The sequence below is a fragment of the Bradyrhizobium sp. Ai1a-2 genome (assembly GCF_000426245.1).
Classification (GTDB): domain Bacteria; phylum Pseudomonadota; class Alphaproteobacteria; order Rhizobiales; family Xanthobacteraceae; genus Bradyrhizobium.
Map to the genome: position 1 here is coordinate 1 of NZ_AUEZ01000031.1, position 57,671 is coordinate 57,671.

50 protein-coding genes and 2 pseudogenes (1 of these 52 running past the window's edge) are annotated in these 57,671 nt (G+C 61.9%); 34 read left to right on the forward strand and 18 right to left on the reverse strand.

The annotated features are described in order from the left end of the window. Nucleotides 1-470 precede the first annotated feature (470 nt). The 10 genes and pseudogenes from K288_RS0120030 to K288_RS0120075 all read left to right on the forward strand — a co-directional run bounded on the left by K288_RS0120030 (nucleotide 471) and on the right by K288_RS0120075 (nucleotide 8,853). Nucleotides 471-833, forward strand: coding sequence for a hypothetical protein (locus K288_RS0120030; protein ID WP_027581169.1), 363 nt, complete (start codon nucleotides 471-473; stop codon nucleotides 831-833). Between the two features lie 163 nt (nucleotides 834-996). Next, a complete protein-coding gene (locus K288_RS0120035; RefSeq protein ID WP_152535599.1) occupies nucleotides 997-1,191 on the forward strand; it encodes a hypothetical protein in 195 nt (64 codons plus the stop codon). An 85-nt stretch (nucleotides 1,192-1,276) separates the two neighbouring features. Further along, nucleotides 1,277-1,621, forward strand: a complete 345-nt coding sequence (locus tag K288_RS0120040) for an SPASM domain-containing protein (RefSeq protein ID WP_256378842.1) — start codon at nucleotides 1,277-1,279, stop codon at nucleotides 1,619-1,621. A 981-nt stretch (nucleotides 1,622-2,602) separates the two neighbouring features. Continuing rightward, a complete protein-coding gene (gene sfnG, locus K288_RS0120045) occupies nucleotides 2,603-3,703 on the forward strand; it encodes a dimethylsulfone monooxygenase SfnG (protein WP_027581172.1) in 1,101 nt (366 codons plus the stop codon). 90 nt (nucleotides 3,704-3,793) lie between these two features. Next, nucleotides 3,794-4,636, forward strand: a complete 843-nt coding sequence (locus tag K288_RS45990) for an ABC transporter ATP-binding protein (RefSeq protein WP_244443185.1) — start codon at nucleotides 3,794-3,796, stop codon at nucleotides 4,634-4,636. Next, nucleotides 4,636-5,843: pseudogene (locus K288_RS54800) on the forward strand (hypothetical protein); the annotation flags it as partial. The gene K288_RS45990 and the pseudogene K288_RS54800, both read left to right, overlap by 1 nt. A 69-nt stretch (nucleotides 5,844-5,912) precedes the next feature. Further along, a complete protein-coding gene (locus tag K288_RS50720; protein WP_256378843.1) occupies nucleotides 5,913-7,247 on the forward strand; it encodes a recombinase family protein in 1,335 nt (444 codons plus the stop codon). Then, nucleotides 7,204-7,844, forward strand: a pseudogene (locus tag K288_RS46005) (LOG family protein); the annotation flags it as partial. The gene K288_RS50720 and the pseudogene K288_RS46005, both read left to right, overlap by 44 nt. Before the next feature lie 382 nt (nucleotides 7,845-8,226). Next, nucleotides 8,227-8,478 (forward strand): hypothetical protein, encoded by a 252-nt coding sequence (locus K288_RS0120070; RefSeq protein WP_027581173.1) that lies wholly within the window; start codon nucleotides 8,227-8,229, stop codon nucleotides 8,476-8,478. A gap of 3 nt (nucleotides 8,479-8,481) precedes the next feature. Continuing rightward, nucleotides 8,482-8,853, forward strand: a complete 372-nt coding sequence (locus tag K288_RS0120075) for a hypothetical protein (protein WP_027581174.1) — start codon at nucleotides 8,482-8,484, stop codon at nucleotides 8,851-8,853. A 1,520-nt stretch (nucleotides 8,854-10,373) separates the two neighbouring features. Here the strand turns inward: K288_RS0120075 and K288_RS54805 are convergent. Next, nucleotides 10,374-11,795, reverse strand: a complete 1,422-nt coding sequence (locus K288_RS54805) for a hypothetical protein (RefSeq protein ID WP_244443186.1) — start codon at nucleotides 11,793-11,795, stop codon at nucleotides 10,374-10,376. Between K288_RS54805 and K288_RS55635 the strand changes: the two genes are divergently transcribed. From K288_RS55635 to K288_RS46020, 3 genes are all read left to right on the forward strand, one after another. Then, entirely contained in the window at nucleotides 11,772-12,332 is a 561-nt protein-coding gene (locus tag K288_RS55635; protein WP_275451078.1) for a hypothetical protein, read from the forward strand. The genes K288_RS54805 and K288_RS55635 overlap by 24 nt on opposite strands. Nucleotides 12,333-12,523: 191 nt before the next feature. Then, nucleotides 12,524-14,317 carry a type I secretion system permease/ATPase gene (locus tag K288_RS46015; protein WP_201449701.1) on the forward strand — a complete coding sequence of 598 codons (1,794 nt, stop codon included), beginning with the start codon at nucleotides 12,524-12,526 and terminating at the stop codon, nucleotides 14,315-14,317. Between the two features lie 32 nt (nucleotides 14,318-14,349). After that, nucleotides 14,350-15,711, forward strand: a complete 1,362-nt coding sequence (locus K288_RS46020; RefSeq protein WP_051334629.1) for an HlyD family type I secretion periplasmic adaptor subunit — start codon at nucleotides 14,350-14,352, stop codon at nucleotides 15,709-15,711. A 1-nt stretch (nucleotide 15,712) separates the two neighbouring features. On the opposite strand, the gene K288_RS0120095 is transcribed toward K288_RS46020, so the two are convergent. The 4 genes from K288_RS0120095 to K288_RS46025 form a co-directional block, all read right to left on the reverse strand. Beyond that, complete coding sequence (locus K288_RS0120095) at nucleotides 15,713-17,224, reverse strand: GMC family oxidoreductase N-terminal domain-containing protein (RefSeq protein ID WP_027581175.1); 1,512 nt, start codon at nucleotides 17,222-17,224, stop codon at nucleotides 15,713-15,715. A gap of 43 nt (nucleotides 17,225-17,267) precedes the next feature. Continuing rightward, nucleotides 17,268-18,215, reverse strand: a complete 948-nt coding sequence (locus K288_RS0120100; protein WP_051334630.1) for an alpha/beta hydrolase — start codon at nucleotides 18,213-18,215, stop codon at nucleotides 17,268-17,270. A gap of 223 nt (nucleotides 18,216-18,438) precedes the next feature. Then, nucleotides 18,439-19,359, reverse strand: a complete 921-nt coding sequence (locus K288_RS0120105; RefSeq protein ID WP_027581177.1) for a LysR substrate-binding domain-containing protein — start codon at nucleotides 19,357-19,359, stop codon at nucleotides 18,439-18,441. A gap of 104 nt (nucleotides 19,360-19,463) precedes the next feature. After that, nucleotides 19,464-20,522 (reverse strand): AraC family transcriptional regulator, encoded by a 1,059-nt coding sequence (locus K288_RS46025; RefSeq protein WP_064737337.1) that lies wholly within the window; start codon nucleotides 20,520-20,522, stop codon nucleotides 19,464-19,466. A gap of 261 nt (nucleotides 20,523-20,783) precedes the next feature. On the opposite strand from K288_RS46025, the gene K288_RS52520 reads away from it, so the two are divergent. The 10 genes from K288_RS52520 to K288_RS0120160 all read left to right on the forward strand — a co-directional run bounded on the left by K288_RS52520 (nucleotide 20,784) and on the right by K288_RS0120160 (nucleotide 31,700). Next, nucleotides 20,784-21,017 carry a hypothetical protein gene (locus K288_RS52520; RefSeq protein WP_152535600.1) on the forward strand — a complete coding sequence of 78 codons (234 nt, stop codon included), beginning with the start codon at nucleotides 20,784-20,786 and terminating at the stop codon, nucleotides 21,015-21,017. Nucleotides 21,018-21,123: 106 nt separating this feature from the next. Next, nucleotides 21,124-21,741 (forward strand): isochorismatase family protein, encoded by a 618-nt coding sequence (locus K288_RS0120120; protein ID WP_027581178.1) that lies wholly within the window; start codon nucleotides 21,124-21,126, stop codon nucleotides 21,739-21,741. A gap of 138 nt (nucleotides 21,742-21,879) precedes the next feature. Beyond that, nucleotides 21,880-23,160 carry a sulfite dehydrogenase gene (gene soxC, locus K288_RS46030; protein ID WP_064737338.1) on the forward strand — a complete coding sequence of 427 codons (1,281 nt, stop codon included), beginning with the start codon at nucleotides 21,880-21,882 and terminating at the stop codon, nucleotides 23,158-23,160. Then, the gene (locus K288_RS0120130; RefSeq protein WP_027581179.1) at nucleotides 23,147-23,692 is read left to right on the forward strand and encodes a c-type cytochrome; all 546 of its coding nucleotides are present in this window, start codon (nucleotides 23,147-23,149) and stop codon (nucleotides 23,690-23,692) included. The genes soxC and K288_RS0120130 overlap by 14 nt, the downstream gene beginning before the upstream one ends. Before the next feature lie 68 nt (nucleotides 23,693-23,760). Continuing rightward, nucleotides 23,761-24,165, forward strand: coding sequence for a DUF302 domain-containing protein (locus tag K288_RS0120135; protein WP_201449702.1), 405 nt, complete (start codon nucleotides 23,761-23,763; stop codon nucleotides 24,163-24,165). Nucleotides 24,166-24,348: 183 nt separating this feature from the next. Further along, entirely contained in the window at nucleotides 24,349-25,329 is a 981-nt protein-coding gene (locus tag K288_RS49655; protein WP_027581181.1) for an AraC family transcriptional regulator, read from the forward strand. 83 nt (nucleotides 25,330-25,412) lie between these two features. Further along, nucleotides 25,413-26,801, forward strand: coding sequence for an FAD-binding oxidoreductase (locus tag K288_RS0120145; protein WP_051334632.1), 1,389 nt, complete (start codon nucleotides 25,413-25,415; stop codon nucleotides 26,799-26,801). 120 nt (nucleotides 26,802-26,921) lie between these two features. Next, nucleotides 26,922-28,163, forward strand: a complete 1,242-nt coding sequence (locus tag K288_RS0120150; protein ID WP_027581183.1) for a cytochrome P450 — start codon at nucleotides 26,922-26,924, stop codon at nucleotides 28,161-28,163. 61 nt (nucleotides 28,164-28,224) lie between these two features. Beyond that, nucleotides 28,225-29,922 carry a GMC oxidoreductase gene (locus K288_RS0120155; RefSeq protein WP_027581184.1) on the forward strand — a complete coding sequence of 566 codons (1,698 nt, stop codon included), beginning with the start codon at nucleotides 28,225-28,227 and terminating at the stop codon, nucleotides 29,920-29,922. A 695-nt stretch (nucleotides 29,923-30,617) separates the two neighbouring features. Then, nucleotides 30,618-31,700: a transporter gene (locus K288_RS0120160; RefSeq protein ID WP_084799663.1), complete on the forward strand. Its 1,083-nt coding sequence runs from the start codon at nucleotides 30,618-30,620 to the stop codon at nucleotides 31,698-31,700. 66 nt (nucleotides 31,701-31,766) lie between these two features. Here K288_RS0120160 and K288_RS0120165 read toward each other — a convergent pair whose 3' ends face one another. The 9 genes from K288_RS0120165 to K288_RS50730 all read right to left on the reverse strand — a co-directional run bounded on the left by K288_RS0120165 (nucleotide 31,767) and on the right by K288_RS50730 (nucleotide 43,983). Beyond that, nucleotides 31,767-33,899: a tetratricopeptide repeat protein gene (locus K288_RS0120165; protein ID WP_043160309.1), complete on the reverse strand. Its 2,133-nt coding sequence runs from the start codon at nucleotides 33,897-33,899 to the stop codon at nucleotides 31,767-31,769. A 465-nt stretch (nucleotides 33,900-34,364) separates the two neighbouring features. Beyond that, nucleotides 34,365-34,877 (reverse strand): hypothetical protein, encoded by a 513-nt coding sequence (locus K288_RS0120170; protein ID WP_027581187.1) that lies wholly within the window; start codon nucleotides 34,875-34,877, stop codon nucleotides 34,365-34,367. A 96-nt stretch (nucleotides 34,878-34,973) separates the two neighbouring features. Next, on the reverse strand, nucleotides 34,974-36,032 hold the full coding sequence (locus K288_RS46040; protein ID WP_043160284.1) for an HAD family hydrolase: 1,059 nt from the start codon (nucleotides 36,030-36,032) through the stop codon (nucleotides 34,974-34,976). 9 nt (nucleotides 36,033-36,041) lie between these two features. Next, the gene (locus tag K288_RS46045) at nucleotides 36,042-37,622 is read right to left on the reverse strand and encodes an arylsulfatase (protein ID WP_051334638.1); all 1,581 of its coding nucleotides are present in this window, start codon (nucleotides 37,620-37,622) and stop codon (nucleotides 36,042-36,044) included. 196 nt (nucleotides 37,623-37,818) lie between these two features. Next, entirely contained in the window at nucleotides 37,819-39,477 is a 1,659-nt protein-coding gene (locus K288_RS0120185) for an arylsulfatase (protein ID WP_051334633.1), read from the reverse strand. A 241-nt stretch (nucleotides 39,478-39,718) separates the two neighbouring features. Then, the gene (locus K288_RS50725; RefSeq protein ID WP_084799665.1) at nucleotides 39,719-40,663 is read right to left on the reverse strand and encodes a helix-turn-helix transcriptional regulator; all 945 of its coding nucleotides are present in this window, start codon (nucleotides 40,661-40,663) and stop codon (nucleotides 39,719-39,721) included. A gap of 362 nt (nucleotides 40,664-41,025) precedes the next feature. Next, nucleotides 41,026-41,838, reverse strand: coding sequence for a serine protease (locus tag K288_RS0120200; protein WP_152535601.1), 813 nt, complete (start codon nucleotides 41,836-41,838; stop codon nucleotides 41,026-41,028). A gap of 108 nt (nucleotides 41,839-41,946) precedes the next feature. Further along, nucleotides 41,947-42,954 (reverse strand): helix-turn-helix domain-containing protein, encoded by a 1,008-nt coding sequence (locus K288_RS49660; protein ID WP_027581192.1) that lies wholly within the window; start codon nucleotides 42,952-42,954, stop codon nucleotides 41,947-41,949. A 21-nt stretch (nucleotides 42,955-42,975) separates the two neighbouring features. Further along, nucleotides 42,976-43,983 (reverse strand): helix-turn-helix domain-containing protein, encoded by a 1,008-nt coding sequence (locus K288_RS50730; RefSeq protein WP_084799666.1) that lies wholly within the window; start codon nucleotides 43,981-43,983, stop codon nucleotides 42,976-42,978. Between the two features lie 733 nt (nucleotides 43,984-44,716). On the opposite strand from K288_RS50730, the gene K288_RS0120220 reads away from it, so the two are divergent. Further along, nucleotides 44,717-45,091, forward strand: a complete 375-nt coding sequence (locus tag K288_RS0120220; RefSeq protein ID WP_027581195.1) for a hypothetical protein — start codon at nucleotides 44,717-44,719, stop codon at nucleotides 45,089-45,091. A gap of 26 nt (nucleotides 45,092-45,117) precedes the next feature. On the opposite strand, the gene K288_RS46070 is transcribed toward K288_RS0120220, so the two are convergent. Then, complete coding sequence (locus tag K288_RS46070; protein ID WP_043160290.1) at nucleotides 45,118-46,449, reverse strand: polysaccharide deacetylase family protein; 1,332 nt, start codon at nucleotides 46,447-46,449, stop codon at nucleotides 45,118-45,120. A gap of 98 nt (nucleotides 46,450-46,547) precedes the next feature. Then, complete coding sequence (locus K288_RS0120230) at nucleotides 46,548-47,330, reverse strand: polysaccharide deacetylase family protein (RefSeq protein WP_043160291.1); 783 nt, start codon at nucleotides 47,328-47,330, stop codon at nucleotides 46,548-46,550. A gap of 121 nt (nucleotides 47,331-47,451) precedes the next feature. Here K288_RS0120230 and mgtE point away from each other — a divergent pair, with 121 nt between their 5' ends. The 8 genes from mgtE (at nucleotide 47,452) to K288_RS0120270 (ending at nucleotide 53,868) form a co-directional block, all read left to right on the forward strand. Further along, the gene (mgtE, locus tag K288_RS0120235) at nucleotides 47,452-48,873 is read left to right on the forward strand and encodes a magnesium transporter (protein ID WP_027581197.1); all 1,422 of its coding nucleotides are present in this window, start codon (nucleotides 47,452-47,454) and stop codon (nucleotides 48,871-48,873) included. A gap of 65 nt (nucleotides 48,874-48,938) precedes the next feature. Continuing rightward, nucleotides 48,939-49,235 (forward strand): helix-turn-helix domain-containing protein, encoded by a 297-nt coding sequence (locus K288_RS0120240; RefSeq protein ID WP_027581198.1) that lies wholly within the window; start codon nucleotides 48,939-48,941, stop codon nucleotides 49,233-49,235. A 36-nt stretch (nucleotides 49,236-49,271) separates the two neighbouring features. Beyond that, entirely contained in the window at nucleotides 49,272-50,090 is an 819-nt protein-coding gene (locus K288_RS0120245; RefSeq protein ID WP_027581199.1) for an aldo/keto reductase, read from the forward strand. Between the two features lie 89 nt (nucleotides 50,091-50,179). Then, nucleotides 50,180-51,007 (forward strand): hypothetical protein, encoded by an 828-nt coding sequence (locus K288_RS0120250; protein ID WP_244443187.1) that lies wholly within the window; start codon nucleotides 50,180-50,182, stop codon nucleotides 51,005-51,007. Between the two features lie 84 nt (nucleotides 51,008-51,091). Then, nucleotides 51,092-51,748 carry a glutathione S-transferase family protein gene (locus K288_RS0120255; protein ID WP_027581201.1) on the forward strand — a complete coding sequence of 219 codons (657 nt, stop codon included), beginning with the start codon at nucleotides 51,092-51,094 and terminating at the stop codon, nucleotides 51,746-51,748. A gap of 307 nt (nucleotides 51,749-52,055) precedes the next feature. Continuing rightward, complete coding sequence (locus K288_RS0120260; protein ID WP_152535602.1) at nucleotides 52,056-52,259, forward strand: hypothetical protein; 204 nt, start codon at nucleotides 52,056-52,058, stop codon at nucleotides 52,257-52,259. A gap of 156 nt (nucleotides 52,260-52,415) precedes the next feature. Further along, the gene (locus tag K288_RS0120265; protein ID WP_027581203.1) at nucleotides 52,416-53,387 is read left to right on the forward strand and encodes a hypothetical protein; all 972 of its coding nucleotides are present in this window, start codon (nucleotides 52,416-52,418) and stop codon (nucleotides 53,385-53,387) included. Between the two features lie 40 nt (nucleotides 53,388-53,427). Beyond that, nucleotides 53,428-53,868 (forward strand): DUF1489 domain-containing protein, encoded by a 441-nt coding sequence (locus K288_RS0120270; RefSeq protein WP_027581204.1) that lies wholly within the window; start codon nucleotides 53,428-53,430, stop codon nucleotides 53,866-53,868. A 90-nt stretch (nucleotides 53,869-53,958) separates the two neighbouring features. Here the strand turns inward: K288_RS0120270 and panC are convergent, their stop codons facing one another. Then, nucleotides 53,959-54,810, reverse strand: a complete 852-nt coding sequence (gene panC, locus K288_RS0120275; protein WP_027581205.1) for a pantoate--beta-alanine ligase — start codon at nucleotides 54,808-54,810, stop codon at nucleotides 53,959-53,961. Between the two features lie 284 nt (nucleotides 54,811-55,094). Between panC and K288_RS0120280 the strand changes: the two genes are divergently transcribed. Further along, nucleotides 55,095-56,018 (forward strand): division plane positioning ATPase MipZ, encoded by a 924-nt coding sequence (locus tag K288_RS0120280; protein WP_027581206.1) that lies wholly within the window; start codon nucleotides 55,095-55,097, stop codon nucleotides 56,016-56,018. A gap of 9 nt (nucleotides 56,019-56,027) precedes the next feature. Here the strand turns inward: K288_RS0120280 and K288_RS0120285 are convergent, their stop codons facing one another. Continuing rightward, the gene (locus K288_RS0120285) at nucleotides 56,028-57,110 is read right to left on the reverse strand and encodes a zinc-binding dehydrogenase (protein WP_027581207.1); all 1,083 of its coding nucleotides are present in this window, start codon (nucleotides 57,108-57,110) and stop codon (nucleotides 56,028-56,030) included. A 103-nt stretch (nucleotides 57,111-57,213) separates the two neighbouring features. Here K288_RS0120285 and K288_RS0120290 point away from each other — a divergent pair, with 103 nt between their 5' ends. Continuing rightward, nucleotides 57,214-57,671, forward strand: partial view of a helix-turn-helix transcriptional regulator gene (locus K288_RS0120290; protein WP_027581208.1) — the 5' portion only. Its footprint extends 316 nt past the window's final position; the window shows 458 of its 774 coding nt (coding positions 1-458); its start codon is at nucleotides 57,214-57,216; its stop codon lies beyond the right edge, outside the window.

A 57,671-nucleotide genomic window follows, 5' to 3' on the forward strand; every position in this document is an offset into this window, starting at 1 on the left:
CCAGTTCTGCAAAGCCTGCCGTATCGTTATTGAAGCTCGCAAACCGATGCCCGGGTTCGATGCAGACATCGAGCCGGGCTTTCGAAACGTCCACTCCACAAATCGTCTTCTTCACGGTAACCTGCCTTGTCCATGCGATTGGAACTCAAGCGACTGTTCGGTCGTACGTGACATGGCAAAGATCCCAGAGCTCATCCACGGTTGTGGCCGGAGGGGTAACGGGCGACTTCGCCACGCGCCTTGGCCGGTGGCCACCGGCCAAGGCGCTAAGTCGCTTCCATCGCACAAATCGTGCCCGTGCAGATACAAGGGGGCATGTTTGGGGCAGGTGCGACGGGACCTCAGGCCATGAGCTTTGCTGGCCGAACATACGGCCTCAGTGCTCGCCGTTGAATTGTTCAACCTTTGACGTCAAGGAGAGGCCCGGGCCGAGCCGCCGAATCTCTGTGTTAAATAGTCGGAGGCAGATCATGGCCGACACGCAATCATCTCTCGCCCCCCGGGATTTGTCCGCACAGCAGCACCGGTCCCGGCAAATTGATTCCGGGGCCTGGGCTGTGTTCTTGATTTTGCTTAGCGGCGTCATGGTCGGCGGGTTGCCTTTGGCTTGGTTCCTAGTTGGCCTCGGCGTCCTCATGCTCAGCGTGCAACTCATACGGCGGCAGCAGAGCGTCAAGATCGAGACGTTTGACATTGTTGTTGGTTTCATCATCCTTGCGACCGGCATTTGGGATCTGCTCGCTCTGCCTCTGCCGCTCATGCCCATCCTCCTGATCGTGCTGGGCGGATATCAATTTTGGAAGACGCTATCGCTAGATGGCATATCTCGGTAAGGCGCTTAGCACGGACGATGGGGGCCGGACGGCTTTTCGAGACCGGCCAACCAGGGGATCCTGATGCCGCTTTGCACACAGCGGCATCATCGAGCTTTTCTGGGCGTGAGAATGAAAAGGAAGCTTATAAAATGGCGATTGGCATGTCCCCGCGGGTATCAACTTGGTCATGGAGCTGCGGCGAAACGGCGTCGAGGCGATCGAGGAACTGATTGACTTCCTCGTCGATCTCGGCGTCAGCGAAATTGGTATCTCCTATATGGAGGGAGGCGCAATCAAATCTGAGGCCAATAGCGCTCGCAAGGTCACACCAGAGGAATTGGCCCGCAATAAGAGACCGTGTGCGGCGGAAGGGTGATCAGTATGCGCGAGTGTGTGCCGTGCATTTGCCAAAAGACGGCAGCAAAAAGTGGAAAGACGACGAATGGTAACCCTGCGGTGGCATCAACATGGGGATGTCGATCTTCCCGAGCGGCGACGTCGCGGTTTGCGACAAGATGCACGGGGTGAAGGACTTTACCTACGGCAACGTCTTTGACGCGGGACTTAAGGCAATCTGGAATGGTGATTCTTTTGCGGCCCTGCGCGCACGGATCATCGACCCGAAGGTCATTGATCCGGACTGCGTACGCTGCAGCAAATTGCATCACTGTCGAACGTCCTGCTTTGTCGATTCATTCAACGCCACGGGTATCCTCGAGACACTAAAATTTATCGGAGGTGGTCAAGCGTCCGGCTGCCAATGTCGTTTTCAAGCAGTTGTTCGATGGCGGGAAATGATGATGTGATTGCGAGGAAGCTACCAAGGGTCGCGTGAGGTGCATGGGCGGGGAAATCACGCCGCTGTTGTGCCTGGGAAAGCCAGTGCTCAAGGTCGCGCGTTCCAAGCGGCGTGGGCAAGGGCTGTCTATTCGGGGGACTACTCCAGCGATGCGCGAGCCCGGGTGCCGGGCCGTCTGGATAGCGCGCTGTCTGTCTTTGTGAGGGACCGAGCGTTCGGTTCCGTCACCCGATTTGCCGGGGGCTGTTAGCAAGACCGAGACGCGCGTCTGGCGTACGTCGTGCCAGCGAAGCCGGCTCTGGCCTGGATCAGCCTGGCTGTCGTGAGACCATTCCGCGAACGAAACGGCAATCATTTCTGTGGCGGTAACTGCGGCGGTCCCGCATCCTGAGGGGCAGGTAGGTCGTAAGCGTCGTCGTCGTCTGTAATCCCTGGTGGGCCCGGCAGGACTCGAACCCGCAACCAGACCGTTATGAGCGGCTTCATCGATCCAGAATATTAGGATTTATTGGCGGATATCCTCCGGTGCTGCACTCCTTATCTGAGAAGAATTTCCTTATGAGAATAGGGCCTGTTGTTGCGGCGATCGCGCAGATGCTGCTTGCTGTTTAGCAACTCGCGCAGGAACAAAAAATCCGTTTGCCCTTCAACTAAGAAAGGCGCTTTCCCGCGCGCGATGAAAAAGAGTTGGCCTTGGACTCGCTCCACTTCGATTTCTCTGAGACCATGACCTGTCGGATGGAGGAGCGTGAGACATGTGCAATCACCTCGTCGATGAGGCTAGAAACCCTGCCGCTGAGAGAAATCGCCGCTCAATGCGATACGCGTTATACAGATGCTCCCGATAATGGGATGCTGTGCGATAGCACGGGATCGCCTGAGAATTCACGCGTCATAGGCTGATGGAAGCTCGAAAAGCCGGGCACACACCGCTCACTGCGAGCGGTGAACGAATTGTGCTGCTTTGAACCCAAAGAGGTGGAACGACATGACGACGAACAATGGAGTGCTCAAGTTCGCTTATTGGGTGCCGAATGTGTCCGGCGGCCTAGTTATCAGCAAAATCCCACAAAGGACGAGCTGGGACATCGATTATAACCGGCGCCTCGCACAGATCGCTGAGGACAGCGGTTTTGACTATGCGTTAAGCCAGATCCGTTTCACGGCAGGATACGGTGCCGAATTCCAGCACGAGCCGGTCGCATTCAGTCATGCGTTGCTTGCGGCAACGAAAAAGCTGAAAGTCATCGCAGCGCTGCTTCCAGGGCCGTGGAATCCTGCGGTTGCAGCAAAGCAGATCGCCACCATCAGCCAACTCACCGAGGGCCGCGTTGCCGTCAATATCGTCAGCGGCTGGTTCCGCGGCGAATTCGCCGCGATCGGCGAGCCCTGGCTCGATCATGACAAACGCTATCGCCGCTCGGAGGAATTCGTCCGCGCGCTGCGTGGGATCTGGACGCAGGACAGTTTCACTTTCCGCGGCGATTTCTACCGCTTCACAGACTATTCGCTGAAGCCGAAGCCGGCCGAACCGCTGCCGGAAATCTTTCAGGGCGGGTCGTCGCGTGCGGCGCGCGACATGGCCGCGCGAGTGTCCGACTGGTACTTCACCAACGGAAATTCGGTCGAAGGTATCAAGGCGCAGGTCGACGACATCCGTACCAAGGCGCGGGCGAACAATCACTCCGTCAAGATCGGCGTCAACGCCTTTGCGATTGCGCGCAACAGCGAGGCGGAGGCGCGCAGCGTCATCGACGAGATTATCGCCAAGGCCGATCCGGAAGCGGTCAATGCCTTCGGTCACGAGGTGAAGAACGCCGGCAAAGCCTCGCCCGAAGGCGAGGGCAATTGGGCCAAATCCAGCTTCGAGGATCTGGTCCAGTACAATGACGGCTTCAAGACCAACCTGATCGGCACGCCGCAGCAGATCGCCGAGCGCATCATAGCGCTGAAGGATGTCGGCGTCGACTTGGTGCTGCTCGGCTTCCTGCATTTCCAGGAAGAGGTCGAATATTTCGGCAAGCATGTGATCCCGCTGGTGCGCGAGCTCGAGGCGAAGCGCGCGGTGCGGGTCCAGGCTGCCGAGTAGGTGGGGAGGGCGTAAAGGTGGCGCGCGGCATGACCGAGGCAAGGACCTTGGCGCTGGAGAGCCTCCCTCCGGAAGCGGGGGCATTACCTCGTGCGTGATCGGCATTTGGCGGCGGCCAATCGCTGCGAGTCCGAGGCTCCTGCGCGGACCGGGCAGCCGGTTCTGCGGCTCGCCGATGTGTCGCTGTCGTTCGGCGGTGTGGCGGCGTTGCGCGACGTCGAACTTGAGGTCGCGCCGGGTGAGATCCGCGCCGTGATCGGGCCAAACGGCGCCGGCAAGAGCTCGCTGCTTAACGTCGTCAGCGGGCTCTATCGGCCCGACCGAGGCGAAGTGTGTCTCGGCGATTATGCCTTCCGCGCGGTGCCGACGGCGCGGCTGGCCGCCTTCGGTGTAGCGCGGACGTTCCAGAATCTGGCGCTGTTCAAGGGGCTGTCGGTGTTCGACAACGTGCTGACGGGCCTTGCGCATCGCGTGCGCGCCGGCTTCCTGCGCCAGCTCGCCGCTGGCGCGTCGGCTCGAGGCGGAGAACCGCGTCGCCGCCGAAGACGTGCTTCGCTTCCTGCACTCGACCGCGTTCGTGAGCGCATCGCCGCGACATTGCCCTATGGCGTGCAGAAGCGCGTCGAGCTGGCGCGGGCGCTGGTGGCGCGACCAAAGCTCCTGCTGCTCGACGAGCCCTTTGCCGGCGTGACGCTGACCGAAAAACAGGAACTGTCGCAGCATGTGCGCAACGCGCGCTACAGCTATGGCACCTCCATCGTACTGATTGAGCATGACGTCGGCATCGTGATGGGGATATCGGACCGTATCGCTGTGCTCGACTACGGGCGCAAGATCGCGGACGGCACGCCGGACCAGGTGCGGGCCGATCCGGCGGTGGTTGATGCCTATCTCGGCGTTGCCCACGAGGACGAGACGGAGCTCGCGGTCTGATGTTCGATGTTCAGTTCCTGATCGAAGTAATGATCGGTGGCTTGCCCTCCGGGGTGATGTACTCGCTGGTCGCGATCGGCTTCGTGCTGATCTACAAGACCTCGGGCGTGCTCAACTTTGCGCAAGGCGCGATGCTGCTGTTCGCGGCGCTGACCTTCGTCAGCCTGGTCGAGCGCGGCGTCTCGTTTCCGCTGGCGACGCTGGCCGTCATGGTCGCACTCGGGATCGCGATCGAGCGGACCGTGCTGCGCCCGCTGGTCAACCAGGCGCCGATCACCCTGTTCATGGCGACGCTGGGCTTGTCCTACATCATCGAGGGCGCGGCGCAGCTTCTGTGGGGCACGCAGGTGCATGGCCTCGATATCGGCGTCAGCGACCTGCCGTTCGAGGTCGGCGGCGTGCTGATCAGCCAGTTCGACCTGTTCGCCGCCGCGGTGGCAGGCGGCCTGGTCGCCGTTTTCGCGCTGTTCTTTCGTTACACCCGCACGGGCTCTCGTTCCGTGCCGTCGCCGACGATCCCTTTGCCGCGCTCGCGGTCGGTCTGCGGCTGCCACGGGTCTGGGCCTCGGCCTGGACGGTGACCGGCTACGCCGGCCAGGTGTCGCTGGGGTCGGCCGCGTTCCTGGCGGTCGGCGCCTATGCTGCCTACAATCTGCATCTGCATCTGCGCCTGCCGGGCCTGCCGCTGCTGCTCGATCTCCTGCTGGCCGGGATCACTGCGGCGGCCTTCGGCATTCTGTTCGGGCTGCCGAGCCTGCGGCTGCGCGGCTTCTATCTGGCGGTGTCGACGTTGGCGGCGCAATTCTTCGTGCAATGGGCGCTGACCAAGTTCGGCTGGTTCTCCAATGACAATCCGTCCGGCGTGATCGATGCGCCGGTGATCCGCATCGGCGGCATCGCCTTCACCAGTGCGGCGGAACGCTATGTGTTCACGCTGACGGTGGTCGTCGTCCTGACGCTGTTGACGCTGCGCCTGATCCGCTCGCAGAGCGGGCGCAATTTTGTTGCAGTGCGCGACCACGAGATCGCGGCCAAGGTGATCGGCGTGCCGGTGCTCCGCACCAAGCTGCTTGCCTTCGGCCTGTCCTCGTTCCGGATCGGGGTGGCCGGCGTGCTCTGGGCGTTTGCCTATCTGCGCACGGTCGAACCGGCGGGCTTCAATCTCGATCGCTCATTCCAGATCCTGTTCATCATCATCATCATCGGCGGCCTTGCCTTGTTGCGCGGCGCGTTTGTCGGCGCCGCGTTCATCGTCGTGTTGCGCGCCGCGCAGTATGTGCGCATGTCCACCGACAAGCAGAAATATTCGACCGAGAACCAGAAAGACGCCATTGCGGCCTATGCCGCGCGTCGTGGTCTGACAATCGCACGCACTTATTCCGACGAAGGACGTAGCGGCCTCAATATTGATAGGCGCGAGGCCCTGCAACGACTGATCAATGATGTGAAATCGGGGAGGGCGGATTTCGAGTTCATCCTTGTCTATGATGTGAGCCCTTGGGGCCGCTTTCAGGATGCAGATGAGAGCGCTTATTACGAGTTCGTGTGCAAGGAAGCGGGTATCCGGGTCCTGTATTGCGCGGAGCTTTTCGAGAATGATGGAAGTCTCCCCTCGACGCTTCTCAAGGCGTTCAAACGGGCGATGGCGGGCGAGTTCGTCCGCGAACTCTCGACCAAGGTATTCATTGGCCAATTCCGCATTGCTAAGATGGGGTTCTGGCGAGGCGGCTTTCCAGGTTATGGCCTCAGGCGCCAGCTGGTTGACGAGAGCGGGGCGATCAAGGGACAACTTGAACTCGGGCAACGCAAGAGCTTGCAAACCGATCGCGTTGTCCTGGTCCACGGTCCGGCGATCGAGGTCGATACCATCAAGCGCATCTTCAGATCGTTTGTCACCGAGCGTAGGAGCGAAAATCAGATCGCCGCAGAGCTGAACGCAGACCAAATCCCCACGATGCTGGGAAATCGTTGGGAGCCAGAAAATATCACCAAGCTTCTCACCAACGAGAAATACCTCGGTCACATCATCTTTAACAGGACGTCCGCGAAACTGAGGGGGAAACACCGGCTCAATCCTCCAGACATGTGGATCCGTCGAGATAATGCCTTCCCGGCGCTCATTGAGCCGGAGCTGTTCAAAGGAGCGCAAGAGATCATCGTTCGGCGACGGCAGGGGCGATCGGAAATCGAGATGCTCGCGCGCATGGCCACCCTACGATCGGAAAAGGGATATCTGACGGCGGCCATGATCGAGGCCGATCAGGATCTGCCGTCGACCGAGACGTTGCGCCGCCATTACGGTTCGCTGATGGACGCGTATAAGCTGATCGACTATCAGCCTTCGCGGCTTGTCACGCGTACCAACGTCGCTGCTAAACGCCGTTCGATCGCCAAGAGAGCCGCGATCGAAATCGGAGCGAAGATCAAATCGCTCGGCGGCAAAGCGCGCTTTGAGGAGGGCAGCCAGCTTATTAGGATTCAGGATGAGTTTCTCCTTTCCGTCTGCGTAGCCCGAGCCACCCGCGAGCGATTGGGGCGCCTGCGCTGGTATGCACAGGTGGATCGCTGCGCGAAAGCCGACCTCACCGGAGAAGGCTGCGGCGGCACGTGAAGCGGCGCGCACCGACGCCGAAAAGGCGAGGGCGGAGAAGCTGCAGCAGCAATCGGAATTTTACCGGATTGCCCGGGAATTTGGTCGTATCGCTTCTGAACGCGGCGGCGCCTTCGACCCAAAGAATAGATGGCGCGACAATGTCATCGCTACCGGCGGCGGTCCCGGGATCATGGAAGCGGCCAACCGGGGCGCCTCGGATGTCGGTGCACCAACGATCGGCTGCCGCACGAACAGATGCCCAACCCCTATATTACACCAGAACTCAGCTTCCGCTTTCACTACTTCGCAATGCGCAAGATGCATCTGGCTATGCGCGCGAACGCTCTGGCCATTTTCCCCGGCGGATTCGGGACCCTGGACGAGATGTTCGAGCTACTGACATTGCAGCAGACCCAGGAGGCACCGCCGGCGCCAATCGTGCTGTTCGGAGAGAGCTACTGGCGCAGGATCATCAATTTCGAGGCTCTTGTGGAGGAGGGGGTGATTGCGGTGTCTGATCTCAGCCTCTTCGAATTCGTGGAAACCGCGGAGGACGGGTGGGCTTCCTTGAAGCGCCGCGGCTTGCGAGCCCACGGTGTGAGCTCGGCCAGCTGATCCGTGACCAGTAAGCGCGGCGACAGAGCAATATCCTCGACTGCAGGATGAGATTTCACTTGGAGGGGAACCATGAGTCTCCGACCGAAAATCCTCTATCTCGACCAGAACGCCTGGATCGCCTTGGCCCGTGGGGTCTGGGACGGGACTGAGCATCCCCGCGAGCACGACGCCCTGAGCGTCGTGGTCGAAGCGCTGAAGGCCGGCCACATCGTTGCGCCGCTAAGCTTCACCAACCAATACGAGACCATGAAGGTCGACATTCCAGTGCGCCGAGCGCATCTGGCGCATGTCCAGGTGACCATCAGCGGCGGCATGGTGCTGCGCGGACGACGCAGAATTCTGGAGGTGATGCTGCTACGCCGCATCGCCGAGGCGACCAATGTCCCGACACCGACGCCTGTCCGGCGACTGGTTCTTGTCCGGCCTCTGGTTCGAGACGGTCGCCGAGCACGCCTCCGGCGCCTTCGACGACGTGATGTCCCCGGCCGTGCTCGACCATATACGGCAACATCCCCAGGACACCCTGTTCGACTATCTCGCCAGGGAGAACGCGTTGGTGCGCAAGGAAGCCGTGCGTCGGTATTCGGCCGAGTCGCAGGCCTTGCTCGCCCGCATAGCGGCGCGTCGCTAGCAGGTGGCGGGCGAGAGCTTCGCTCTGCGGCTGCGCGCCTATAGCGCTCATCTGATGCTCGACGAGATCGACTATATTCTGGCGCTCGGGCGACGGCACGGCTTACCGTGGAGGGACACCAGAGACATTGGGGTCAAGCTGGGAAACAGCTTGGTGATCGAGGTTCCGATCATGAATGTCGAACGGCAGCTGACGGTGCGTCTGGAGGACCAATCCCGCGCGACGACCGAGAACGACCTGCGCGACATGGCCGCCTTCATCACGGCGCTGCCACTGGTTGACGTTATCGTGGCCGAAAAGCAGTTCGTGAACCTCAGCCCGGCAGGCCAAACTCGACACGCAATACGGCACGCGCCTGCTGACCTCCATCCATGATCTGACGCGAGAAATGCTCGCACCGGCCGGCGAGGCCTCCGTTAGATCGTAGTCGGCACCGTCGCCGATGACGGCTTGGAACTCCGCTCTCAGCGGGTCAGAAATCCGCCATTCTACCCGAAGTGATTCGAATTTTTATATCGCCGATAGCTGCCGCGACCACGCTAGCAAAAATCGGAAAATAACCGCTACGGCGGCTGTCGGCGGCAAATTTCGTTGTCGGCGCAATGGAAATGCAGAACTGGTACGCCCGATACGACTCGAATGTATGACCTTTTCTGAGGTCAGGGCTCCCCCAGGCAGACGAGAGGCCCCCACTGCGCCCTGTGCTCGAAAGGCACTTTCGGGGTGGAAATGCACCTTGTGCCTCGAAAGACCTCGGCAACCCATTGAAATTGCAGCAAATGCGACCGCCCTCCGAGCGCACCAAAGGTGTAAGTCGTTGACACGAAAAATGTTTTCGTGATCTGGCTTCCACGTTATTGCGCCAAGGCGAATCTTCCCCGGTTGATCTGGCGCGTTCTTTTGAATCAATGCCCCGCGAAGGGAAACCTCGATCTGCTCACGAGAGCGCAGCGGCGTAGCCCAGCGTAAAAACGGCGAGCTCTACTCTTTGTCCGTGGGCGCTGCGCAATCTCCAGCGCTGTGTTTCCATCAAACGACATGCGGACAGGGCGCCGTCGGCACGGCGCCTGCCACTTCTTGAGTACGCCTACTGCGTCATGCCGCTGTCGGGAATGTCAGCCAAGTCGGCATCGTATGATGGTGAGTTGAACTGTCGCGCCGGTCCTTGATCGATCTCTTTTTCGCGAATCCTTGACTGAAGGCCTCCCGCGTTCGGGAGGGTCTCGCTCCAGGCATGGCCGCGAGCGCAAAAATACACGCAGCGCATTTTGGATGCGAGTCCTTGGCGTGAACATCGGCAACAGCATGTTGTCGAGTCCAATCGAGACTGTGACGAATAACTTCGGCAAGAGGCGCTCCTCCGCGAAGCAGTCGTTGCCCAACTGCACACGCGCGTCGATTACTTCGCGCGCTCCAACGTCGGAGCGGATCGGTACAACGGATGTACAAATCTTACGGCGTCCTTTGGCGGACCGTTGCTGCAGCTCTTCATCGATGCTTCGCGGATTTCGGAAGAGTCTTCTGGATTGAGTGGTTTGCATCCTGATCCTGATCGATGAGCCTCTCGGCTCGCGCAAAGACGACGTTACAGTTTGGTTACAGCGATCCGCTCGTCGCATTACAGCTGCAGCCATGTCGCCCTGAACTCTCCGAAAAGAAAGCATACGAATGCGTGAGGGCGTCGGTTCAGGGCACCGCAGTATTTTCGTCAGCCTGCAGCCCGTCGAGGCCCCGCACGCGAAGCTGAGGCCCACATCTGAAAGGGAGAATGCCTCATGTCTAATATTACGGGAACCAACGGCGATGATATCCTGACCGGCACCGATCAGCCGGATCAGATCTTCGGCCTTGCCGGGAACGATACGATTAACGGCCTCGGCGGCAACGATACGTTGTCAGGCGATGACGGTGATGACACGCTCGACGGCGGTGATGGTGACGATCATGTCCTCGGCGGCGCGGGCAACGACGTCATCAATGGCGGCAACGGCAACGATCTTCTCGAAGGTGGAACGGGAAACGACCACATCAGCACCGGCGCGGGCAATGATGTCGTGCTCGCCGGCGACGGCGCCGATACGATCGACCAGATGGCCGGTCATGACGTCGTCCACGGAGGTGCGGGCGACGATCTGATCTCGTGGAACGACAAGATCGGCGACACCGTCTTCGGCGACGAGGGCAACGACCGGATCATCGGTTCCGATACGGCGTCCGATGAAAGTCACGGCGGTGACGGCAACGACTTCATCCAGGCCTTCACGACGGACGCCGCGCACGCCACGGCGGGCGACAAGATCTTCGGTGATGCGGGCAACGACACGCTGATCGGTGGCGACGCCAACGACCACATCGAGGGTGGCACCGGGAACGATACCATCAACGGTGGAGGCGGCAACGACTACCTCGATGGCGGCGATGGTGATGATCATATCAGCACTGGTGCCGGCAATGATGTGGTGCTTGGTGGCGATGGCAACGACACCATCGACCAGATGGCGGGCCATGATGTCGTTCACGGCGGCGACGGGAATGATACGATCTCCTGGAATGATGCGATCGGAGACACCGTCTTCGGCGACGGAGGCAACGACAGGATTGTCGGCTCCGACACGGCGTCCGATGAAAGTCATGGCGGCGATGGTGATGACTTCATCCAGGCCTTCACGACCGATGCCGCGCACGCCACGGCGGGCGACAAGATCTTCGGCGATGGCGGCGATGACACTCTGATCGGCGGCGATGCCGCAGATCACATCGAAGGCGGCACCGGAAACGATACCATCAACGGCGGAGGCGGCAACGACTACCTCGATGGCGGGGCGGGAAATGACCACATCAGCACCGGCGCCGGCAACGACCTGGTGTTGGGCGGCGACGGCAACGACACCATCGACCAGATGATGGGACATGATGTCGTCCATGCCGGTGCCGGCGATGATGTCGTCTCCTGGAATGATGCGACCGGAGACACCGTCTTCGGCGACGGAGGCGATGACCGGATCACCGGTTCCGATACCGCGTCCGACGAAAGCCATGGCGGCGACGGCAACGACATCATCTCCGCGTTTACGACGGATGCAGCGCACGCCACGGCGGGCGACAAGATCTTCGGTGACGCCGGCGACGATACCCTGACCGGCGGCGACGCCAACGACCATATCGAAGGTGGCACCGGAGATGACACCATCACTGGAAATGGCGGCACCGACTTTCTTGACGGCGGTGACGGCGACGATCACATCCACGGCGGTGGCAGCCACGATCAGATCCACGGCGGCCTTGGCAACGACGTGATCGACAACCTGGGTGAGCACGCCTTCGTCGATGCAGGCGAGGGCGACGATATCGTAAACTGGACTGAGACGTTCGGTGGCACGGTTCATGGGGGAGCCGGTAACGACAGGATCACCGGTGACCTCGCCTTCAATCCGCCGGTCAGCGGGCAGGCTGCTTCCGTGATCCACGGCGATGCCGGCAACGACTTCATCCAGGCTTCGGGTAGCGGTTCGGTGTCCGACAAGCTGTTCGGCGACGAAGGCAACGACACCATCATCGGTGGCAGCGGCGCGGACCGCATCGATGGCGGTGTGGGCAACGACACCCTGACCGGCAATGGCGGTGCGGATACCTTCACCTTCAATATGTCGCAAGGCGGACACGACGTTATCACGGACTTCGACGTGAACAACGACGTGATCAACTTGTCGGGCTTCGGCTCCAATTTTGATGCGCTTGCGCACGTGCATGACACCGCCAACGGCGCCGTGCTGGACCTCGGCGCCGCTGGGGACGTGACGCTCCAGGGCGTCCATGCCGCGGACCTCTCTCACCACGACTTCGTCCTGAGCTAAGTCCGCTCAGGATCGCCGTCCTCGGAGCGACATGACAGCGCTTCCGCAAGATACGGTCGTCCTCCCCTTTGGGGTGGACGACCGTACGGGACGGATTTTGAAGTCGCGCGATGCCCGTCAGGTGCGGCAAGACCACCGGGACGAATGTCGCGACGAAGACATCAGAATTGGAAAATTGCGGGGCGTCACATATGAATCCGATGTCGAAGCTTGCGGTGGTCGATCCGCATGAGAAAGCCAAGACTATCCTCAGCCGCGCCATCGACTGTTGCAAGATCCAGTTCCTGGTGGTGGGCGTGTTCAGCGGCGTGGTCAATCTGCTGCAGCTCACCATCCCGATCTATATGATGCAGATTTTCGACCGCGTACTGACGACGCACAACGTCGATACGCTTCTCTATCTGTCGCTGATCGCGGCGGTCTCTATCCTGTTGCTGGCCATTCTGGAAATCTCGCGCAATCAGACCCTGCAGCGCGTTGCGAGCTGGGTCGAGCAGAAAGCCGCGCCGGAGGGCTTTGCGAGAGCGATGGAGAGCGTGCTCTCCGGTCATTCCTATCGTATGGAGGCGCTGCGCGATCTCGCCATTTGCCGCGGCTACCTCGGCTCGCCTGCGCTGCTCGCCCTCTACGATCTTCCCTGGGTGCTGATTTTTCTCGCCGTGATCTTCGCCCTGCATCCGGTGCTGGGTTGCATCGCAACGGCGGGAGCGATCGTCCTTTTCATTCTCACCTTGCTGAACGAGCTGACCACCTCGCGCCTGATCAAGGCGGCAAATGTTGCGGCGGCCAATTCGCAACGCCGCGCCGACAGCATCGCGCGCAATGCGGAGGTGATCGACAGCATGGGCATGTTGCCGGCAGTGATGCGCCGCTGGCAGGAAGCGGTGGCCGAAATGCTGCCGCCGCAGCGGCGCGCGGCGCAGCGAGCCTCCGTTCTGCTGGCGATGGCAAAGTTCGCGCGCCTGGGAGTGCAGATCGCCGTACTGGGCGCGGGCGGCTATCTGGTGCTGCAGCATGAGCTGACATCGGGCGTAGCCGTTGCCGGCTCGATCATCATGGGCCGGGCGCTTGCGCCGGTGGAAATGCTGATCGGCGGCTGGAAGCAGCTTGTCCAGGCCCGGCAGGCTTTCTTTCGCTTGCAGCATTTCCTTCGCCGGCCTCGTCTTCGCCCGCCCGGACGGCCATTGCCGGCTCCGGTCGGCCGCCTGTCGGTGGAGCGGGTCACGTACGGCTTGCCGGGTTCGACGTCCCCGATCGTCAAGGGCGTGCAGTTCGTGCTGTCTCCGGGTGACAGTCTTGCCGTCATCGGCCCCTCGGCCGCCGGCAAGACCACGCTGATCAAGATGCTGATCGGCACGCTTGCGCGAAGCGTCGGCACCGTGCGCCTCGATGGCGCCGACGTCCATCGCTGGATGCGTGAGGATTTCGGCCGCTACGTCGGCTACCTGCCGCAATCCGTCGAACTGTTCGAGGGTTCGGTATTCCGCAACATCGCACGGATGGGAGACGCCTCGCCCGAGCAGGTCTACCAGGCCGCACAGCTTGCAGGCTGCCACGACATGATCTTGCGGCTGCCGTGCGGCTACGACACCGAGATCGGCGAGAACGGCCAGTATTTGTCCGGCGGGCAGCGGCAGCTGATCGGCCTGGCGCGTGCACTGTTCCGCAATCCGAAATTCGTGGTGCTGGACGAACCCAACAGCAATCTCGACGGCGATTCCGAGGCCAATCTGGCCGACACGTTAGGGAAGCTCAAGGCGCGCGGCACCACAGTGGTCCTGGTCTCGCACCGTCCGCGCTTGGTGCAGCATGTCGATCTGGTCTTGCTGATGAGGGATGGCGCGGTCGAAATGTTTGGACCGCGGGCCGATATCCTGAACCGCGTCGTCGCCCCGGCGCCCGACAACCGCCCACCAATCACTGAACCCCGCATCGCCAGAGCCGCCGTGCCTGCCCGACGCGAACAGAACCGTGTTGCATCATGACCCGCGCTCTCACCTCTCCATCGCAACGAGCCGTGATCGCCGACAGCTGCGACGGAACGATTGCGTCGCCCGCGCCGCCATTGATGGAAGCGCCTCATCCGTCAACACGCGGCGTGATCGTGCTCGGATTGATGGCCATGACAGTCTTCATCGGCGGCTTCAGCGTCTGGTCCGTCTCCGCTCCGCTGGCGGAAGCGGCGATCGCGAGTGGTTTGATCGAGGTCGAGGGGCAGCGTCGCGTCATTGCCAACCAGGAGGGGGGATCGGTTCAGGAACTGCTCGCGCGCGACGGCGATCATGTGCTTGCCGGTCAGGTGTTGATGCGGCTGAATGACGTGCAGGCGAGCGCGACGGCCGAGACGGCGCGAGCCGAGCGCTGGGCAACGCTTGCAAAATTGGCCCGACTGGATGCGGAGACAGCCGGAAGAAGCGATATAAGCTTTCCCGACGATCTGCTGGCGGCGGCAAGCGGGCAAGGCTTCGACGCCCTGCGCGCCGCTGATGTGGTCAGCGGGCAGCGCGCGCTGTTCGAGGCGCGCACAGTCAGCTTGAAGAGCCAGGTCGCCGTGCTGCGAGACCGGATCGATCAGCAGCTTGGCGTGATTGAATCGGCAGAACAGCAGCAGCGGGCCACCCGGCAACAGCTCGAATTGATACGGCACGAGGCCGAGATCAAGCAGGGTTTGTTGACAAAGGGCTTGGCGACGCTGTCCACGGTGCTGGCCTTGCAGCGCACCCAAGCCGGATTGGAAGGGACGCTGGGTGACCTGAGCGGACAAATCCAGCGCGCGCGGGCCTCGATCGCGGAATCTCGTTCATCCATGAAGCAGATTCAAGATCAGCGGCTACAAGATGTCTCGAACGACATACGGGAGGCCCGTATCAAGCTGAACGAGATGGAGGACAAATTGCGCGCCGCGCAGGATGTCGCCGTGCGTCGCGACGTGGTGGCGCCTGAGGATGGCACCGTCCTTGGCATGAAGGTGTTCAACATCGGCGCTGTCGTCAAGCCCGGCGATACTATCATGGAACTACTGCCATCGCGCGACCGGCTGGTGGCGAATGTGAAACTTTCGCCCAACGATATCGACGTGGTGTATCCCGGCCTTGAAGCACAGGTTCGTCTCCCCGCGTTCAAGCAGCGCCTCGTGCCGTTCGTCCCGGGCCGCGTCACCTTCGTCGCCTCCGACATCACCTCCGATGAGCAGACAAAGAGCAACTACTATAAAGTGCAGATCCTGATCGATCGCGACCAGCTCGCTCAGCTTCCCAATGTCCACCTCACGCCAGGGATGCCGGTGGAGGCGATGGTGCAGCTTGGGGAGCGAAGTTTCTTCCGCTACATCACGCAGCCGGTTCGGGACAGCTTTCACCGTGCCTTTCACGAGCAATGAGTCAGAGCTTTCGGCTCAAGGCTTCCGCCATCATGATCGTCGTTAAGTTCGTCGGAGCCGAGATGGTGTCGGGCATGATCGAAGCGTCGATGACGTGCAGGCCGTCCGCTCCGCGTACCGCACCCGTCGCATCGACGACGGCGCGAGGGTCGTCTGCGCCGCCCATCGGAACCGACGAGGTCGGGTGAGAATATCCGTCGACAGACGCGATCACGGCCGCCTCCAGCGCGGCGTCGTCCTGCACGTCCTTGCCTGGCGTCATCTCGAGTTCGACCGCGTCGCTGAACGGCGCCGTCCTTCCGATTTTGCGCGAGAGGCGCACGGCTTCCATCATCCGGCGCAGGTCGCTTCGAGTCTGGAAGAAGTTGAAGCGGATGAGCGGCATCGTGCGCGGGTCGCGGCTCGCCAGGCGAATTGATCCGCTCGATTTGGGAAGCGTGACCGAGCAGGCAAGGACGATCGCGCCTCCCGTCGGGCTCTGCGCGGGATCGTAGATGTGCGTGCCGGAAATGTGCAGATCAAGTTCGTGGGGCCCGGCCTCGCTGGACCTGGTCCAGATGATGGCGCCCGCGGCCGGCGCCATCGACTTGGCTTCCGGCTTCAGCGCGTAGATGTTGTAGTAGAATGGATGCTCCTTCAGCCGCTCGCCGACCGGAGCATTCACGATGACCGGAATTCCGAGTTCTTGCAGATGCGAGGACGGACCGATCCCCGAGCGCATGAGGATCGCCGGGCTGCCGTAAGCACCGGCCGACAGGATCACCCGTCCGGCGGCTATCGTTTCTCCGTTCGCGAGACGAACGCCGGTCGCGCGACGGCCGTGGAAAACGAGGCTGTCGACCTCGAGGCCTCCCATGATCGTCAGGTTCGGGCGGTGGCGCACGTCGTCCGTGAGATAGGCCATGCCGGTGTTGATGCGCGTTCCATCGACCACGTTCAGCGGATAGGGCGAGACGCCGTGCTGCTCCGCTCCGTTGAAGTCGCTGACACGCGCCAGGCCGCTCGCTTCGGCGGCGAGCACGAAGGCTCGCATCGACGGGGTATTCTCCTCCATCGTCCGCTGGCGGATCGGAAACGGGCCGGAGCGGCCGTGCCAGGCATCATCGCCTGTCGGCGTGTTCTCCATCGCCTTGTAGATCGGCAGAACGTCCGCGAAGGACCAGCCTTCGATCCCGTGCGCACTCCAGCGCGCGAAGTCGGACGGTCTGGCGCGCATCGCGACCGCGGCATTGATGCCCGAACTGCCCCCGAGCACCTTGCCGCGAAGCGCGGTTACATCGTGACCGAGTCCGAGGTGATCCTGGGTGTGGTAACCCCAGTCGTGGGTCCGATCGCCCCCGACACGGTTCGCGTTCGCGATCACGTCCGGATAGTCCGCGGGCGCGTAGGCTTTACCCGCCTCCAGCAGGAGAACCCGCCTCGCGCGATCCTCGCTCAGGCGATTCGCGAGCACGGCGCCTGCGGATCCGCCGCCTACGACGACGATGTCGAACGATTTGGCGCCGTTGGCCATGCTACCTTCCTTTTCCTGATGGGTGATCTGCGCGAAAATCGCGTCACCGTCCGTCGAAAACGTTGCGAAGAAATCGGGCGGCGCGGTCGAGCGCGACCCGGCTGCTTTCGAGGTGTGCGACGTCGAGCTGGAAGACGTGATGCATCCCTTCAAAGATCTCGAGATCGACCGAAACACCGGCCTGCCTCGCGCGATCGGCGTATTGCTTGGCATCATCGAGCAGGCGCTCGTCGGTACCCACCTGAATGAGGAGCGGCGGCAGGCCCCGCAGATCGCCGAACAGGGGCGAGGCGAGGGGATCGTGGGAATCTGCGGCCCCGAGATACTTGCGCGCACAGTCCTGCAAGTAATCGTAGCCGATCAACGGATCGGCGTCGGCTGGATCCTTCATCGACGCGCCCGTGAAAGCCAGATCCGTCCACGGCGAGAACACCACGCCTGCGATCGGCGCTGCGCCATGGGGCTTCTTGATCAGCTCCGCCAGCGTCACCAGCGTCAGACCGCCGCCCGCCGAGTCGCCGACAACAGCCAGTCGGTCGAAGCCTTGAGCGACCAGCCACTGCCAGGCCGCCATGGCCGCTTCCGGAGCCGCGGGCACTGTGGCTTCCGGAGCCAGTGGGTAGTCGATGACGACCGCCGGAATCCGCGCGCGGCTGACGATCTGGCTGACGAATCCCCGATATGCCCTCGCAGAGCCCTGTACGTAGCCGCCGCCATGCAGGAAAAGGATCGCTCGGCCGGGCTCGGCGTGCTGCGGACGAACCCACCAGCCCCGCACGTTGCGTTCGTGGATCGCCCAGAGGACGACATCGTGGGTCAGTGGGCTGGCGGAAATGAAAGTGTCGTAGATTGCCCTCGGCTCCCCGCTCGCCGTCCCCCAGAAGTTGGCGAACCGCTGGCGTAGAACGCACTCACGCTTGCGCTCGTCCGCTGAAATCCGCACGAACTCCATTCTGATCCGCTGATGATCATGTGGTTCCTCTTCGGACATTATCGATCTCTCTTGCTGCCGCTTTCGATCACGCGCCGCGATCGACCTGACGGCACGGACTGCAGTCCGGCTCCCGATGGTGGCGAGGGGGGCTTCGGGAAGACGCTAGGCAGGATCGCTCATGTTCGAGGCGGATTTCGTTTTCGCCAGAGAATGTAGGAGCGAGGCCCGCCGGCCCAACAGGTGTCCAATTTAGAACCTTGCGTACAATGTGTTGGACAACCTACACCACTACGGCTTTCGGAAACTCCGTCGCCAGATGATCGAGGAAGGCACGAACCGACGGTAGCAGTCCCTGCCTGTACGGAATGAGCGCGGTGATCGTGGAGTCGCCGGCGATCCAATTCGGCAGCACTCGTCGCAGCGCTCCGGATTCGATGGCAGCGCGGCAGATGTAACCGGGCAACGCCACGATCCCCAGACCTTTGATCGCCGCTTCCTGCAGCCCGATCTCGTCGTCGCTCAACAGCCTCGGAGTCAGTGGCATGACGACTTCATTCTTCGCCGGCTTCGCCTGGCGGGCTGGGCGCAATCGCCAGACCGGATCGACGCCGGCTCTCATCATGAAGAGCGAGGGATGATCTCGGAGGTCGTGGGGCTTCTGCGGTTCTCCGTGCGCGGCAAGATAATCGGATCCCGCGAACAAGAACCATGGGGCGGGTGCGAGCGTCCGCTGGACAAGGTTGGAATCGGGCAGCGGGCCGGAATGAGCCCTGATCGCGATGTCGAAGTTCTCTCCGACAATATCGACTGGCCGATCGATGGCATGCACGACGATGTTCACCTTCGGATATCGGATCAGGAAGTCGCTGATAATGTCGGTCATGGCGAACTGCATGGTCGCCACGCCTCCGGTGCACCGTATCGTGCCGCTCGGCTCGCTCAGCCGATGCCGGACGGCATTCTCGGCCAGTTCCGCCTCCCGCAGCATCGCGACCGCGTGCCGGTAGAAATCCTCGCCTGCATCGGTCATCCCGAACGTGCGCGACGTCCGATTGAGCAGTCGTACGCCGAGACTGCCCTCGAGCTGCTGGATGCGGTGACTGAGCGTCGATTTTGGGGTCCGCAGAGTTCGACTCGCGGCCGTGAAGCCGCCCCGGTCGACCACCTGCACGAACAGAAAGAAATCGTTCAAATCCAGCATATTAAACCACCATCGTCCAATCATTGGGACGCTGGGTTCGGATTTTGACGACTTTTGGGCCGACCATCCGAATGCGTGTCAAACCTTCGCTGAGAGTAAATTCGTTACCGCAAGCCATCGGGGGCGATGGCGTCCTCATTTGGGAGGCGACCTCGCCGTTGACGCGCGCGAGCGGATCGGTCGAGTGCAGCTTGGGTCGGCGCGCGGGAGGACATTGCGTCGATCCGGAACTTGCCGGGCCTGACTCCGAAACGCCGATGGAATGCGCGACTTAGCGCTGCTTCGCACTGATAGCCGACGCTAGCGGCGATCTCCGCAATCGGGTCTCCCGTAGTTGCGAGCCGCCGCCGGGCGAAAGCGAGCCTGAGCTCGGTCAGGAAAGTGAGCGGAGGAACCCGTGCTATTCGGCAAAATGACCGGACGAGAGTGGCTCGCGACGTAGCTGCCAGAGCGGCGAGTTCGTCGAGCGTCCATTCGTGGGATGGATCGCGCAGCATTGCGACCACTGCCTGCGCCGTGGCGCGTTTGCCCAGCAGGGCGAGTAGGCCGGCGACCGGCGGGTCGCTCGCCAGATACTGCCGAAGCATCAGCATGAATATCGCGTTTGCCAGGTCTGTGGCGATGGCCAGCGCGCCCGGACTTGCGCCGTCTAGCTCTTCACGAATCCACTGCACAAGTGTGCAAAATCGATCCATCACTAGCCGGTTCTCTGTGCTGACAACCACCACGTCAGGCAGTGCCGCGATCAGAAGGGGCTCAGATGCCTGCTCGAAGTGCAGTCGGCCGCAGATCAGTTCTGTGGTGACCTCAACCCCGATGCTGGTTTTTATGCAAATGCCGTTATGATACTCGGTAGCGATTGGCGGGCTGGCGTGGCCGACTCCGATGCTCCCTCGCGTGACGTGTGCACTGCCGTGGGGCAGCAGTAATATGTCGCCGGCCTCCAGGCGCATCACAGCGTGGCCAGGACGGTCGATCAGGCATTGGCCACGGACGACAATGTGAAAATAGGCCCAGCCCGGTTGCGCAGCATCGTGCCGCGACTCCCAGTCGCCGCCGAAACGGCAGATATCCTGAAACTCCGGGCGGACGCGCAACAAATGCGCGAGGCTGCTGAGCGCATCATGCGGGGTCTCGTTGGGAGAGCATTTCGAGTCCGTCATTTCTTTGCACTACTCGTCATTCGGCCACGGCTCCTGAAGGCGAAGCAACACATAGCGGCGTGACAAGTCGTGGTATTTCGGATGGAAGCCGCTAGAGCAAAGTGAGGCGGCGCGAGACAAAATCAAGGCAGAAAGCTCAAATATTGAGCAGCGCAGCCATGTGATTGAGCCGCAAGGCCATTCGCTGCCAAAACGCTGCAGCTATATCCGGTGCGACTGTCGTTCAAAGAAGGCGACGCCCGGACCAGGAGAGCCTCATGAGTGAATTCGAAAAGCGCTTTGCATGCGTCATTAGCGCGAGCGGCGACATTTTCCGCGGATATAGAGCAGCGGGGTTTGCCGCTATTTGATCGCTCGATGATGGCGCATCCAATGCAGGTTCACGACCGTGAAGCCGCTCCGGTCGATCACCTGCACGAACAGAAAGAAATCATTCAAATCCAGCGCACGTCACCGTCGTCGTCCAACCATTGGGACGCTGGGTTCGGATTTTGATGACTTTTGAGCCGATCGTCCAGTGCGTAGCTCCCCGCTCGACACGACCGAATAGCGGGCTTCGCCCGCTCCGGAAACCGGATTGGACAAACACCAGGAGAACGCAATGACCAATCGCGCCTACGAACCGTTGACGACTGAGAATGCCGCCCTCGTTCTGGTTGACCATCAGGTCGGCCTGATGACCGGCGTCCGGGACATCTCGGCCGGAGAGCTCAAGCACAACGTGGTGGCTCTCGCCAGGGCCGCCAAGGCGTTGAAGCTGCCGATCTTCGTCACGACGACCGCGCGGGACAGCATGTGGGGACCGACCTTTCCCGAACTCGTTGAAGCGTTGCCCGGCGTCGAGATCATCGATCGCCCCTGGGTGAACGCCTATGACTGCCCGCTCGTCGTCAAAGCTATCGAGGCCACCGGCCGGAAGAAGCTGATCTTCGCGGGCATCTCTCTCGAAGTGTGCGCGGCCTTCCCGGCGATGACCGCCGTGGCGCGTGGACTGGACGCCTATGTGGCCGTGGACGCGTCCGGAACGTTCAGCGAGACCAAGCGCGAGGCCGGATTGCTGCGCATGATGCAGGCGGGCGTCATCGTGTCCGACTATGCGACGCTCATGGTCGAGATCCTCAAGGACAACAGACGGCCGGAAGCTGGCGCCGTGTACGGCGCGCTCGACATGCCCTGGGCCACGCTCGTCAGCCAGATCGCAAGCGCCATGGGCAAGTGAGCCAATCCGAGGCGGCTTCGATCGCTTGAGGGAAGCTTGAGCCGCCTCACGGGTTATCGTCGAAGGGAAGGCGTCAAGAGGAGCGCGTCGCAGGAATTACGATCGAATAAGCCCAAACAACACAGGAAAAAATCAATAATGACCAATCAGAGCGATATTCCCGTCGAAGAGAGGGGCAACCCTGGACAAAGCGGTCTGTCCCGAAGGAATTTCATAGCAGCCTCCACGGGCCTTGCGGGGAGCATCGTTGCGGGCCGTGCGGCGGCTGACTCCCTTGCCGACGTGCCGCCCCGCGAGGTTGGCGCTGATCTCGGTGGGCACAGCGAGCGATCGAAATACGTCAAGATCTCCCGCATTCCCGAAGCTGGTCCAGGCAAGCGCAACGTCGATCCGAGCGACGCGATCAATTCGAAGACGCCGCTCGACAAGCTCTTCGGCAGCATCACGCCGTCGGATCTGCACTACGAACGAAGCCATTCCGGTGTGCCCGATCTCGATCCAGTCAAACACAGGCTGCTGGTGCACGGCATGGTGCGGAAGCCGTTGGTGTTCAACGTCGATGACCTCAAGGCGATGCCGTCAGTGTCGCGCGTGGTTTTCATTGAATGCACCGGCAACGGCTGGGAGAACTGGAAGAAGGCTGACGAGAACCTCACCGTGCAGAACACGCACGGTCTCGTCAGCACCAACGAATGGACCGGTGTCCCGCTGAAATTACTGATCGAGCTTGTCGGAAAAGATCGCGGCTCCAACTGGATGCTCGCCGAGGGCGGCGACGCCGCGGGAGTCGCACGCAGCATCCCGCTCACCGACGAAATCCTGAACGAAGCGTTCGTGGCTTATGGGCAGAACGGCGAGCCGCTGCGGCCCGCGCACGGCTTTCCGATACGGCTGATCATGCCGGGCTTCGAGGGCAACCTCAACATCAAGTGGCTGCGCCGCCTGAAGTTCGGCGACCGGCCCTGGATGACGCGTTGGGAAACGGCGCGCTACACGCAGCTGGAAGCCAACGGCAAGGCCATCCAATTCCAGCTTCGGATGGAAACCAATTCGGTGATCACATCGCCCTCCGGGACGATGATGATCAAGCCCGGCTATCAGCGGATCACCGGGCTCGCCTGGAGCGGTCACGGCAAGATCGCCAAGGTCGAGATTTCGACCGATGACGCCAAGAGCTGGAAAGAAGCGCAGCTAAATCTGCCAGTATTGCCGAAGGCCCAAACGCGCTTTCAGATGGACTGGATCTGGGACGGTAAGCCGACCAAGATCGTCAGCCGCTCGACCGATGATAAGGGCAATGTTCAGCCCGACCGAAAATCCTTCATCGCCGCGACGGGGACCAACGCACTTTTTCACTACAACGCGCTGCAGACCTGGAGCGTCGACGAAATCGGGAGGGTTCGAAATGTCCTCGACTAGCAAGGCATTACTCACGGGCGCGATTGCGCTCGCGCTTGGTTCTCCCGTGCTTGCATATGATTTCGGCCGTCCCGCGACACCCGGCGAGACAGCGCTATGGGATATCGACGTCAGGCCGGACGGCAAGGGACTGCCGCCAGGCAGTGGCACGGTGGCGCACGGACAGCAGGTCTTCGCCGACAACTGCGCGGCCTGTCATGGCGACAACGGGGTCGGCGGCATCAAGGACCGCCTCGTCGGCGGGCAGGGCACATTGGCTTCGGACGCACCGGTGAAGACCGTCGGCAGCTTTTGGCCCTACGCCACCACGCTCTTCGATTACATTCACAGGGCGATGCCTTATCAGGCGCCGGGTTCGCTGAGCAATGATGATACCTACGCCGTCGCGGCCTATATCCTTCACTTGAACGGCATTCTGCCTGCCGACGGCAGGCTCGATCGCGACAGCCTGTCAGAAATCAAGATGCCGAACCGCGATGGCTTCGTTCCGGAGCCTGAGTTCGATCCGGCCAAATTGTTCAGGACGAAGTGAGAATGGCCTTCATAAGGACAGTCGTCTTCGTGTTGATCGCAACGATCTGGTTATCAGGAGAGCATGCAATGACCGCTGATGGATTGATCACGCTGCACAGCAGCTTTGGCCCGGAAGAAACGATGCACCGGTTTGAAGCGGAGGTCCGTGCCAGGGGCATGACGGTATTTAGTCATATCGACCACACCGCTGGCGCTGCCGCAGTCGGCCTGCCACTGCGGCCGACGAATCTCCTGATCTTCGGTTCGGCGAAGGGCGGCACTCCGCTGATGCAATCGATGCAGACGATCGGCATCGACCTGCCGCTGAAGGCGTTGATCTGGCAGGACGAGGCCGGCAACACGTTCCTTTCCTATAATGATCCGGCCTATATCACGCGTCGGCATGGGATCGGCGATGCCGCCAAGCCTGTCATCGAGGCGATGTCGGGCGCGCTAAAGGAGATGGCAGCAAAGTCGACAACGCTTCCTTGAGGTCAGCAGCAGCCAACGAGCAGGCGCGCCTCGTTTGGGAATCGCCACGGACACAGGGGCTGAATAAGAATCATTACACGCGTAACCTGTTAGGCACAAACGTACAAGGATGTGACTTCTATCGGGTCTTGGCCTCAGCCATCATCCCGCACGCGTCAAGGTTTCGGCGACGCTGATATTTGGATGAACGTGATGTCGCAAGTCGATTTCGACGGAGCCTTAAGTCGCGTGGGCATGCAGGTCCGCGGAGGAAATCTCACCGAGGTTCCATGGTCAAGCGTCGCTGACGGAGAGCCCGTTGGCAACGTAGCCTGGGCCGGACAGGATATGGGCATCTTCGTGGTCGATTGGTCGGGTCCGAAAATCGTCGAGCTTGAGACGTTGGCAAGGAAAGACGTTATCGTCTGCAGTGCTGTGCTCGATCAGGACGGAGCCTGGACGGACTTTGCCGTCGGCAACAATCGTTTCGACGCGAAGGGCGCGGACATGACGATGGTCTTTGTCCCGCAACACGAGCGCTTCAAGTTTGTAACGAGTGTTTCGCGAGGTCTCAAGGCAGTTACTGTCGTCGTCGACATCATGTCCATGATGAAAGCTCGTGGCCTTTCTGCCGCGACATTGCCGAAATCGCTTCTGCGCACGATCCGAGGGCGGCAGATCGCGATGGATACGCTTGCCCCCGGTCATTTTGGAGAGATTGCCAGGGGCGTTGCTGCTCGACGCGCCATGTTTCCGTCTCTCGCTACGCTCTACTATGAGGGCAAGACCTTTGAATTGGTTTCTGCTCTGTTGAGCGGGCTCTCCCGACGCGATGCGTTCCGCGCCGGCGACGGAGCCTTCGATCCAGGCATTCTTGAGCGGGTGGGCCTGGTGAAGCAGATCATCGACCGGGCGCCGCATCTTATTTTGGACGTAGATGCTCTCGCACGCGTCGCGGCCATGAACAGAACCAAGCTTCGATCCGCCTTCAAGCGGGTCTATGGCACGACACTATCTGGCTATCGCACAGCACTCATGCTGCAACGGGCCGATCGGGCTCTCAAACAAGCAGGAGCCAGCGTCAAGCACGCGGCCCGCCACGCGGGCTACGCTACGACGTCCAGTTTCATCATCGCCTATAAGCGGCAATACGGAGTTCGCCCAGGAATCGTGCTGCGAGATTGAATACTGCATCGAGAGCGAAGACTGCGGCGCTAACGATCCAGCCTGCGATCCTCGATATCGTCTCCTGTATTCTCGGATGTTGCATGTATCACAACCGAAAGCGCAGAAATATGGTGCAGAACGTTATCGGGGGCTCCGAACAAGTCGTGCATGATCTCGAGGCCCAAATGCAGGGCCGGGTCACCGGGCGAGGGGACGAAGGCTACGAGAGCGCCCGAAAGGTATGGAACGGCGCGGTGGATCACTACCCGATAGCGATTGCCTTCTGCAAAAGCGCGGAAGACGTCCAGGTCGCCGTGCGAACAGCGCGTGCCCATAACATGCCAGTATCGGTTCGCGGCCGTGGACACGACGGTGCCGGGCGTTCGGTCCGGTCGGACGCGCTCGTCATCGACCTGTCTCTGATGGACCACGTCCACATCGACGATCAAATCGCGACCGTTGCCGGCGGCGCCACCGCCGCCAAAGTTATCGCCGCTGCCACCGCGCGCAACCTCATGGCCGTGACGGGCTGGAATGGTGTGCCGGGAATGACCGGACTGACGACCGCCGGCGGTTATGGTCCTCTGATTGCGAGCCACGGTCTGGCCTTGGATAGCCTGTGTGGCGCCGAACTTGTCCTCGCCGACGGGCAACGCCTCACCGTCGATCAGAACAAAAACCCGGATCTGCTTTGGGCCCTCAAGGGCGGCGGAGGCAATTTCGGCGTGGTCACGTCGATGAAAGTCCGCTTGCACCCCGCTCGCCCGGTTCTGGGCGGCATGATTTTGTTTCCATGGGGAGAGGCTGAGACAGTGCTGGGCCGGTTCGCCAAGGCAATAGGATCTGCCAGCAACAATCTCTCCGTCGTCATCGGAATCATTTCCCTGCCGGACGGCAGCCCGGCTCTATTCCTGGCGCCAGCGTGGACCGGCGAGTTGTCCGACGGCGAAATCGCAATGGAGGTCCTGAAGCGCTGCGGTAAGCCGATGCACGTACAGATCGCTTCAATGAGCTATCAGGAGTTAATTCAGAGCTTTGATGCGCGTGTGGCGAATGACAAGCACTATGCGCTCGAGACCCGCTGGATGCCGGCACTCAATCCAGAGGCGATTTCTGCCCTGATTGAAGGTGGCGCCAGTCGAACGTCGCCGTTCTCGACCATCATCCTTCAACATTTCCGCGGCCTTCCCACGCAATTCGCCCCGGACAGCACCGCCTTTGGACTGCGACGTGAACATGTCTTGGTTGAGATCATAGCGGGTTGGGATCCCACTGCTGGCGATAACGGCTCTGTCCACAAACGCTGGGCGCGCGATCTTTGCCAGACATTGGCTCCAATGTCATTGCCTGGCGGCTATCCCAACCTTCTGGGACCGCATGCTCAGGACCAAATCGCTCACGCTTACGGGAATAACATTACGAGACTTCAGGCCGTGAAGCGCTGGTTCGACCCGAATGGTTTGTTCTCGGCGACGCCACTTTCCCTCTGATCATGCCGACAACACTTATCCTGCGCCGAAGGCGGGCCCAGAGGGCGACGAAATCGAAGAGAGCTATCGGGCTCACGCCGGGTGTTCACGAGCGAACACTCGAACAACGGAGATTGTGCGATGACGATGGATAATCTTGCGGAGACGGGGGCCACGAGCCTTCATGGTTCAGCGCTTCCAGTGCTCACCGTCAAACAACTGGAGGCAGATCCACACGGCGTCTTCCGCCAGTATCGCAGGGATCACGCTGTCGTGTTGCACGAGACCGGCGGATATTTCATCCTGCGTTTTTCCGATCTCGACCGCCTGGGCAGAGATCCGCGAGTCGGCCCAAGCGGAACGAGCTTTCCGGAGTCACTGGGCATCAGCAGCGGTGCAATATTCGATCTCTTCGAATACAGCATGATCATGGCCGATGGCGATGTCCATCGGCGGCGGCGGGCACCATTATCGCGACAATTCGCCGCCCGCGCGATCAACGAGATGCGACAAAGCATCCGCCGCACAGCGGACGACCTCATCGACGGCTGGTACGGAGATGGCGAGGTCGACTTCATCGGCGAGTTTGCGGCTAAACTGCCTGCTCGCATCATTGCTGATCTGTTGGGGCTTCCGCGCGAGGACATTCCGGAATTTACGCGGCTGGTCTATGTCGTGACGAAGATCTTCAGTTTCGGACTGTACCTGGACGAGATCGGAAAGATCGAGAAAGCGGCGCAGCAGCTGCATGACTATGTGGAAACGGCTGTTGATCAGCATCACCACAGACCACGTGAAGATTTTCTGTCGGCGTTCCTGGCTGCGGCCGCCGAAGCGGGCGAATTGTCGCCGCAAGAGATACTCTACCAGATAATGCCGCTAATCATCGGCGGCACCGACACGACCAGGGTCGCGCTCGCAACCCAACTTGCGCTTTTGCTCCAGCATCGCGAGCAGTGGGCGGCGGTCTGTGACGCGCCTTCACTGGTCCCGGCCGCGGTCACGGAGGCGATGCGCTTTGAGCCTACCGGCGCATCGACGGTGAGAGTTACCCGCGAGAATGTTGACGTCGACGGGACCGTTATACCCGCTGGCCAACTTGTCACGCTTTCGATGATGTCCGCGATGCGGGACGAAGCCACCTACCACCGTCCGGACATATTCGACATCCGTCGCACCGACCAGCCGCGGCTGCATCCGATCTTTGGCTTTGGCGCGCACCGGTGCATCGGCGAGGCGCTTGCACGCGTCGAGCTGGAGGAAAGCCTGAGTGCAATTACCGCCCGTATCCCGCAGCTCCAGCTGGATACGCCGCCGAAGATCACGGGCCATATGGGAGTCCGTCGCATCGATGCTGCCATGCGAGTCTCCTGGAAGCCGTGACATCGCCCGGCGCGGGGCGAGCGCAAAGCCATCCAACTGGCAAGGTCGGAACGAGATTGGAATGGATAGCCTGCATTTCGACGATGTGATCGTCGGCGGTGGGTCGGCGGGTTGCGTGCTCGCCAACCGGCTCTCGGCAGACGGACGGCGGCGTGTTCTCCTGATCGAAGCCGGGATGGATATGCCGCCGGAGGGGATGCCGCCCGAGATTCTCGACAGCTATCCGATGCCGCTGTTCTTCGGTGACAAATACATCTGGCCGGGCCTGTCGGCGGGGGCCGGTCGCAATGCCGAGGGCAAGCCGATCGTTCGCTCCTACGAGCAGGGACGGGTGATGGGAGGCGGCTCGAGCATCAACGTGCAGTCAGCCAATCGCGGCCTGCCGCGCGACTATGATGAGTGGCGCGATCTTGGCGCACGCGGATGGGGCTGGGAGGATGTCCTTCCATATTTCCGCAAGCTGGAGACCGATCTCGATTTCGATGGTCCGCTGCACGGCCGCAGCGGCCCGATCCCGATCCGTCGCATCGCACGTGGGGCGATGCCGGAATTCGGCAGGGCGGTGGGCGAGGCATTGTCGGTAACCGGCCTGCCGTTCATGAGAGATCAGAATGCGGAGTTCGAAGACGGCATCTATCCGCCGGCGTTCTCCAACCGTGACGACCGGCGCGTCTCTACCGCGGCTGCCTATCTCGACGCAGCGACGCGCCGGCGACGGAACCTGACCATCTGGACTGGCAGCAAAGTCGAGCAGCTCAAGGTCGAAGGCCACCGGGCGACGGGCATCGTGGTCGCCCGTTGGGGGCGCAATGTCGTGGTCGGTGCGGAGCGCGTCATCCTCGCGGCGGGGGCATTGCAGTCCCCGGCCATCCTGATGAGGGCGGGAATAGGCCCGGCGACATCGCTGCGCGCCCTCGATATTGCCGTGAATATCGATAGCCCTGGCGTCGGCAGCAATCTTCGCGATCATCCGGCACTGACCTTCTGCCAGTACCTGCCGCGCCGACTGCGGTTGCCGTTGTCGTGGCGACGCCCCAACTTCGCGGCCTTGCGCTTCTCGTCGGGCTATCAGGGCTGCGATGCCTCGGACATGTACATCACGGCCTCGGCCCGCGGCGGCTGGCATGCGCTTGGGGCGCGACTTGGTCTTTACTTCCTCTGGTGCAATCGCCCGTACTCGAGCGGCACCGTCACATTGGCTACGCGCGATCCGAAAGCTTATCCAGTCGTCGATTTCAATCTGCTGTCCGATCGCCGCGATCTTGAAAGGTTGATCTCGGCGGTAAGGCTGCTCGCCAAGCTCGTTATTCATCCTGCGCTCAATCCAGAACCCGGTGATTTCTTTCCGGCCTCCTATTCCCCGCGCATCAAGGGGGTGAGCGGGTTCAACACCAAAAATCGGGTCATAGCGTCTGTCCTGGGATCGATGCTGGATGTTCCCGCTGGAATCAGACGGTTGTTCATCCGGCTGGTCCTGCTGAACGGGACGGCGTTCGAGGCGACACTCGCGGACGATCGCGCGCTTGAAAACTTCGTGAAACAGAGCGTATTCGGCGTCTGGCATCCGGTCGGAACGTGCCGCATGGGCGACCCTGCCGACCGGATGGCGGTGGTCGACCCCGAGGGGAAGGTGATCGGCAGCGACAATATCCATGTGGCGGACGCCTCGATCATGCCGCGGCTGCCGACCGCGAATACCAATGTTCCCGTGATCATGGCGGCCGAAAAGATCAGCGATGCGCTGCTGCGGCATCACTGATACAGCATTGGATGGTACCGAGTTGTCCCGCGGATTCATTGCCGACGCTCGGGCCACGAATTGCCGGAGCGGCGATCCCGGTCAGACTTGCGTCGTCGCTGACCTTGTCGCGCCAATGAGGTACTTCGGCCCTGGCTGACGCCTTGCGAGTGCTTTTCGTCGTCGGTCGCGACGATGCCGTCGCGGGTTCAGCAAGCCGGGATCACTTCCAGTTCGACATTTGAAGGCACGTCAGGAGACTGACATAACTGGGCGTGCCGCCGACGCTCTCCTGCGATGCGCAACTCGTCCGTATCGCGGGAGCAAATTTCGGCCACTGGCTCTGCAACTGCTGACGCGCGTTCTGCTCGTCGCTCACAATGATGTGGCTTCAGCCGCGCCATGCTGAGCTGTGTTCGCTCATAACCATCATGACCTCGCAGGGTCGATGGATCGGCGAAGCACGAAGGCTACCGCCTTGGATTTTGCGGCCATCGATCTGTGCCGCTATGCAAAATCGGCAAGAGCAGCAAGTATTTACCTCCGGGAAATTGTGGCACGGAAGGCACAGTCTCTTGCTAAGGATGCACAAGTCGGAAAAGCACCGATCACGTGCAGATGCGCTGTGATAATGTTTGCGTGCTTCCGGTCCCTCGCACGCCGGATCGTTCTTGGGCCGTGACGGGAGAGCCGCGGAGGAGAGGGGGGATTGGCGGATGAAGGGCGCGAAATCGATATCGACGGCTGGTCTTATCTGGCGGTTGAGCGCGGCAGCAGTTGCCGGTTTACTCGTGCTCCCCGATCGGGCAGCGCGCGCCGACGAAGGCGGCATCAGCTTTTGGATACCCGGATTCTTCGGTAGCCTCGCGGCTACCCCCCAACAGCCGGGTTGGTCGATAAGTTCGATCTACTATCGCACCCAGGTTTCCGCCGGCGGAAACGTGGCGCGGGCACGGGAAATCACGATCGGTCGCATACCCACAAATCTGACGGCCAACTTGGACGCCAGGGTCAATGCAACCGCCAATCTGGGCTTGGTGGCCCCTTCTTACGTTTTTGAGACACCTGTGCTGGGTGCGCAGGCCTCCGCCACCCTGTTAGGACTTTACGGCAACAACTCGACATCACTGGCGGGACAGCTCACAGGAACGCTGACAACGCCGGGCGGCGCGTTTCCGTTCTCGCGGTTCGATAGCATCGATAGCTCGCTCACCGCATTTGGCGATCTGATCCCGATTTTCCAGTTGAAGTGGAATTCCGGCGTCCACAACTACATGACCTACATCACCGGGGACGTCCCGGTCGGCGCCTACGAGTCATCCCGCCTTGCAAATCTGGGAATCGGGCACTGGGCGATCGACGCCGGCGGCGGCTACACCTATTTCGACCCGAAGACCGGGCATGAAGCTTCGGCGGTGCTCGGATTCACCTACAACTTCATAAACCCTGCCACTCAATATCAGAGTGGCGTCGACATGCACCTCGACTGGGGTGTGTCGCAATTCCTGACCAAGCAGTGGCAGGTCGGCCTCGTGGGTTACCTCTACCAGCAGGTCGGCTGTGACAGCGGCTCCGGCAATCGCGTCGGCTGCTTCCAGTCGCGGGTGGTCGGCGTCGGCCCGCAGCTCGGCTACATTTTCCCGGTCGGAGACATGCAGGGATATCTAAACCTGAAAGCCTATGGCGAATTTGCCAATGAAAATAGGCCGGCGGGCTGGAACATCTGGCTGACTTTCAACCTCTCTCCCGCAGCGCCAACGCCGCCTACGTCGACCAGGCCCATAGTCAGGAAGTATTAGCGCCCGGTCCCCGCCCATCACAGGCGCGTCGTCTGCCAGAGATCGCCGCGGTCTTCGTCGGTGACATCACTTCAAGCGTGAGCGGAGATCGTCGGTGAGGCGGGTCACTTCACGGTCATTCGGGAGAAGGCGAGAGAGCCGCTCGGCGTATTCGAGGGCGGCGCCGATGTTACCGGAATCGCGGTTGAACGTGACGAGGGCAGACAGCGAGTCGCGATCGTCCGGATGCCGAGCCAGGTTCGCCTTCAGGACCTCAATCGATTCACCGATGCGGCCTGATGAATGCAGCGCCACGGCGTAGACATAGGCGTAGCGCGCCCGGTCGGGCTCGAGCTCGCTGGCTGCGCGGAATTCGTCGAGCCCATCGTTCGGCCGCTTCAGCCGGATGAGGCTGAGCCCGAGCGCATGGCGCAAGCCGGCGTCCTGGCGCGAAGACGCGATTGCTGTTCTGAGAACGCTTTCTCCGTCGCCGTCCCGGCCAAGCTGCCGATAGAGGTCCGCCAGATTGATCGCGGCCGGCGCATATTGCGGGCTGAGCCGCAGGGCCGCCTTGTATTCGCTCTCTGCGTCGGCTGTCAGTCGGCGCCGCGCATAGAAGTTTCCAAGCGTCGAGCGGGCTTCGGGGCGGTCCGCGTTGAGACGTTGCGCCGCAATGAACTCGGCTGCCGCCCGTTCGAAGGCTTCGCGGTCTGCCGCGGGTTGTGTCGCGGTCGGAACGGCGGCCAAGATCGACGCCGCCCTGATACGTACGCCGCGGCTTGGGTCGGAAAGAAGCGGTGAAACCAGCGGCCAGATCCGATCGCCTGGAAGGCCGTCGAGCATGTCAAGCGCTGCGACCCGCACCATCGGGTCGGGATCGGCCAATCCCTTGCGTGCAAGGTCGATGTTCGCGGGCGAGACCCGCGCATGAAGTTCGCTAAGCGCGCTCGCACGCGCGATTGCCGGCGCGGTGGGACTGGCCGCCACCACGGCCAGCAATGCGGCAGCGTCGGCGCGATCGGTCCAGGACGCCTGGAAGGCCTCGGCGTAATTCTGAAAACCTTTTCGGACCGGCCCGTGCCAGCGCTCGATCGCATCGGCCGCCCATTGCGCCGGTTTGTCGGTATGACAATTGTTGCACGCATTCGGGGTACCAAGCTTCACCGAGAGATCCGGCCTTGGAATTCGAAGGCTGTGGTCGTGCCGCTTGTCCACCACCATGTAGGTGCTGACCGGCATGTGGCATGATGCGCACGTCACGGCCGGCGTCACGCCTTCGTGGCGACTGTGTGAGGCGACTTCATATTTGTCGGAAGCGTGGCATTGCAGGCAAACACCATCGCCCTGGGCGCGGAGCTTGGCCGAATGGGGTTCGTGGCAATCGCTGCAGGTCACGCCGGCCGCGAACATCTTGCTCTGCTTGAACGGGCCGTAATTGTACACTTCATCAAGCATCTCGCCATCCGCGTGATAAAGCCCGCGGGCAAGGAGAGAGACGGCGTGGGTGTCGGACAAGGGTTGCCCCGGCGTCCAATCCTCCGAAAATTCACCGCGTCGGGCATGGCACAGCCCGCAGGTCTCGACCTCCCTGCGAGTCACGGCAGGGGCGATGCTGCGTTGCGGGTTGCCGGTCTTCGGATCGGGGTGCCAAGTGATGCCGTCGCGCTCGTTCAGTAAGACAGCCAGCCCTTTGCGCGGGTCATCGTCTTTTCCAAACCAATTCCGCTGGCTGTGAGCCCAATTGACATGCCGCGAGCCCTTGCCGTGGCATGCCTCGCAGCCGACGCTGATCTCCATCCAGATCGTGCGGAAACGGTCATCAGTCGCGTCGTAGTTCTTCCGCACGCCGGTCGAATGGCACTCCGCGCACATGAAATTCCAGTTCTGATTGAGCTTGGTCCAGTGCAGCACATCGTCGTGCTTGATCTCCTCGTTGGGATAGAGGTGAAACCAGCGTTGACCGCCTTTGTCCTTCGGCCGGGTATCCCAAGCGATCGACAGCGCCTGCAGACGGCCATCCGGGAATTCGATCAGATATTGCTGGAGCGGATCAATGCCGAAGGTGTATTTGACCTCGAAGCTCACAAGCCTGCCGTCAGGACCGTCGGTTTCGACGAAGAATTTGTTGTCCTTCTTGAAGAACCGCGAATGGACGCCGAAATAGTCGAAACCGGAATCATCGAAATTCCCAAGCACCGTAGCCGCCGTGGCGTGCTGCATGGCATGCTTGTGCTGCGACTCCTTCCACAACGCGGTTTCGGCCTGGTGGCAGCCGGCGCAGGCTTCGCTGCCGACAAAGGTGAGGGCGGAGGCAGCCTTGCTTGAACTAAAAATTGTTGGCGGGATGAAACCGCCGTTGACGGCCAACAGGAGTGCAGGCCCACCCAATGCGAGGGCTACGATCGCAACCCACGTGGCGGTGCGTACCAGTGGCCTCTTATCTGCTCCGTTCTCGCTGCGCGCCACGAATTGTCACCCGCTACAGGCCTAAGGACGAGTTCCAGCAAATCCTCGGGTGCTGTCTCACGCTATGCAGATTCGGCAAAACGTCTGTCGCGGCCAGGGCATTATCGAGTAGGCACGTTCGCGGCTACCACGCTCGCCTGCGAGTGGGCAGTCGCAGTGCCTCACTGCTCCCTGAAGTCTCTGGGAGAATGATCTCGAACTGACTTGTCGAACAACCGCCTACTTCCCTGCTGCACGCGTCAGGATAGCTGCCATTAATTGGGCCATCGTCTGATTGGAGACGACAGCCTGCTTCTTCAGCTCCCGATAGACGTCTGGAGGGAGAGGAACATTGGCGATGATCAGCGTTCCCGCAGGCATCATGTTCGCCGCGATCTGCCGTTCGAGGATGCTTTCGAACTGGCGCATGCGGCCCCATTTTTCCGTCGCGGCGAGTCCGGACTTGCGGGCCACGACACGACAATAGGCGGCGATCAGGACGTTCTGGACATCAGACCAGGATATATTGGGGTTGGCGATCTGCAGTCTGTTGATCGCTTCGTTGATCTCGTTGGCGAGGTCGACGCGGTTGTCGGTCGTGAATAGCCCGCCACCGGAAGCATCGCCGATGAGATCGGGAACCGATCCTGAGCCGATTTCTGGACAATCGAGCGTGTCCGCGCCGTAGCTCTGCCCCGTCGAGCAATAGAGGAGCATGAACAGGGCAAGCAAGAACCCGATGCGCGGGCGCATCAATAGAGCGGCAGTGGATAGACAGGGATTTGCAATCGAGGCCACGGTCGCCTCCTATTTGCTGGAACGATGTCAATCCGCGCGGCAGATTTGGTGCTATTGCTCGAACGGAAACACTCGCTTCCAATCGTTTTTCATGCTGATTACCGTCCAGCCGTCCTTCTTGGCCTCGTCATAGAGGGCCGGAGTGAAGGTGCCGACCTTGGTGTCCGGCAGGCCTTGCGCCGGTCCATAGGCGTATTCGCGCGCGGCATCGTCATGCAGCAGCAGCATCTTCAGCCGCGCACCATTGCCTGCGCCGGTCCACTCCAGCATCTCGCGATCGCCGGTCGAGTTGCCGAACGCCGCATACGGCCGGCGGCCGATCATGAGGTGAATCCCTTCCGGCTTGCCGGCGTCATTGTCGTTCAGGAGAAGCTTGGGCTCCTTGGTCAGGAACGGCTTGCCATCGTTGCCGTAACCATATTTCGTTCCGCCAGCCGTACCGACGACCTGCTCGGGCGGGATGCCATAGACCTGCTGGGCGTACACGCGCACGAAGTCTTGTCCTCCACCGGTCACGATAAAGGTCTTGAAGCCGTTGTCGCGGAGGAATTGCATGACTTCGAGCATCGGCTGATATACGAGCTCGGTATAGGGGCGCTTCCAGCGCGGATGCTGTGCTGTTCCGAGCCACTTCTTCGCTTCGGCGTTGAAATCCTCCACCGACATTCCGGTCAACGTCGCAGCCAGGACTTCCTCCAGGTCCCGCAGGGAAAGCTTGGCGATCGCCTCGCGATCACCCGAGAGTACGGTCTTGAATGGCGCAACGTCCTTGAGCTCCGGCCGTTTCTCGACCACCGCAGGGACGCGCTCCAGACAGTAGAGCACCTGCGTGTACATCGGATGCTCGACCCAGAGCGTGCCGTCCTGGTCAAAGACGGCTATTCGTTCCTCCTTTGGTACATGGTTCGGACTTGCAGTGTCGGTGGTGACGCGCACGAAGTCGAGGATTGCCTGCTTCGCGGCACCCTCGTTCCATGAAGGCAATGGAGCCCCCGAGACTGTTTGCGCCAATGCCGGGACCGTCAGGAGCGGACTGGACAAGGCGAGCAACAGCGTCAAGATCGAAATCACAACGCGGCGGCTCGCGCGATAGTGCAAGAGACTACCCATGATCGCCTCCTAGTTCGTCGAGGGTGGGAGCCGCAGCTTCTCCATCGCCTGTTCGACCGAGAAGCTGCCGGGCCGCTGACGCGGCGGGAATTCACGGAAGCTTGCGATGTGCTGTGCCACGATCGCCTGCGCCGGCACAAGCAGGAATGCGTGATCGATGAACCAGCGCACGTAGTCGCCGGACTCGTGCTGAGCACGCTCGAACGGATCGGAGCGAAGGTTGAATAGTCTGGGCAGGCGCAGCTGTATCAGCGGTTCGGCCCAGACGTTCAGTCCCTCCGCCCGCTGCTCCAGGAACGCGGCCTTCCACTGCTGGTAGCGCAGGCCGGCCAGGTTGCCGTCGTCGGTCCAGTAGAAGAACTCGCGCCGCTTGTCCGGACCCTTGCCCGCAAGGAGATCGCGCTGGTCATAACCATCGAGGTGCACCCGGAAATTCTTGCCGGCGGCATCGTAGCCCTGCAGCAGCTTCTCCTTGATTCCAGGTTCGCCAGCAGCGGCAACCAACGTGGCCGCCCAGTCCTCGGCGGAGAACACCTCGTTGATCTCGCTGCGGGGAGGGACCAGGCCGGGCCAGCGCACCAGGGCAGGTACACGGTAGCCGCCTTCCCAATTGGTATTCTTCTCGCCGCGGAAGGGGGTGGTGCCGCCGTCGGGCCAGGAGAACGTCTCGGCGCCATTGTCGGTGGTGTAGATCACAATGGTGTTGTTGGCGACACCGAGATCGTCGAGTTTTTTCAGTAGCTCGCCGACCTGCCCGTCATGCTCGACCATGCCGTCCGGATAGATGCCGAGCCCGGTCTTTCCTTGCGATGCGGGCTTGAGGTGCGTCCAGATATGCATGCGGGTCGAATTGAACCAGACGAAGAATGGCTTGCGATCCCGCACCGCGCCGTCGATGAATTCCGTCGTCGCCCCCAGAAACTCCTCGTCAATCGTCTGCATACGCTGTTTGGTGAGAGGGCCAGTGTCCTCGCATTTCTGCTTACCCCAAGGACCGAAGCGGGGATCATCACCGGGCGTGTCAGTTGCGGTTGCGACGCATTTGAGCACTCCGCGTGGGCCAAATTGCGCGCGGAAGTTCGGGGTCTTCGGATAGTCGGGATTTTCGGGCTCTTCCTCGGCATTCAAGTGATAGAGATTCCCGAAGAACACGTCGAAGCCGTGCACGGTCGGCAGGAATTCATTGCGATCGCCGAGATGGTTCTTGCCGAATTGTCCGGTCGCGTAGCCCTGTGGCTTCAATAATTCGGCGATTGTCGGATCCTTCTCGGACAGGCCTTCCTTCGCCGCGGGCAAACCGACCTTCAATAGCCCCGTGCGCAGCGGGCTTTGGCCGGTAATGAATGCGGCACGGCCCGCCGTGCAGGATTGCTGACCATAGTAATCCGTGAAGATCGCTCCCTCGTTGGCGATGCGATCGATGTTGGGGGTGCGATAACCCATCTGCCCGCGGTTATAGGCGCTGATATTCCAGTATCCGATATCGTCGCCCATGATGACGAGGATATTGGGCTTCTGAGGTTGTTGCGCTGATGCCGGCGTAGCGAATTCCGCTGTGGCTCCGAGCGCCGCGAGCAGCCCGACAAACATGCATTTGAGATTGCGCATGATCGATCCTCTAAACACAACTCCCACCCGGCCGCACCGGGCAGCGTTCGCTGCTCAAGCGCGTGTGTCAGGTTGACGGTCTTCAAAGGTATTGCATCGGAAGCGCAGTCACCGCTTCGGCTGTCGTAGGCGGACGCCCGCAGGCGCCCGCCTGTTCACATCACGCTCATTCACACAGCTAGTCGCTCGCCGCGCGGGAATTGGCCTTCTTAACCTCGTCCAGGATCTGGCTGAGGTTGTAGCTCTCCGGCGCCTGCAGCGGCGGGAATTTCTCGTAGCTGGTCAGGTGCTCCAGCCACAACCGCTGTCCAATCGGCAGCATGTTCCAGTCGTACTGGAAGGCCGTCGCCGGGGCGCCGAGTGCGCCGCCGAGGCTCATCGCCGACTTCTGATCAATGCCGACGTTCTGCTCGAAGGGATCACGCTTGATGTTCTGGACCAAGGTGAAGTGGAACGGGATGAGCGGCATGATCCAGCCGGCCGGCCCGGGTTGCGACATGGTGTAGTACATCTTCCAGTTCTTGTAGCGCACCGCCGACGGCGTCGCGCCCGAGAAGTAGAAGAAGTAGTCGCGTGCCGATTTCTCCGACTTGCCTTCGAGGTAGTCGCGCTGGTTGACGCCATCGAGGGTCGTCTTGACGATGCCGGGGTACCGTCCGGCCTCGATCTGCTGCTTCAGCTCGTCGCCCTTGGGCCCGCCTGCGATATCGACCAGGGTGGGCATCCAGTCGAGCGCAGCGAACAACTGGTTCTTCACCGTGCCGGGTTTGATGACGCCCGGCCAGCGGATCACCATCGGCGCACGGTAGCCGCCTTCCCAGGCCTCGCCCTTCTGGCCCTTGAACGGCGTGATGCCGCCGTCCGGGAAGCTGATCTGCTCGGCGCCGTTATCCGTGGTGAAGACGACGATGGTATTGTTGGTTTGGCCCATGTCGTCGAGCTTCTTGAGCACAAGGCCGATGTTGTCGTCCATCTGCGCCATGCCGGCCTCGTTGACGCCCCAGTCCTTGCCGCCGCGCTCGCCCACCAAGGCCTCGTACTTCGGCGGCAGCACGGTGACGACGTGCATGCGCGCCGGATTGTACCAGACGAAGAATGGCTTGCCGGTCTTCTTCGGATCGTTGCGATCCATGAAGTCGATGACCTTCGTCGAAATCTCCTCGTCGACCGTCCTTGAGCGGTCCAGCGTCAGCGGCCCTTCGTCGCTGCAGGTCTGGTTCTTGCTCGTGCCGTCCGAGGACTTGCACGACAGGATGTTGCGCGGGGGCGTGAGGCAGATCGTGGTCTTGGGATCCACCGCGCCGGGCACTTCAGGCACGCCGGGGATCGGCGTGTTCTTGCATGGCGGCGCAACGGTCTGCTGCAGCGGGGTCTTGTTGATGTCGGGGAAGCTTACCTGCTGCATGGCGTCGAGGTGGTACAGGTAGCCCCAGTATTCCTGGAAGCCGTGCGCCGTCGGCAGGGCATCGGTGTGGTCGCCGAGATGGTTCTTGCCGAATTCGCCGGTGGTGTAGCCGAGATCGAGCAGGAACTGGGCGATCGCCGGCGTGCCGGGCCGCAGGTAGGACGGGCTCCCCGGGAGCTGTGGCGGGATCATGCCGGTGCGCAGCGGATACATGCCAGTGAAGAACGCATTGCGGCCGGAGGTGCAGCTCTGCATGGCAACGTAGTCCATGAAGATGGCACCTTCGTTGCCGATGCGATCGATGTTTGGGGTTTCGCCGACCATCAAACCGCGATGATAGATGCTCGGCTGCATCCATCCGATGTCGTCGCCCATGATGAAGAGGATGTTGGGTTTCTGTCCCTGCTGGGCGGAGGCAGGAATGCTGGCCATTGTCGTGGCGGCACAGGCCAGGACAAGAGCGCCCGAAATTGATCGGAAGATGCTCATGGTTGCTTCCCTTAAATTTCTGCTGCCGAACGCCCGGGCCGCAGCCTTCGCTCACCTCCACCCGCCGACCGACTTGGCTTCGCCAATCCATACGGGATCGCAATCAGCAATCGGTCGGACGCTTTGCGCATGGCAAACTGGTGGAAACACCCTGGATGCGCTATGCACTTTCGGCTGATCGAGACTACGGATCGCGTTGCAGCGTAACGGAAGGCGACTCTCCGAAGGTTGTGCGATACGTCACCGCAAAGCGCCCAAGCTCCAGGAATTGATGATTCCGCGCGACCTCCGCGACGGTGGCCATCGAAGGATCGGCACGTCGCAGAGCCGAGCGAGCCTGGTTCAATCGTCGCAACAGGAGATATCGTGCGGGGCTTACGCCAAGGAACTTTGCGCAACACATCCGCAGGCTACGCTCCGGCACGCCGATCTCTGCGCAAAGCGCTGGCATTTTGAGGCGTTGATCGATGCGTTTGCTTAGGCCATCCTCGAAACGGCTCATGACGGCGGTATGATGGTGTCTTGTCTTGGAGTTGCTGTTGTCGATGTCGGCGGAGGTCAGACAATTGATGATCGCGTGAAGCAATTCCTGCTCCAGCGCCCTTGCCACCTCAGGACGCTCGATCAATTTCCGTCCGGTCTCTGCAAGGTGGCACGCTTCTCTGAAGAGAAGACGGAATCTTGATATATCCGCGTGGGCAGGGTGGAGCGTTCGGCTCACGCGCGGCGGCGGGATTTCCCGTCCGGTCAAAGCCTTGCTGCAAGTCCCGAATTGGTCTGGCGATAGGGCTATCAAGCCCCATTGGGATGCGCCGTGGGATCGCTGATGGGTGCTCTCGCCGCGACCGTGCAAAACCATGGCGCCGTTCCGCAAGACGAGCCCATCGGACACGAGGGACGCGGCACCGACGGGAAAAGAGAGGAATATCCGATCGGGGGGCAGCGAGATGTAAGCGATGCGCGGAAGGATTTCGCGGCACCGACACAATTCCAGATGGTTCAATCTCAAACGTGTTAGCTCTGCCCGGAAATCGCCGGCACCCGTTATCGTTAGACTGATACGTGCATCGCCGAATCCTGCGGCATAGCCGTCAGCGTCGCTAAACGTGAGTGTACCGCCTTCTGCCATTTGCCCCGTCCCGTCGGACCGGCGGACAGTGGTTGCGACCCGTTGAAGCTACCGGTCTGCTCGAAAGAGGCAGCATGAGGTCGTTTGGCCGCTTTCGGCTATGCGGGTTCGGAAGCCCGATGTTGGTGGTGATTTTGACGCATGTGCAATTCCGGCAAGCCAGGACGAGCTGAGCGGTCCCCGATAAATGTCAGCCCCGACCACGGCGACGATATACAACCGGCCCGAGGCGCCTATGCAATAACGGCAGATAGCAGGCAATCACAGGGTCGGATGGCCGGTGCAGGAAAGATCGCTTCATCGGCATGGACGCTCAGCGCCGTGCGAAGCGGCAAAGGAGCTTTATTGCAACAACGCGAGTCTCATCTGGCCTCGGAAAATTCTTCCAGCGCTTGCACCGGTACCGACACGACATTGGGCATTCCCCACGCTGTCGATATCCTTATCTCCCGATGGGCCCAGGCAATGCTCTGGGTGAACACGTTGCTGACGACCGCTGTGACGCGGCCTTCACAATCAATAATCGGCGCTCCGGAGGCGCCGTGATCGATGATGAGGCGATTCTCGCCCTCATACATTTCGAGGAGGGCCATACCCTTCAGCTTCCCGCCGTCTCCAAACCGAACGAACCGTCCTTCGACGAGCTGCGGGCGGCCTGTGGGATACGCGAGCGCCACGACCCGCTCTTCCGGAACGAGCGGCTCCTGGCGGATCGCCGCACTCTGCGCGTTGAGCACGGCGCGTCCGAGTTCGATGACGGCCAGCTTTTCCGTTTGTCCTCCAGCAAGCCGCTGGATGCGGGCGGCGATGAATTGACTGTCGTTCTCGTCGACGATCTCAAGCGACTTCCAGTCCTGCGTCGACAGCTCCATGCCGGCGGTGACATGCGCGGCGGTGACGATTGTCGTCGGGGACAGGAACCAACCGGTGCCTCGCACGCCGACCAGGCCCGGATGTGTCTCGCGCTCCGCATCATCAAAATGTCTGAAGATGCTGACGGCGGAGTGGGCAACATGCGTGGGATCGACGCAAGTCGCGGAAGTCAGCTGCGTATTTGCAAGTAGCACGAAAAGAACGAGCGCCCCATAACCAATGCGTCTGCGCATTCCAAAGAGCCTCCTTCTCTCTCTGGTGCAGGGGAGGGCGAATCCCCGCAACAGAGCAACAGAACTCACCGCCTTATCCGGAGGTTTTTCCGGAATCAGCGATTTTCTGCGAGTGTTGTCACGATTTTGTCACAGGCGGCCGCGCGAAGGCAATCACGCGCTGCAGATCAGCCGAGTTCAGGCGAGGCCGGGGTCGGCAAAGGCAAGGCTTGTTGGGCGGTCGAGATCAACCTTTGGGTTCGCCGGCGTGCGCCGCAGGGTGCACGACGGCGTCTCTCCGAAAAACATTCGGTAGGCAACTGAAAAGCGCCCGAGTTCCCAAAAGCCGTGGTCGGTGACGATTTGCGTCACAGTTGCGGTCGATGGGTCCGACCTCAGGAGCGCTCGCCGCACGAGATGCATTCGGCGCAGAGTGAGATAGCGGATCGGTCCCATGCCCAGATGTTCCTCGCAGGATGCGCGAAGGGTGCGTTCGGCAACACCTATGGCCGCGCAGATCTCCGTGAGATAAAGCGGACGGTCGCGATTGGCCTCCAAAAACTCCTCGAACCGCGCGACGATCGCGTCATGGCGACGGCCACCCGTGGTCGTCTCCAGCACGACGCCTTCCGCGAGGCAGCGGACCATGACATGAACCAGCTCGCTCTCGAGGGCACGAAGCACTTCCGGTTTTGCGAGTAGATCGGGAGTCTCATGGGTGAGTTGTCCGACTACCTTGTGAAGCTTCATCAGACGCGACATCAATGCAGGATTCGGGTGAACACTACGCTCGTCCAGCCTGTTGCTGAGCTCCCGGCCGGTTATCGCTTCGACTGCGGCGGCCAACTCATCGATTGGGAGCGACATCGCCCCCAAATGATAATCATGGCCAGATCGATAATGTGCCACGTCAGTTCTGTTAATGATGATGTCACCGGGCAAGACTTCTTGGCCACAGTGCTGGAGTGGAGACGAATTGGATTCGGTAAGAAAGACGATCGACCGCCGGTCGGGTTTGCATGCAACGTTGCTGATCTGCGGCAATGATATAGCGAAACGCTGCATCCAGAGTCGGGTCATGCGGATCTGTGTGATCTCGGCCGAAAAATCTCCCTTCGTCGTAGGGAGTATCTCAACATCAGTGGCCTGAACGGCCGCCTGACAGGGAAACGGGTCGGTAAATCTGAGAACTCTTGCCCACGGCATTGCAGTAATTCCCTGTCTGGCTCAAGCGGCCCGCAAGTTGGCGGCTGCAAGCGATGTTGGGCGATTGGGGCGCGTTTCCGGCGGCTCGACCGATCGCCGCAAGGTGCGCGATGGCGCCTCGCCAAACAGCGTGCGGTAGGCAACCGAAAAGCGTCCGAGCTCCCAAAAGCCGTGGTCGGTAACAATCTGGGTGACGGTTCTCTTTGAATGGTCCGATCGCAGCAGTGCGCTGCGTACGAGGTGCATTCGGCGCAGGGTGAGATAGCGGATCGGTCCCATGCCCAAATGCTCTTCGCAGGAGGCGCGAAGCGTTCGCTCGGCGACGCCAATCGCGGTGCAGATTTCCGCCAGATAAAGCGGCCGGTCGGGATTGGCCTCCAGGAATTCCTCAAACCGCGCGACAATGGCGTCGTGACGACAGCTGCCAGTCCTCGGCTCTCCAGCGGCGCTTTCGGCAAGGCACCTCACCATGACATGAGTGAGCTCATTCTCCAGCGCGCGACCTACTTCCGGGATATCCAGAACATCCGGCATGTCATGAGCGAGCTGCCCTACGATCTTGTGCAGTCTCAGCAGTCGGAGCATCGCCGCAGAATGCGGGCGGATAATTCGTTTCTGCGGCATTTCGACAAACTCGCGACCGAGTATCGCCTCAACAGCAGCATCAAAGTCATCAGTCGCAAGAGAGATCGTGCCATAGTGGAGGTTCGCGCCGGATCGTTGATGTACGACGTCGGATCTGTTCACGACGACATCGCCGGCCAAGACCTCCAGGCCACAGTGCAGGAAGGCTGATAGATTGGCTTCGGTAAGAAAGCCAATCGATCTGCGGCTTGGCTTGACTGCGACGGTGTTGACCTGCGGCAGCGACACTCGATATCGCTGCACCAAGAGTCTGCTTATGCCGATCTGTGCAATTTTAGCGCGAAAGCTTCCTTTCGCCGTCGGAAAGAGCTCGACATCGGCTGACCAAAAAACTGACTTGCACTGCGACGGATCAGATAAATCAAATACTCTACTCCACGCCATTTCTGTTCTCCCCCGAAAACAGAACTTCCATTTACTCGGGACAACTGAGCTTGCAGCAAGGAGAGCATCGGGATCGGGAAGAGTAGTTCGGTCGCAAAATAAGCGCGGGCTACGCCATTTAGTAAAATTCGAGACGAGCCGAAATCCTAGTTGTATTGTAGCGCCAGTATCACTTCTGGGCAACTACGCCGATACTTGGCAATAGCCTCGCTCGCAGAGGAGTGAAGACCGGCTTCTACGAATCCGATCAATGCATCGACGCCTGATTGCCGCAGTAGACACGTCCGGCGCACGGTGACGTCGGCTGATGGTGGCGGGGTAAGCTGGGCTACTCGCCTGCGCAGGACCCGCTCACCATGATGTGGAAGACGACGTTACCTGCCGTGCGGTTCGATCGGCGAAATCGAGCGACGTCTGGGTCCTTGCGACGCGCACCGACAGGCGGTAAGCGCATTTTTGTCTTTTACTGTCTCGGTAAATAGTTGAAATTGCTAGCATATTCTCTGCCATCCGAGCTCATCATTCGCATCTTACAGCTTGAGCTTTAGGTGGTCGGCGAACCTGCACGTTGTTCTCGCTGGCGCGGCCGCAAATTTTCCGCACCGACGCCGGTCGATGCCTTTCCGTAACACCATTCGCGTACGCTAAGGGTATGGAAGCTTGTGAGCCGGCGACTCCGGCCGACGAGCACCATCTCTCACCGATCGCGCCGTTCGGAAATCCGGGGAACAGGATGATCCTGCTCAGCTATGTCTACCGCTTCGTCTCCAACTTCGTATTCCTGGCGCTGGTCTATTTCAGCCTCAACTTCATGGAAAAATACCAGCACCGCGCGCTGGTCGCGATCCTGCTGCTGATCTACGCGGCGATGCATGCGGCGTCTGCCTTGCGCTCGTTCTATTTCTTCCAGCGCATCGAGCGCCTGGAAGGGGAGGCGCGTCGGCTCGGGACAGCAGTAGTCGAGGGGCCGAGTTCGGCAGCCTCGCGCAAGCAGATCGTCGGCGCCGTCACCGAATTGCGTCATGCCGGCGAGATCAAGTCGTATATCGACCTGCTATTTCTGGCGCTCGTCATCCTGCTTTGCATCGCCAAGATCGTGACGAACTGAGCGCGGGACGTTCTCCGCCGCGGTCTTTAGCGCTTTGCCACGTGAAGCGCGCTTCCGCTCGGCTTTGCCTGCACGGCGTGCTTGGGCGCGCCGCGACCGGTACGGCCTCCTTGCAGGTTCTGATGCGTGGCATGCCGGGGATGCGGCGCTTGACGCGCACTGATCGTGCGGGCTCTTGCTGAAATCGGCCCGATCGCATTGGCGACTTCGGAGGATACTCCGACCCGTTCCGGCCGTTTGGCGGGTGAACGCGATGCCAGCAAGGTCACACGCTCGCCTTCGGGCATCTCGAATACGGAGGCGGCCGGAATCGGCAGGGCCGGGCGGGTGTTCTCGGAGACCCGCAATGGTCCCGGCCACGCCGTCTGCGAGGCGATTGCGGCGCGCGGACGGCGCAGCCGATCGGACAGGCCCGGATCGCGCCAATCCAGATTCGACAGTCCGGGGGCAGGCAGCGCCTGCGTCTGGGCGAACACGAAATTCGGAATCTTCGGCCAGCGCACCGCTGCCACGGTCTCGGTCGGTGGGTGCAACAGCCACTGTACGGGGTCGGTCGGAGTGGCCGGCCGCTCCGGCGTCGCCGGCACGACATGGACGATACGATAGCCGCGCGCCTTCAACTCCTGCAGGATTTTCGGCAGCGCCGCCACGGTGCGGGGCTGGATGTCGTGCAGCAGCAGGATGCCCTTGCCCTTGGCTTCCAGGCGCTGGATCGCGAGATCGTAGACGCGCGACGGAGGGATATGGTGCCAATCGTCGGCGAGGAAATCGGCGCTCCAGCTCTGGATACCCTGCGAGGCGAGATAGTTTTCGACCGCGTCGGCGCGCAGCAGGCCCGGAACGCGGAAGAAGGGCGCAAGCTTGCGCGCGTCACCAAGCGCCGCCACGGTCGAGGCGATGCCGGCATCGACCTCCTGCTTGGCCTGCTCCATCGACATCTTGTTGAAGGTCAGCGGATGGTTCTGGCTGTGCGTGCCGACGGTGTGGCCCGCGGCCACAAGTTTGCGTACGCCTTGCGGATTGGCGTTGGCCTGCCGGCCGATGATGAAGAAGGTCGCCTTCACGCACTGGCTGGCAAGAATGTCGAGCACCTGGTTGCTGTATTTCGGCAGCGGGCCGTCATCAAATGTCAGCACCACTTCGTGATCGTCCAGCGGCAGGGTCTCGGCATATTGCATGGTGCCGATCCGGGGGTGCTCGCGGGGATCGACCACCAGCGTGCGCGAGGTGCCGAGCGCGTCGGGATGGTCGGGACAATCAGCCGCGAGGGCGGACTGGCCGCTCGCGCCGATCAGAACCGCCAGAAAGAGCGCAGTCCCTGATCGCCTCCAAAATCCCGCATTGACGCTAGCGATCATAACACCCCGGCTGCATTCCCTTTGTCCGATGTCGAATCCTTACGTGCGGCGTCATGAATGCCGCCTTAATGGTTTGTAACCTGAAGCCGTCGTTCGGTTCAATGTGTTTGATCCGACACAGTTTTCGGCCCCGGCGGCACGATATGCACGATCCGGTAATTGTGATCGCGCAGATAGCGCAAGAAGGCGGGAAGCATCGCCGCGGTTTGGGTCTTGGGATCGTGCAGGAGGATGATGCCCCGCCCGGCGGCGTTCAGGCGTGTGGTCAGAATCTTCAGCTCTTCCTCTGGCGTCATCTTGTTCCAGTCGCTCGCCCACAGGTCGGCGCCGAACACCGCAATGCCGCGCTTCTCCAGGTTCGCGAGCGTCTCCGGCGACATCTCGAAGAAGGGGAAGCGGAAGAACGGCGTGCTCGGCGTCGTGGTCGCGCGCCCGTGCAGCGCCGTTTCGACCGCGGCGATGCCCTTGTCGATCTCGCCGATGGCGTCCTCCGGCTTCATGTATTTGAGGTTGTGATGCGTCCAGGTGTGATGGCCGATCGTGTGGCCGAGTGCCGCGATCTGGCGGACCAACTCCGGATGCTCGGAAGCCGGCTTTCCGATCATGAAGAAGGTGGCGCGAACACATTCGTTGGCGAGTGCCGCGAGAATCTTCCGGTCGGTTGACGGCCATGGCCCGTCGTCGAACGTCAACACCACTTCGTGATCCTGCAGGGGCAATGTGTCGGGAAAGCTCTTGGTGCCGACACGCGGATAGGTCGCGGGGTCGACGGTCAGAACGCGCGACGTTCCGAGCGCATCCTTGCGCGGGCATTCGGCGGCGGCCTGCGCCGCACCGGTCCCCGCGAGCAGGGCAAGAATGGCTGCACCGAACGTTCTCATAAGCACACCTGTTCTTCGCGGTTGGCGACATTTGGCATTGCGCAGGACGCAGCCGATTGGGTAATGCGTGCGGCGATAACTCAGACGAGTTCCTTCTTTCTGTCAAACGGTGAGGCGCGGCATGGCCGAGAATATCGACGCTGCCAATCCCGCCGAAGCGTCCATCCTCGATCGGATGCCAATGCGGGACGAGGAAGGGCAGCTCCGCCACGAATTTGTCGAGAAGATCGCGAGTGAGATCCACGCAGCCGACCGGCCGTTCCTGTGCGAGGTCGTGGCGGAACTGCATGAGGCGGATCTCGGCGATCTCATCGCGGCGCTCGCGCCGGAAGACCGCGTCAGCCTTGTCGAGATCACCGGCACCGATTTCGACTTCTCGGCACTGAACGAGGTCGACGATGCCGTGCGCGAGGAAATCCTCGAAGAGCTCGAGCCGGAGACCGTCGCGGAAGGCGTCCGCGAGCTGGAATCCGATGACGCGATCCAGCTTCTCGAAGGTCTCGACGAGGAGGACAAGGAGGAGATCCTCGACAGGCTTCCGCCGTCGGAGCGTGCTGAGCTCGAGCGCAACCTGCTGTATCCGGAAAACTCCGCCGGCCGGCGGATGCAGACCGAGTTCATCGCGGTGCCGCCGAACTGGACGGTAGGTCAGACCATCGACTACATGCGCGGCACGGTCGACCTGCCGCACCGCTTCTATGAGATTTACGTGGTCGACAACGACAGGCACTGGCTGGGCGCGGTGCCGCTGGACATACTGCTGCGTTCGCGTCGCCCGGTGCCGCTCGCCGACCTGATCGACGAAGATCGCCGCCGCGTCTCGGCCCTGGAAGACCAGGAGGAGGTCGCGCGGATGTTCGGCAAGTACAATCTGGTGGCAGCGCCCGTGGTCGACACCACGAACCGGCTGGTCGGCGTCATCACCATCGATGACGTCGTCGACGTCATCGAGGAAGAGGCTGACGAAGACTTGAAAGCGCTGGGTGGCGTCACCCGCCACGAAGAGCTGTCAGACAATGTCTGGACGATCGCGCGGGGGCGCTTCAATTGGCTCCTGGTCAATCTCGCTACCGCCTTTCTCGCGTCCTCCGTGCTCGGCCTGTTCGAGGGCCAGCTTGAGAAGATGGTGGCGCTTGCGGTATTGGCGCCCATTGTCGCCAGCCAGGGCGGCAATGCAGCGACCCAGACCATGACCGTCGCGGTGCGCGCGCTGGCCACCCGCGAGCTCGGGTCCTACAACGCCGCTCGCGTGATCCTGCGCGAGATTATGGTTGGTCTGGTCAACGGCCTTGCCTTCGCCGTCATCACCGGCATCGCCGCGGTCGCCTGGTTCAAGATTCCGGGCCTCGGCGTGGTTATCGGGCTCGCCATCGTCTGCAACCTGGTCGCCGGCGCGCTCGGCGGGATTTTGATTCCGATGGTGCTGGAACGGGTGCGCGCCGATCCGGCGGTTGCGTCCGGCACCTTCGTTACCACGATCACGGATGTGGTCGGCTTCTTCTGCTTCCTCGGCATCGCTACTTTGTGGTTCGGCCTGAATTAGCAGCTTGCTAGCGTTAAGCGGCCCTTAAGGCGGTTCGCCCACAATGCAGCTTTCCGGAGCAGGCCATGAAGCGTTTGCGGCTGAAAGCGGATGGGCGGATCGTCGAGCTGCGCGACGGGCAGGAGTTCCCGCTCGCCCCGGAGGCCGCGACCGGGCCGTTCACGGTCCGCGACCTCCGCCGCCGCTCGCATCTGACCCAGCTCGAATTCGCCGCCAAGCTCGGCGTTCCCGTGGAAACGATCCGCAACTGGGAGCAGGGCAAGCGCGCCCCGCGTGGACCGGCGCGGGCGCTTCTGGCGGTCATCGCCCATGCGCCCGAAACGGTATTCGCGGCGCTGGCCACAGAATCCTCTGCAGCCTGATTTGGCAGCGGAGCCGGGGCGGCCCATAATGGGCGTATGAACATCATCGCAGCCAATGGCGCCGGGATCCCGGCGATCGGGCTCGGCACCTGGCAATTGCGCGGACGCACCTGCGCGCGGATCGTCGAGCAGGCGCTCAGGCTCGGCTATCGCCATATCGACACCGCGCAGATGTACGACAATGAGCGCGAGGTCGGCGAGGGGCTGCGCGCGTCCGGCGTGAAGCGCGACGAGGTGTTCATCACGACCAAGGTCTGGACCACCCATTTCAGGCCCAACGACCTGGAGCGTTCGGCCAAGGAAAGCCTGGCACGACTGCGGCTGACCGAAATCGATCTGTTGTTGCTGCACTGGCCGAACCCGCAGGTGCCGCTTGCGGAAACAATGGGCGCGCTGGCGCACGCGAAACAGCTCGGGCTGGCGCGGCATATCGGCGTGTCCAATTTCACGGTCGCCTTGATCGAGCAGGCGGTGGCGGCCTGCCCGGAGCCGCTGGCATGCGATCAGGTCGAGTATCATCCCTATCTCGATCAGGCGAAAGTGAAGGCCGCCTGCGCCCGGCATGGCATGGCGCTGGTCGCCTATAGCCCGATCGCGAAGGGCCGCATCAGGAACGATCGCGCCTTGGCGCGGATCGGCGACCGCTATCGCAAGACGGCGGCCCAGGTCTGCCTGCGCTGGCTGGTGCAGCAGAATGTTGCCGCGATCCCGCGGACATCGAAGCTCGAACGGCTGTCCGAGAACATCAACGTCTTCGATTTCGAATTGTCGGAGGACGACATGAGCCTGATCTCGGCCATGAGCAGCGCCTCGAACCGCCTTACCGATTTCGGCTTTGCGCCGAAATGGGATTGAGACCCCCCTCGGTTGCCCGCTATGCTGCTGAGGGGCAGGGGGCTGTCAAACCTGATCAGTTGCGAATGAACCTGCGGGAGCGCATTCCTGTGGATGTGACGGCGTCGGCGGTTGCGCACCTGTCGGTGCTGGCCCTGGTGCTGCTTTTGTCCGAAGTACATCCGTTCGACACCGTGGCGGCCGACACTGTCCCGGTCGAAATCGTCACGCCACAGGACCTCGAGAAGAAGCCCGAACCGACGCCATCGCCTTCTCCGTCGCCTTCTCCGTCTCCGTCGATTGACCTGTCCGCGCTCCAGCAGCCGGCTGTAAGCACTCCGCCTGCACCGGCGCCGCAGCCGGCAGCGCCGCCGCCCCAGCCCGAGCCCCAGCAGAAGCAGCCGGCACCGGCGGAATCAGGTTCAACTCAACCGCAGCCGACGGCGAAACCGGCGGCCGCGCCGGCCACCCCAGCCTACACGCCGCCCGAGCCTGATCTCTCGATCAAGTATCATGTCCAACTCGGACTGCCGCCGGACCTCCCGCGGATGGCGGCGCCAGCTCCGGCCCCGGCCGCGCGCTACGGTGGCAAGGTCGACGACGATTTCGATGCGCCGGCAGTCAGGGCGGCCGACCTTACCCCGACCGTCGTCACCGAGTTTCGCCGCCATCTCAAGACCTGCTCGAAGCTGCCGGCAGCGCTAAAACCTTCCGACGACGTCAAGGTCACGCTGCGCGTGTTCTTGACGCCGCAAGGGACGCTCGCCGACGAGCCTCTGCTGATCGAGGCGAGCGCATCTGAGAAAGGGCCGGTGCTGATGCGTGGCGCGATGAGTGCACTGGAGGCGTGCCAGCCCTACACGATGCTGCCGGCGGATCGCTATGGCGAGTGGAAGGTCCTCGATCTCAGCTTCACGCCGCAGGATTTCCCTTCGTAGCTGTGCGGTTGCTGACGTCACGATCCGAGTTGGACGGCCCCGCCGTGCTATGGCAAAATAGCGATCCAACTGGACCCCCTGCACATGTTGAAGCTCGTCATCGGTAACAAGAACTATTCGTCATGGTCGATGCGGCCATGGCTGGCGCTGCGCGCCAACAACATCCCGTTCGAGGAAATCTTCATCCCGCTCTACACCGACGTAAAGGCGGACAAGGATCGGATCCTGAGCTTCTCGCGTGCCGGGAAGGTCCCGTCGCTGATCGATGGTGACATCACGGTCTGGGATTCGCTGGCGATCATCGAATACCTCGCCGAGAAATATCCGGAAACAAGGCTCTGGCCCGAGGATCGCGCGGCCCGCGCCCATGCGCGCTCGGTCTCCGCGGAGATGCATTCGGGCTTCATGCCCCTGCGCAATGAATGCGGCATGAACCTGCATCGTCCGATCAAGGCGGTCCCGTTGTCGGACGACGCTCGCGCCAATGTCGCGCGGATCCAGGAGATCTGGGCGGACTGCCATGCGCGCTACGGCAAACAAGGTCCGTTCCTGTTCGGTGCGTTCTCCGGCGCGGATGCGATGTTCGCCCCGGTCGTGCATCGCTTCCGCACCTATGCGATCCCGGTGAAGCCCGAGGCGCAGGCCTATGTCGATGCGATGGCGTCACTGCCGGCGTTCCAGGAATGGACGCGGGACGGGCTTGCCGAGACGCTCGTCATCGAGCGGTTCGAGACCGTCTGACCCGGTCGATCAGTTCGCAGAGGCGCTGGCCCAGCACTTTCTGGCGGCCGTCGATGATGCGTGTCCGGGTGGCAAGCTGCCCACAACGCCTGTTCCGCGGGAACCCGCACTTTTCACCCTTCTCGCGGTGGAATGCGGCCGGTTAGCGGCCTTCTATCGTGCTGAAAAGCCTACAAATTTCGTCCGTTTCCCGTCCCCCGATCCTGCTGGATTTTGAGCCCGCTGCTGTGCTAACTTGACGCGGGGTTCTCAATACGTTGGCCGCTGCTGTGGGACCTTTAAGGCGGCGCGCCGACGATCCAAGAAAATGGAGAGGGCGTTGAAGCATAAGTACTCCGTTGGAGAGACTGTCTATTTCACTGCGAGCAACGTGTCGCGTCCGGCCGCCACCGGGACCTATCAGGTGGTCCGGCTACTTCCGACCGACGGTGACGATTGCCAGTACCGCATCAAGAGCTCGACCGAAGCGTTCGAACGGGTTGCAAAGGAAAGCCAGCTCGTCCTCTCGTGAAGAGAGCTGTGCGCAAGCAACCGTTTGGCGCGGTTCCCTGATGAGGCGTCGTCAAAAGGCCCTGTTCGCAGAACCACTTTGCCGAAGGCTGAATGCCCGAAAGAAGGTATTCGCCTTCGGTAACTGTGCTTTATGCTGCGTTGAGGGACACCGCGCATGAACTTGGTTTCTTCGCTGGATCAGATCTGGCGCTCCGCGACCTTTCCGATGTGGCTGACATTGGCCGCAGCGGGATTTTTTTGCGTTGTCCTGTTGATCACGCTGTTGCGCGCGGAGAAATCCGTGGCCAACGGCGCGCTGACGGTCATCACCTTGCTCGCGATCGCGGTCGCTGCTGCCGCAACCATCCGCGGCTTCGATTCAGGCAGCCGGATTGCCGACGCGCGATCGGTGCAGCCGGTCGTCGCAGCGCCAGCGGCGCTGGCCTGCATCGATGACCTCGCGGGCGATGCCGTGCTGAACGCCTGCGAAAAGGTGTTGTTCGGTTCCGCCGACTCAGCGGCTGCCGCAGTCGCCTATGCAGCTTCCCAAATCACCCGCCTCACGTCGTTGGGCGATATCGCGACCGCCGAGCGCAACACATCGCCAGAACTGCAGGCGCTGCGCCGGGCGATCGAGCGGGACCGCTACGGGCTCATGGCCTATGTGCTGACGGTGCGCGACCATTGCACGCCGGCCTCGTGCGCCGCGTTCAGCTCGCTCGGGACCACCCAGCAGATCACGTCCAATATGGACGAGCACCTCTACGAGAACTTGATCGCCCGCTACGCGCCGTCGTGGAACGCGCCGGCACCTACAGCCGCGGCCGGAGCAGCGATGGCTGGAGCAGGGGGGCTCGGTTCACTGCCGCCATCGGTCCCGACCGGCAAACCTACCAACGCCGAATTTCCGTCGGCCGCCAACACTCCGCCGGTCAGCATCATGACGCCTGAGCCCGCGCTTAAGCCGCCGTCGGCCGCCGCGGCCGCGGCTCCGCCTGCGCCACGGCCAGCGCCGGCGGCCCCGCCAGCACCTCCCGCTGCTGCCAAGAAACAGGCGGTAGCCAAACGTCCGCCGCCACCCGCGCCGGTGCCGATCGCGCCGCCTCCACCGGCATCCACAGCCGCGCCTGCAACTTCGGACGAGTGATCTTTTCAAAGGTCCTGTCGGCGGCTAAAGCGAAACGACCATGCCGCTTCATCTCATCAAGCTCGCCGTCGGTTGCGACTCGGTCAAGGAACTCAAGACCTGGGTTGCCGAACGGATGGCGATCGCAAAGAAAAAGGGCCTGCCGCAGCGTCACGTCCACATCACGCGGATGACGCCGAAACGGGAGGAGGAGATCCTTGCCGGCGGCTCGCTCTATTGGGTGATCCGTGGCGAGATCGCCGCGCGCGAGAAGATCGTCGCGATCGAGCCGTTCCGCGACAAGGACGGCATCGGCCGCTGCCGCATCGTGATGCAGCCCAAGGTGATCACGGTATCGCCGCGTCCGATGCGCCCGTTCCAGGGCTGGCGCTACCTCACCGCCGATGCTGCGCCGCCCGACCTGACGAAATCGGCCGCCTCCGGCGTCGCTGCGATGCCCGAGCCGATGCGGCGCGAACTGCGCGATCTCGGATTGCTGTAACGGCTACGGATGCTGTGCTCCCTCTCTGCTTGCGGGAGAGGTGAAGTGAGTACGCTGACCGATCCCGCCGAGCGTGACACGCTGCCCGGGTTACACCGCGATGTTATCGATCAACCTCGTGGTGCCGAGCCTTGCGGCCACCAGCATCCGCAGCGGGCCGTCCTTGATCGAGGCAATCGGCGCCAGCGTCTCGGCGTGGCGCACCTCGAGATAGTCGAGCTTGAAGCCGGCCTTTTCGATCAGCTCGGCGCCGCCGGCGACAGCCGGCTCGATCGCTTCGCCGGCACGGATGCGGCGGGCGGTTTCCTTCATGACGCGATAGAGCTCCGGCGCGACCCGCCGTTCTTCCGGCGAGAGGTAGACGTTGCGGGAGGACATTGCGAGCCCGTCGCGCTCGCGCACGGTTCTGGAGCCGACCACCTTGACGCCGAGGTCGAGGTCGCGCGCCATCTGGGTCACGACGCGCAACTGCTGAAAGTCCTTTTCGCCGAAGATCGCAAAATCCGGTCGGCACTGCGTGAACAGTTTGCCGACGACCGTGGCGACGCCGCCGAAGAAGTGCGGGCGGAAGCGATCTTCGAGGCCGACGGTGGCGGGCCCCTCCGGCGCGATCCGCGTGGCAAAACCATCCGGGTACATCGTCTTGACGTCGGGATGCCAGATCAGGTCGACCTTCTCGGCGGCGAGCTTTGCGACGTCGTCCTTCCAGGTGCGCGGATAGGAGCCGAAATCCTCTGTCGGAGCAAACTGGGTCGGATTGACGAAGATCGAGACGATGACGCGCCGGGCGCGTCGCTTGGCAAGGCGCACCAGCGACACATGCCCGTCATGGAGAGCTCCCATGGTTGGCACCAGCGCTGTCATCGCCTTTCTGCCGCGTAAAGCCTCAACGGTGCGGCGCAAGGCAGGGACGGTGCGGACGACCATAGGACTTCGCGACATCTGGATTCAATCTCTTGGGCTGGCTCGGGAAGGGTCTGTCAGGGCGAGACAGGCTCGGACTCGCCCGATGCGGTGGGCGCCCGACCATATCAAGGGGAGGGCGTCGACGCCAAGGCGGCAGGCGCGCGCACCTGACCCACTCGGATGATGATAGAAGATTGCGGGCTGACATCTCCTGCGATGGATTCATGATGAAGGAAGACAGTCGGCAGCTCCTTCCTCGCCTGGCGCATTTCGCTTGACCGTCGAAGCGCCCGATTTGAAGATGTCTGGGGGATCGAGTCATGCTGGGACAGGCTGGTCAGGGGCAATCCGGCTCCGCTCATGTGGTGGTGCTCGGCAACGAGAAGGGCGGTTCGGGCAAATCCACCACCGCCCTGCACATCGCCGTCGCCTTGATGAAGGCCGGCCAGCGGGTCGCCACCATCGATCTCGATTGCCGCCAGCAAAGCTTTACCCGCTACGTCAATAACCGGCGCGCCTGGGCGCGGCGTTCCAATCTCGACCTCGAGATCCCCGCGCATCATTGCATCAAGTATGGCGAGACGATGCAGATCGCGGAGAACGAAAACGCCGAGTTCCAGCAGTTCATGGCGGCGATCAGCGCGGTCGAGCGCAAATTCGATTTCATCGTCATCGATACGCCGGGCGCGGACACCTACCTGATGCGGCTTGCGCATTCGATGGCCGACACGCTGGTGACGCCGATCAATGACAGCTTCCTCGACTTCGACGTGCTGGGCACCATCGATCCCGCCACCTATTCGGTGACGGGCGAAAGCCACTACGCCGAAATGGTGCGCGACGTCAGGCGCAAGCGACGGCAGGTGGACGGCGCCACCACCGACTGGATCGTGGTCCGCAACCGCCTTTCGATGCTTGGGTCGCGCAACAAGCAGCTCGTCGCCAACGGCCTGAAGCAGCTGTCGCTGCGGCTCGGTTTCCGCCCGATCGACGGCTTTGCCGAGCGTGTTGTCTACCGCGAGTTCTTCCCGCGCGGCCTGACCGCGCTCGACGACATCGACGAGCAGACGCTCGGCACGCGGCCCAGTATGGGCCACGTCACGGCGCGCGAGGAGGTGACTGGCCTCCTGCGCCAACTGAAGCTGCCGCTGGACGAGCGCGGTCGCCGCCGCGCGGCCAACCGGGCCGAATGGTTCAGCCAGGTCGACAAGCCGCTCGAGGTCCACGACATCATCGCGACTTGAGGGGGCGGCTCACGCCGGCTGCAGGATCGTCATCTTGAACGGGCCGCCATTGGCTGCTGCGTGCGCCACCGCTTCGTTGACCTGGTCAAGGTCGAAGGTGGTCACTTCAAACAAGTCGAGCGGCAGCAGGCCCGCCCGGATCATGCCAACGAGGCCGAGCGTTGCTTCCGGGGGATACATCCACACGCCGTGGATGGTGATGCATTCGCGCATGATCCAGGGGTAGGGCAATTCGAGGCCGGGGCCACCCTGCATCCCGACGCCGCCCATGAGCACCACGCGTCCATAGGGGCGCACCGTCATGATGGCGGCGCGCACTGTTGTTGGACTGACCGAGGGCGGCATCAGGTCGATCACACAGTCGATCGGGCCATCGGCCGCCTCGCGCATGCGTTTGCGATCGTCCTCCTCATTGCCGGATAGCCGGACCGGGCGCACCCTGCGGCCGAAGCGGCGCGCCAGATCGGCCAGCACCGTTTCGTTGCGTCCCGGCGCGACCACGCAGCGCGCGCCCATCGCCAGCGCGACCGCGACGGCGGCGCTGCCGAAATTGCCGGTGGCGCCGCTCACCAGCACCGTTTCCCCCGCCTGCAGTCTTGCTGCCAGGAAGCCGCCATATGGCACGAGGCACGTGCCGAGCGCGCACCAGGCTGGCGCCTCCACCGCATCGATCGTGCCGATGCGCTTGACGTTCTCGGTCGGGACCAGCGTCTGCTCGGCGAACGAACCGTGGCGAAAGTGCCGCTGCAGCCGCAATCCGCCTTCGCCGCGCGCGCTCCAGCCTTGCAGGGTGATGTAGGGCGAGATGGCATCGTCGCGGGAGCGGAAGGTCGGATCACAATAGACCCAATCCCCCACGGCGAGGTGGGTAGCGTCGGGCCCCGCTGCGCGAACCCTTCCGATCGCGCCGGGTCCCGGCACGGCCGGCAACTCCAGGAGATAGTTTCGCTCGCCGCTGAAGACTTCGTTCGCATAGGACAGTACGCGCGTTGCCACGACATCGACCACGACTTCGCCGGTGCCGATCATCGGGTCGGCAACGGTTTCGATTGCGAGCCGGGATCCGAATGATCTCAAAACAGCAGCTTTCATGGCTCTCATCCTGGTTGAGACCGCATCCTCGAAGAGCCTGTCCCTTGCAACAAGACCTGGTATTATCCTGGGATTAAAAGTCCCTCGTTGCGGGAGCAGTCCCATGGCAGATGCCCGGCAAAGCGAACTCGGCGATTTCCTGCGCTCGCGGCGGGAGAAGCTGACGCCAAAGGCTGCAGGCATTTCGATCGGACGGCGCCGTCGGACGCCGGGCTTGCGCCGCGAGGAGGTGGCTGAACTCGCCGGCATTGGCGTCGATTGGTACACGAGGCTCGAGCAGGGCCGCAGCGTCAGCCCGTCGCTGACAACGATCGACGCCTTGGCGCGAGCGCTGCGGCTGACCAAGGCTGAGCACGCGCATCTGCGGGCTTTGATCCGCGACGCCGATCGGCGGCCGTTCATCCCGGAGGCGGTGCCGCCAGCGATCCGGCGCACGGTGGAGAGCTTGAACAAGCCGGCCTATATCACCGGGCGGCGCTGGGACATCCTGGCCTGGAATGACGCCGCAGAACAAACCTTCGGCTTCGGCCGACTTCCGCCGGCCGACCGCAACGTGCTTGT

Excerpts from the sequence above, each read along its gene's own strand:
- K288_RS0120030 (WP_027581169.1), top strand. The coding sequence starts at position 471 with ATGGCCGACACGCAATCATCTCTCGCCCCCCGGGATTTGTCCGCACAG.
- sfnG (WP_027581172.1), top strand. The coding sequence starts at position 2,603 with ATGACGACGAACAATGGAGTGCTCAAGTTCGCTTATTGGGTGCCGAAT.
- K288_RS0120070 (WP_027581173.1), top strand. The coding sequence starts at position 8,227 with ATGTCCCGACACCGACGCCTGTCCGGCGACTGGTTCTTGTCCGGCCTC.
- K288_RS46015 (WP_201449701.1), top strand. The coding sequence starts at position 12,524 with ATGAATCCGATGTCGAAGCTTGCGGTGGTCGATCCGCATGAGAAAGCC.
- K288_RS0120095 (WP_027581175.1), bottom strand. The coding sequence starts at position 17,224 with ATGGCCAACGGCGCCAAATCGTTCGACATCGTCGTCGTAGGCGGCGGA.
- K288_RS0120100 (WP_051334630.1), bottom strand. The coding sequence starts at position 18,215 with ATGTCCGAAGAGGAACCACATGATCATCAGCGGATCAGAATGGAGTTC.
- K288_RS0120105 (WP_027581177.1), bottom strand. The coding sequence starts at position 19,359 with ATGCTGGATTTGAACGATTTCTTTCTGTTCGTGCAGGTGGTCGACCGG.
- K288_RS46025 (WP_064737337.1), bottom strand. The coding sequence starts at position 20,522 with ATGACGGACTCGAAATGCTCTCCCAACGAGACCCCGCATGATGCGCTC.
- K288_RS0120120 (WP_027581178.1), top strand. The coding sequence starts at position 21,124 with ATGACCAATCGCGCCTACGAACCGTTGACGACTGAGAATGCCGCCCTC.
- soxC (WP_064737338.1), top strand. The coding sequence starts at position 21,880 with ATGACCAATCAGAGCGATATTCCCGTCGAAGAGAGGGGCAACCCTGGA.
- K288_RS0120130 (WP_027581179.1), top strand. The coding sequence starts at position 23,147 with ATGTCCTCGACTAGCAAGGCATTACTCACGGGCGCGATTGCGCTCGCG.
- K288_RS0120135 (WP_201449702.1), top strand. The coding sequence starts at position 23,761 with ATGACCGCTGATGGATTGATCACGCTGCACAGCAGCTTTGGCCCGGAA.
- K288_RS49655 (WP_027581181.1), top strand. The coding sequence starts at position 24,349 with ATGAACGTGATGTCGCAAGTCGATTTCGACGGAGCCTTAAGTCGCGTG.
- K288_RS0120145 (WP_051334632.1), top strand. The coding sequence starts at position 25,413 with ATGTATCACAACCGAAAGCGCAGAAATATGGTGCAGAACGTTATCGGG.
- K288_RS0120150 (WP_027581183.1), top strand. The coding sequence starts at position 26,922 with ATGACGATGGATAATCTTGCGGAGACGGGGGCCACGAGCCTTCATGGT.
- K288_RS0120155 (WP_027581184.1), top strand. The coding sequence starts at position 28,225 with ATGGATAGCCTGCATTTCGACGATGTGATCGTCGGCGGTGGGTCGGCG.
- K288_RS0120160 (WP_084799663.1), top strand. The coding sequence starts at position 30,618 with ATGAAGGGCGCGAAATCGATATCGACGGCTGGTCTTATCTGGCGGTTG.
- K288_RS0120165 (WP_043160309.1), bottom strand. The coding sequence starts at position 33,899 with ATGCAGCACGCCACGGCGGCTACGGTGCTTGGGAATTTCGATGATTCC.
- K288_RS0120170 (WP_027581187.1), bottom strand. The coding sequence starts at position 34,877 with ATGCGCCCGCGCATCGGGTTCTTGCTTGCCCTGTTCATGCTCCTCTAT.
- K288_RS46040 (WP_043160284.1), bottom strand. The coding sequence starts at position 36,032 with ATGGGTAGTCTCTTGCACTATCGCGCGAGCCGCCGCGTTGTGATTTCG.
- K288_RS46045 (WP_051334638.1), bottom strand. The coding sequence starts at position 37,622 with ATGTTTGTCGGGCTGCTCGCGGCGCTCGGAGCCACAGCGGAATTCGCT.
- K288_RS0120185 (WP_051334633.1), bottom strand. The coding sequence starts at position 39,477 with ATGGCCAGCATTCCTGCCTCCGCCCAGCAGGGACAGAAACCCAACATC.
- K288_RS50725 (WP_084799665.1), bottom strand. The coding sequence starts at position 40,663 with ATGGCAGAAGGCGGTACACTCACGTTTAGCGACGCTGACGGCTATGCC.
- K288_RS49660 (WP_027581192.1), bottom strand. The coding sequence starts at position 42,954 with ATGCCGTGGGCAAGAGTTCTCAGATTTACCGACCCGTTTCCCTGTCAG.
- K288_RS50730 (WP_084799666.1), bottom strand. The coding sequence starts at position 43,983 with ATGGCGTGGAGTAGAGTATTTGATTTATCTGATCCGTCGCAGTGCAAG.
- K288_RS0120220 (WP_027581195.1), top strand. The coding sequence starts at position 44,717 with ATGATCCTGCTCAGCTATGTCTACCGCTTCGTCTCCAACTTCGTATTC.
- K288_RS46070 (WP_043160290.1), bottom strand. The coding sequence starts at position 46,449 with ATGATCGCTAGCGTCAATGCGGGATTTTGGAGGCGATCAGGGACTGCG.
- K288_RS0120230 (WP_043160291.1), bottom strand. The coding sequence starts at position 47,330 with ATGAGAACGTTCGGTGCAGCCATTCTTGCCCTGCTCGCGGGGACCGGT.
- mgtE (WP_027581197.1), top strand. The coding sequence starts at position 47,452 with ATGGCCGAGAATATCGACGCTGCCAATCCCGCCGAAGCGTCCATCCTC.
- K288_RS0120240 (WP_027581198.1), top strand. The coding sequence starts at position 48,939 with ATGAAGCGTTTGCGGCTGAAAGCGGATGGGCGGATCGTCGAGCTGCGC.
- K288_RS0120245 (WP_027581199.1), top strand. The coding sequence starts at position 49,272 with ATGAACATCATCGCAGCCAATGGCGCCGGGATCCCGGCGATCGGGCTC.
- K288_RS0120255 (WP_027581201.1), top strand. The coding sequence starts at position 51,092 with ATGTTGAAGCTCGTCATCGGTAACAAGAACTATTCGTCATGGTCGATG.
- K288_RS0120260 (WP_152535602.1), top strand. The coding sequence starts at position 52,056 with ATGGAGAGGGCGTTGAAGCATAAGTACTCCGTTGGAGAGACTGTCTAT.
- K288_RS0120265 (WP_027581203.1), top strand. The coding sequence starts at position 52,416 with ATGAACTTGGTTTCTTCGCTGGATCAGATCTGGCGCTCCGCGACCTTT.
- K288_RS0120270 (WP_027581204.1), top strand. The coding sequence starts at position 53,428 with ATGCCGCTTCATCTCATCAAGCTCGCCGTCGGTTGCGACTCGGTCAAG.
- panC (WP_027581205.1), bottom strand. The coding sequence starts at position 54,810 with ATGTCGCGAAGTCCTATGGTCGTCCGCACCGTCCCTGCCTTGCGCCGC.
- K288_RS0120280 (WP_027581206.1), top strand. The coding sequence starts at position 55,095 with ATGCTGGGACAGGCTGGTCAGGGGCAATCCGGCTCCGCTCATGTGGTG.
- K288_RS0120285 (WP_027581207.1), bottom strand. The coding sequence starts at position 57,110 with ATGAAAGCTGCTGTTTTGAGATCATTCGGATCCCGGCTCGCAATCGAA.